At 69.3% G+C, this 54340-nt stretch carries 59 protein-coding genes and 1 tRNA gene (1 of these 60 cut by a window edge); 32 read left to right on the forward strand and 28 right to left on the reverse strand.

Annotation, left to right across the window (positions count from 1 at the left end; genetic code table 11):
• The first annotated feature begins 63 nt into the window (after window positions 1-63).
• The 7 genes from D2K64_RS03885 (at window position 64) to D2K64_RS03915 (ending at window position 3733) form a co-directional block, all read left to right on the forward strand.
• The gene (locus D2K64_RS03885; protein WP_120006918.1) at window positions 64-243 is read left to right on the forward strand and encodes a hypothetical protein; all 180 of its coding nucleotides are present in this window, start codon (window positions 64-66) and stop codon (window positions 241-243) included.
• 33 nt (window positions 244-276) lie between these two features.
• Window positions 277-465, forward strand: a complete 189-nt coding sequence (locus tag D2K64_RS03890; RefSeq protein ID WP_120006919.1) for a hypothetical protein — start codon at window positions 277-279, stop codon at window positions 463-465.
• A 27-nt stretch (window positions 466-492) separates the two neighbouring features.
• The gene (locus tag D2K64_RS03895; protein ID WP_120006920.1) at window positions 493-714 is read left to right on the forward strand and encodes a hypothetical protein; all 222 of its coding nucleotides are present in this window, start codon (window positions 493-495) and stop codon (window positions 712-714) included.
• Window positions 715-734: 20 nt separating this feature from the next.
• Complete coding sequence (locus D2K64_RS03900) at window positions 735-968, forward strand: hypothetical protein (protein ID WP_238384000.1); 234 nt, start codon at window positions 735-737, stop codon at window positions 966-968.
• 94 nt (window positions 969-1062) lie between these two features.
• Window positions 1063-2169 (forward strand): chorismate synthase, encoded by a 1107-nt coding sequence (aroC, locus tag D2K64_RS03905; protein ID WP_120006921.1) that lies wholly within the window; start codon window positions 1063-1065, stop codon window positions 2167-2169.
• A gap of 97 nt (window positions 2170-2266) precedes the next feature.
• On the forward strand, window positions 2267-3469 hold the full coding sequence (locus D2K64_RS03910) for a hypothetical protein (protein ID WP_157985709.1): 1203 nt from the start codon (window positions 2267-2269) through the stop codon (window positions 3467-3469).
• A 117-nt stretch (window positions 3470-3586) separates the two neighbouring features.
• On the forward strand, window positions 3587-3733 hold the full coding sequence (locus tag D2K64_RS03915; protein ID WP_120006923.1) for a peptide chain release factor 1: 147 nt from the start codon (window positions 3587-3589) through the stop codon (window positions 3731-3733).
• A gap of 21 nt (window positions 3734-3754) precedes the next feature.
• Here D2K64_RS03915 and D2K64_RS03920 read toward each other — a convergent pair whose 3' ends face one another.
• The 7 genes from D2K64_RS03920 to D2K64_RS03950 all read right to left on the reverse strand — a co-directional run bounded on the left by D2K64_RS03920 (window position 3755) and on the right by D2K64_RS03950 (window position 9538).
• Window positions 3755-4495, reverse strand: a complete 741-nt coding sequence (locus D2K64_RS03920) for a TlyA family RNA methyltransferase (RefSeq protein WP_120006924.1) — start codon at window positions 4493-4495, stop codon at window positions 3755-3757.
• Window positions 4496-4593: 98 nt separating this feature from the next.
• The gene (gene dxs, locus D2K64_RS03925) at window positions 4594-6561 is read right to left on the reverse strand and encodes a 1-deoxy-D-xylulose-5-phosphate synthase (protein WP_120006925.1); all 1968 of its coding nucleotides are present in this window, start codon (window positions 6559-6561) and stop codon (window positions 4594-4596) included.
• Window positions 6561-7478 (reverse strand): polyprenyl synthetase family protein, encoded by a 918-nt coding sequence (locus tag D2K64_RS03930; protein WP_120006926.1) that lies wholly within the window; start codon window positions 7476-7478, stop codon window positions 6561-6563. Before D2K64_RS03930 ends, dxs begins: the two co-directional genes overlap by 1 nt.
• A 4-nt stretch (window positions 7479-7482) precedes the next feature.
• On the reverse strand, window positions 7483-7731 hold the full coding sequence (locus D2K64_RS03935) for an exodeoxyribonuclease VII small subunit (protein ID WP_120006927.1): 249 nt from the start codon (window positions 7729-7731) through the stop codon (window positions 7483-7485).
• Between the two features lie 24 nt (window positions 7732-7755).
• Window positions 7756-8685: a histone deacetylase family protein gene (locus D2K64_RS03940; protein WP_120006928.1), complete on the reverse strand. Its 930-nt coding sequence runs from the start codon at window positions 8683-8685 to the stop codon at window positions 7756-7758.
• Window positions 8682-8954, reverse strand: coding sequence for a sulfurtransferase TusA family protein (locus D2K64_RS03945; RefSeq protein ID WP_120006929.1), 273 nt, complete (start codon window positions 8952-8954; stop codon window positions 8682-8684). Before D2K64_RS03945 ends, D2K64_RS03940 begins: the two co-directional genes overlap by 4 nt.
• A 191-nt stretch (window positions 8955-9145) precedes the next feature.
• Complete coding sequence (locus tag D2K64_RS03950) at window positions 9146-9538, reverse strand: PH domain-containing protein (RefSeq protein WP_120006930.1); 393 nt, start codon at window positions 9536-9538, stop codon at window positions 9146-9148.
• 106 nt (window positions 9539-9644) lie between these two features.
• Here D2K64_RS03950 and D2K64_RS03955 point away from each other — a divergent pair, with 106 nt between their 5' ends.
• Window positions 9645-10541 (forward strand): ROK family protein, encoded by an 897-nt coding sequence (locus D2K64_RS03955; RefSeq protein ID WP_120006931.1) that lies wholly within the window; start codon window positions 9645-9647, stop codon window positions 10539-10541.
• Between the two features lie 107 nt (window positions 10542-10648).
• Here D2K64_RS03955 and D2K64_RS03960 read toward each other — a convergent pair whose 3' ends face one another.
• Window positions 10649-11281, reverse strand: a complete 633-nt coding sequence (locus D2K64_RS03960) for a YciI family protein (protein WP_202910466.1) — start codon at window positions 11279-11281, stop codon at window positions 10649-10651.
• Window positions 11282-11346: 65 nt separating this feature from the next.
• On the opposite strand from D2K64_RS03960, the gene D2K64_RS03965 reads away from it, so the two are divergent.
• Complete coding sequence (locus D2K64_RS03965; protein ID WP_456316364.1) at window positions 11347-12666, forward strand: DNA polymerase IV; 1320 nt, start codon at window positions 11347-11349, stop codon at window positions 12664-12666.
• A 71-nt stretch (window positions 12667-12737) separates the two neighbouring features.
• Window positions 12738-13673, forward strand: coding sequence for a 5-dehydro-4-deoxyglucarate dehydratase (gene kdgD, locus D2K64_RS03970; RefSeq protein WP_120006932.1), 936 nt, complete (start codon window positions 12738-12740; stop codon window positions 13671-13673).
• An 86-nt stretch (window positions 13674-13759) separates the two neighbouring features.
• On the opposite strand, the gene D2K64_RS03975 is transcribed toward kdgD, so the two are convergent.
• Window positions 13760-14518, reverse strand: coding sequence for an HpcH/HpaI aldolase family protein (locus D2K64_RS03975; RefSeq protein WP_120006933.1), 759 nt, complete (start codon window positions 14516-14518; stop codon window positions 13760-13762).
• Window positions 14519-14663: 145 nt separating this feature from the next.
• Between D2K64_RS03975 and D2K64_RS03980 the strand changes: the two genes are divergently transcribed.
• The 6 genes from D2K64_RS03980 (at window position 14664) to D2K64_RS04005 (ending at window position 21343) form a co-directional block, all read left to right on the forward strand.
• On the forward strand, window positions 14664-15731 hold the full coding sequence (locus D2K64_RS03980; protein WP_157985710.1) for a metal-dependent hydrolase: 1068 nt from the start codon (window positions 14664-14666) through the stop codon (window positions 15729-15731).
• Window positions 15732-15794: 63 nt separating this feature from the next.
• Window positions 15795-16664 carry a dimethylarginine dimethylaminohydrolase family protein gene (locus tag D2K64_RS03985; RefSeq protein ID WP_120006935.1) on the forward strand — a complete coding sequence of 290 codons (870 nt, stop codon included), beginning with the start codon at window positions 15795-15797 and terminating at the stop codon, window positions 16662-16664.
• Window positions 16661-18055: an FAD-binding oxidoreductase gene (locus D2K64_RS03990; RefSeq protein ID WP_120006936.1), complete on the forward strand. Its 1395-nt coding sequence runs from the start codon at window positions 16661-16663 to the stop codon at window positions 18053-18055. The genes D2K64_RS03985 and D2K64_RS03990 overlap by 4 nt, the downstream gene beginning before the upstream one ends.
• Before the next feature lie 103 nt (window positions 18056-18158).
• Entirely contained in the window at window positions 18159-19313 is a 1155-nt protein-coding gene (locus D2K64_RS03995; RefSeq protein ID WP_456316365.1) for a TRAP transporter substrate-binding protein, read from the forward strand.
• Window positions 19314-19349: 36 nt separating this feature from the next.
• Complete coding sequence (locus D2K64_RS04000) at window positions 19350-19898, forward strand: TRAP transporter small permease subunit (RefSeq protein ID WP_120006937.1); 549 nt, start codon at window positions 19350-19352, stop codon at window positions 19896-19898.
• A gap of 32 nt (window positions 19899-19930) precedes the next feature.
• The gene (locus D2K64_RS04005) at window positions 19931-21343 is read left to right on the forward strand and encodes a TRAP transporter large permease (protein ID WP_120006938.1); all 1413 of its coding nucleotides are present in this window, start codon (window positions 19931-19933) and stop codon (window positions 21341-21343) included.
• 205 nt (window positions 21344-21548) lie between these two features.
• On the opposite strand, the gene D2K64_RS04010 is transcribed toward D2K64_RS04005, so the two are convergent.
• The 3 genes from D2K64_RS04010 to D2K64_RS04020 form a co-directional block, all read right to left on the reverse strand.
• The gene (locus D2K64_RS04010) at window positions 21549-22844 is read right to left on the reverse strand and encodes an esterase-like activity of phytase family protein (RefSeq protein ID WP_238384001.1); all 1296 of its coding nucleotides are present in this window, start codon (window positions 22842-22844) and stop codon (window positions 21549-21551) included.
• Between the two features lie 90 nt (window positions 22845-22934).
• Window positions 22935-24566 (reverse strand): FGGY-family carbohydrate kinase, encoded by a 1632-nt coding sequence (locus D2K64_RS04015; protein WP_120006940.1) that lies wholly within the window; start codon window positions 24564-24566, stop codon window positions 22935-22937.
• A 26-nt stretch (window positions 24567-24592) separates the two neighbouring features.
• On the reverse strand, window positions 24593-25399 hold the full coding sequence (locus D2K64_RS04020; RefSeq protein WP_120006941.1) for a DeoR family transcriptional regulator: 807 nt from the start codon (window positions 25397-25399) through the stop codon (window positions 24593-24595).
• A gap of 129 nt (window positions 25400-25528) precedes the next feature.
• On the opposite strand from D2K64_RS04020, the gene deoC reads away from it, so the two are divergent.
• The 7 genes from deoC (at window position 25529) to rbsK (ending at window position 32919) form a co-directional block, all read left to right on the forward strand.
• Window positions 25529-26227, forward strand: a complete 699-nt coding sequence (gene deoC, locus D2K64_RS04025) for a deoxyribose-phosphate aldolase (RefSeq protein WP_120006942.1) — start codon at window positions 25529-25531, stop codon at window positions 26225-26227.
• A 33-nt stretch (window positions 26228-26260) separates the two neighbouring features.
• Complete coding sequence (locus D2K64_RS04030; protein ID WP_162306146.1) at window positions 26261-27334, forward strand: autoinducer 2 ABC transporter substrate-binding protein; 1074 nt, start codon at window positions 26261-26263, stop codon at window positions 27332-27334.
• A gap of 64 nt (window positions 27335-27398) precedes the next feature.
• Window positions 27399-28895 carry a sugar ABC transporter ATP-binding protein gene (locus tag D2K64_RS04035; protein WP_120006943.1) on the forward strand — a complete coding sequence of 499 codons (1497 nt, stop codon included), beginning with the start codon at window positions 27399-27401 and terminating at the stop codon, window positions 28893-28895.
• Window positions 28892-29884, forward strand: a complete 993-nt coding sequence (locus tag D2K64_RS04040) for an ABC transporter permease (RefSeq protein ID WP_120006944.1) — start codon at window positions 28892-28894, stop codon at window positions 29882-29884. Before D2K64_RS04035 ends, D2K64_RS04040 begins: the two co-directional genes overlap by 4 nt.
• A 16-nt stretch (window positions 29885-29900) precedes the next feature.
• On the forward strand, window positions 29901-30893 hold the full coding sequence (locus D2K64_RS04045) for an ABC transporter permease (protein ID WP_120006945.1): 993 nt from the start codon (window positions 29901-29903) through the stop codon (window positions 30891-30893).
• Between the two features lie 2 nt (window positions 30894-30895).
• Window positions 30896-31990, forward strand: coding sequence for an aldose 1-epimerase family protein (locus D2K64_RS04050; RefSeq protein ID WP_120006946.1), 1095 nt, complete (start codon window positions 30896-30898; stop codon window positions 31988-31990).
• The gene (gene rbsK, locus D2K64_RS04055) at window positions 31987-32919 is read left to right on the forward strand and encodes a ribokinase (RefSeq protein ID WP_120006947.1); all 933 of its coding nucleotides are present in this window, start codon (window positions 31987-31989) and stop codon (window positions 32917-32919) included. The genes D2K64_RS04050 and rbsK overlap by 4 nt, the downstream gene beginning before the upstream one ends.
• On the opposite strand, the gene D2K64_RS04060 is transcribed toward rbsK, so the two are convergent.
• The 6 genes from D2K64_RS04060 to D2K64_RS04085 form a co-directional block, all read right to left on the reverse strand.
• Window positions 32912-34051: an FAD-dependent oxidoreductase gene (locus tag D2K64_RS04060; protein WP_157985711.1), complete on the reverse strand. Its 1140-nt coding sequence runs from the start codon at window positions 34049-34051 to the stop codon at window positions 32912-32914. The two genes, rbsK and D2K64_RS04060, sit on opposite strands and share 8 nt — an antisense overlap.
• Window positions 34052-34094: 43 nt before the next feature.
• Window positions 34095-34898, reverse strand: coding sequence for an aldose epimerase family protein (locus D2K64_RS04065; protein ID WP_120006949.1), 804 nt, complete (start codon window positions 34896-34898; stop codon window positions 34095-34097).
• A 9-nt stretch (window positions 34899-34907) separates the two neighbouring features.
• Complete coding sequence (locus tag D2K64_RS04070; RefSeq protein WP_120006950.1) at window positions 34908-35753, reverse strand: NAD-dependent epimerase/dehydratase family protein; 846 nt, start codon at window positions 35751-35753, stop codon at window positions 34908-34910.
• An 18-nt stretch (window positions 35754-35771) separates the two neighbouring features.
• Window positions 35772-37070 carry a TRAP transporter large permease gene (locus D2K64_RS04075; protein WP_306418933.1) on the reverse strand — a complete coding sequence of 433 codons (1299 nt, stop codon included), beginning with the start codon at window positions 37068-37070 and terminating at the stop codon, window positions 35772-35774.
• 7 nt (window positions 37071-37077) lie between these two features.
• Window positions 37078-37584: a TRAP transporter small permease gene (locus tag D2K64_RS04080; RefSeq protein WP_157985712.1), complete on the reverse strand. Its 507-nt coding sequence runs from the start codon at window positions 37582-37584 to the stop codon at window positions 37078-37080.
• Between the two features lie 79 nt (window positions 37585-37663).
• Window positions 37664-38644 (reverse strand): TRAP transporter substrate-binding protein, encoded by a 981-nt coding sequence (locus D2K64_RS04085; protein WP_238384002.1) that lies wholly within the window; start codon window positions 38642-38644, stop codon window positions 37664-37666.
• A 144-nt stretch (window positions 38645-38788) separates the two neighbouring features.
• Here D2K64_RS04085 and D2K64_RS04090 point away from each other — a divergent pair, with 144 nt between their 5' ends.
• Entirely contained in the window at window positions 38789-40147 is a 1359-nt protein-coding gene (locus D2K64_RS04090) for an amidase (protein WP_120006953.1), read from the forward strand.
• A gap of 65 nt (window positions 40148-40212) precedes the next feature.
• Window positions 40213-40289 (forward strand) — tRNA-Arg (locus D2K64_RS04095).
• A 39-nt stretch (window positions 40290-40328) separates the two neighbouring features.
• Here the strand turns inward: D2K64_RS04095 and D2K64_RS04100 are convergent.
• The gene (locus tag D2K64_RS04100) at window positions 40329-40844 is read right to left on the reverse strand and encodes a metallophosphoesterase family protein (RefSeq protein WP_120006954.1); all 516 of its coding nucleotides are present in this window, start codon (window positions 40842-40844) and stop codon (window positions 40329-40331) included.
• A gap of 160 nt (window positions 40845-41004) precedes the next feature.
• On the opposite strand from D2K64_RS04100, the gene D2K64_RS04105 reads away from it, so the two are divergent.
• Entirely contained in the window at window positions 41005-41181 is a 177-nt protein-coding gene (locus D2K64_RS04105; RefSeq protein WP_157985713.1) for a hypothetical protein, read from the forward strand.
• Between the two features lie 642 nt (window positions 41182-41823).
• Window positions 41824-42108 (forward strand): hypothetical protein, encoded by a 285-nt coding sequence (locus D2K64_RS04110; protein ID WP_120006956.1) that lies wholly within the window; start codon window positions 41824-41826, stop codon window positions 42106-42108.
• Between the two features lie 103 nt (window positions 42109-42211).
• Here D2K64_RS04110 and D2K64_RS24220 read toward each other — a convergent pair whose 3' ends face one another.
• From D2K64_RS24220 to D2K64_RS04130, 5 genes are all read right to left on the reverse strand, one after another.
• A complete protein-coding gene (locus D2K64_RS24220; RefSeq protein ID WP_157985714.1) occupies window positions 42212-42502 on the reverse strand; it encodes a hypothetical protein in 291 nt (96 codons plus the stop codon).
• 179 nt (window positions 42503-42681) lie between these two features.
• Window positions 42682-43107 carry an SRPBCC family protein gene (locus D2K64_RS04115; protein WP_120006957.1) on the reverse strand — a complete coding sequence of 142 codons (426 nt, stop codon included), beginning with the start codon at window positions 43105-43107 and terminating at the stop codon, window positions 42682-42684.
• Window positions 43108-43149: 42 nt separating this feature from the next.
• Window positions 43150-43701, reverse strand: coding sequence for an NUDIX domain-containing protein (locus D2K64_RS04120; protein WP_120006958.1), 552 nt, complete (start codon window positions 43699-43701; stop codon window positions 43150-43152).
• Complete coding sequence (locus D2K64_RS04125; RefSeq protein WP_157985715.1) at window positions 43689-44159, reverse strand: hypothetical protein; 471 nt, start codon at window positions 44157-44159, stop codon at window positions 43689-43691. The genes D2K64_RS04120 and D2K64_RS04125 overlap by 13 nt, the downstream gene beginning before the upstream one ends.
• Window positions 44160-44287: 128 nt before the next feature.
• Window positions 44288-45742, reverse strand: coding sequence for a helix-turn-helix domain-containing protein (locus D2K64_RS04130; RefSeq protein ID WP_120006960.1), 1455 nt, complete (start codon window positions 45740-45742; stop codon window positions 44288-44290).
• Window positions 45743-45898: 156 nt separating this feature from the next.
• On the opposite strand from D2K64_RS04130, the gene prpC reads away from it, so the two are divergent.
• The 5 genes from prpC to D2K64_RS04155 all read left to right on the forward strand — a co-directional run bounded on the left by prpC (window position 45899) and on the right by D2K64_RS04155 (window position 50559).
• On the forward strand, window positions 45899-47065 hold the full coding sequence (gene prpC / locus D2K64_RS04135; RefSeq protein WP_120006961.1) for a bifunctional 2-methylcitrate synthase/citrate synthase: 1167 nt from the start codon (window positions 45899-45901) through the stop codon (window positions 47063-47065).
• Window positions 47066-47986 (forward strand): methylisocitrate lyase, encoded by a 921-nt coding sequence (prpB, locus tag D2K64_RS04140; RefSeq protein ID WP_120006962.1) that lies wholly within the window; start codon window positions 47066-47068, stop codon window positions 47984-47986.
• Window positions 47987-48043: 57 nt separating this feature from the next.
• A complete protein-coding gene (locus tag D2K64_RS04145; protein ID WP_120006963.1) occupies window positions 48044-48352 on the forward strand; it encodes a hypothetical protein in 309 nt (102 codons plus the stop codon).
• 85 nt (window positions 48353-48437) lie between these two features.
• Window positions 48438-49091 (forward strand): DedA family protein, encoded by a 654-nt coding sequence (locus tag D2K64_RS04150; RefSeq protein ID WP_120006964.1) that lies wholly within the window; start codon window positions 48438-48440, stop codon window positions 49089-49091.
• An 88-nt stretch (window positions 49092-49179) separates the two neighbouring features.
• Complete coding sequence (locus D2K64_RS04155) at window positions 49180-50559, forward strand: hemolysin family protein (RefSeq protein ID WP_120006965.1); 1380 nt, start codon at window positions 49180-49182, stop codon at window positions 50557-50559.
• A 9-nt stretch (window positions 50560-50568) separates the two neighbouring features.
• On the opposite strand, the gene otnC is transcribed toward D2K64_RS04155, so the two are convergent.
• The 4 genes from otnC to D2K64_RS04175 form a co-directional block, all read right to left on the reverse strand.
• Entirely contained in the window at window positions 50569-51201 is a 633-nt protein-coding gene (gene otnC, locus D2K64_RS04160; protein ID WP_120006966.1) for a 3-oxo-tetronate 4-phosphate decarboxylase, read from the reverse strand.
• 77 nt (window positions 51202-51278) lie between these two features.
• On the reverse strand, window positions 51279-52682 hold the full coding sequence (locus D2K64_RS04165) for a GntP family permease (RefSeq protein ID WP_120006967.1): 1404 nt from the start codon (window positions 52680-52682) through the stop codon (window positions 51279-51281).
• Between the two features lie 58 nt (window positions 52683-52740).
• Window positions 52741-53709: a D-erythronate dehydrogenase gene (gene denD, locus D2K64_RS04170; RefSeq protein ID WP_238384004.1), complete on the reverse strand. Its 969-nt coding sequence runs from the start codon at window positions 53707-53709 to the stop codon at window positions 52741-52743.
• Window positions 53706-54340, reverse strand: partial view of a DeoR/GlpR family DNA-binding transcription regulator gene (locus D2K64_RS04175; RefSeq protein ID WP_120006968.1) — the 3' portion only. The gene runs 178 nt beyond the window's last position; only the last 635 of its 813 coding nucleotides appear in the window; its start codon lies beyond the right edge, outside the window; its stop codon occupies window positions 53706-53708. Before D2K64_RS04175 ends, denD begins: the two co-directional genes overlap by 4 nt.

Below are 54340 nucleotides of genomic sequence, written 5' to 3' on the forward strand. Positions count from 1 at the left end.
CCGCACCCCTCACCGTTTTTCCCACCATGCGGCCATGCCGGCCGCGTGAAACGGAGGGCATGCATGAGCCAGCAGGATACCGTGCCGGAGCAGCCGCCCCTGCCGCCCGCGGCGCACGGGCCCACACCCAACAGCGGCCAATCCACCGAAGCTGCCTCCAGCGAGGCGGAAGCGGACGCCGCCATGGCCGAGGAGCAGGCGCGCAAGGAGCGGGCCGGGCAGGCCGGAGCCAATCTCCGGTAGCCATCTCCTTCCGAACGATCAGGAGTTCCATCGATGAGCAAGGCCCACATGCCGCCGGTGCCGCCGGAGAACCAGCCCAAGGTGCCCGGCGCCGACCGCGAATCTCCTGCCGCCAAGGCGGAGCAGAAAGCGCGGCCGCAGAACAACATCCCGCAGAACCAGGGCCGCAGCGCCGACATCCAGCAGAACACCACCCACCAGGGCTACCAGCAGGACCGCTGAACGGCCGCACCGACAGGAGAAGGCAGAATGCCCGCCCACGATCCCGACACCGAGCGCCATGGCGGCCCCGGCAGCAGCCACCAGAACCGTCAGGACCCGAGCAAATCCGCGCCCACCGGCCACAAGGGCGGCGGCCCTGACGAAGGACCGACGCCGGGCTCCTCGACCAACAGCCGCAACAGCCGCATCTCGGGCGGCGGCGGCGAGCGCGACCGCCACCACGTCCACGACACCGCCGAGAAGTCCTGACCCCAGCAAAGGAAGCCAGCATGGCCGACCAGCAGAATCGTGACGGCGCGACCCAGAAGGACAGCGGCACCATCCGCAAGTCGCATCTGGGCCAGGCCGAGCAGCAGGAAGTGGCCAGTGGCACCATTCGCCAGCCGATCCAGCCGGGCGAGGTGCAGCCCGGCGAGATGAACGAGCTGGCCCAGACCCTGGGCGGGCCCGTGGACGTCTTCCCGGCCGGCGGCCGCCGCAAGACGCCGCAATCGGGCGGCTGAGCCCCCCTGCTCGCGGATTAAGCGGCGGCATGGCCCTTGGCCTTTGCCGCCGCTTTCAGCATAACCGGCGCTCGTCTTTCGCGCCGGTGCGTTCATGTCCCACAACAGTTTCGGCCATCTGTTCCGCGTCACCAGCTGGGGCGAAAGCCACGGCCCGGCCATCGGCGGCGTGGTGGATGGCTGCCCGCCCGGCATCGGCCTGTCGGAAGCCGATATTCAGCCTTTCCTGGACCGTCGCCGGCCCGGCCAGTCGAAATTCGTCACCCAGCGGCAGGAGCCGGATCAGGTTCGCCTGCTGTCCGGCGTGTTCGAGGGGCTGACCACCGGCACCCCGATCGCCTTCATCATCGAGAACCAGGACCAGCGCAGCAAGGATTACGGGGAGATCAAGGACCGCTTCCGCCCCGGCCATGCCGACCTGACCTACCACCTGAAATACGGCGTGCGGGATTACCGCGGTGGCGGCCGCTCCTCGGCCCGGGAAACCGCGGTGCGGGTGGCGGCGGGCGCGGTCGCCCGCAAGGTGCTGGGCGACGCGGTGGCAGTGCGCGGTGCCATGGTGGCGATGGGACCGCTCGGCATTGACCGCACCCGCTTCAACTGGGCCGAGGTGGTTCGCAACCCGTTCTTCTGTCCCGACCCGCAGGCCGTGCCGCTGTGGGAGGAAGCGCTCTCCGCCACCCGCAAGGCCGGCAGCAGCCTGGGCGCGGTGATCGAGGTGGTGGCGGAGGGCCTGCCGCCCGGCCTCGGCGCGCCGCTCTATGGCAAGCTGGATGCCGACATCGCCGGCGCGCTGATGAGCATCAACGCGGTCAAGGGGGTGGAGATCGGCGAGGGCTTCGGCGGCGCCGCGCTGGATGGCGAAGCCAATGCCGACGAGATGCGCATGAACGCGGATGGCACGGTGGAATTCCTGTCCAACCACGCCGGCGGCATCCTGGGCGGCATCTCCACCGGGCAGCCGGTGGTGGCCCGCTTCGCGGTGAAGCCCACCTCCTCCATCCTGACGCCGCGGCAATCGGTGGACCGCTCCGGTGCCGAGGTCGAGGTGCTGACCAAGGGGCGCCACGATCCCTGCGTCGGCATCCGTGCCGTGCCGGTGGGGGAAGCGATGCTGGCCTGCGTGCTGGCCGACCACCTGCTGCGCCACCGCGCCCAGAACCCGGATGCGCCGACGACGACGAGGCTGCCGCGCAACTAAACGTGAGCGCCGCTTGGGGATGGTCAACCCTGCGCTTGACGCTGCGTTGCCGCCTCCGGGAAGGTAGCAGGGTCCGATGGGAAGGGGGCTGAACACGATGCAGCGCGCCGACGATGCCTCTGGCCACCAGGACTGCCTCGGCTTCCTGGCCCTGGCCGGGGAAACCCCCTGGCGGCTCCGCATGGCGGAGATCGCGCGGGGTGCCGTGCCGAATTCCTGGTCCGGCCGCGCCCGGCAGCAGCGGCATGCCCTGGAACTGATCCTCTCGAAGCTCGCCCAGCCGGAGAATGGCGTGACCCCCAACCGGGCCGAACGCCGCATCATCGCCCTGGCGCGCGACGCCGTGGCCCTGGCCGACACCCTGCCGGACCCGCCGCGCGAGCGGTTGCGCCAGCGGCTGCTGGAAGGATTGGTGGGCGAGGCCACCTTGATCCCGCTGTTCCACATGCTGCGCGAAGCGGCGCGGCAGCGGGCCCGCGGCTTCACGGTGCATTTCACCGGATTGACCGACGACACGCCGCATGACCTGGTGCTGGAATATGGCGAGGCCCGCGCCGAACTGGTGTGCGAGACGGTGTCCGCCGAGGAAGGCCGTCATCTCAACCGTGGTGACTGGTTCACCCTGGTCGACAGCGTAAATCCGGACCTGCAGAACTGGCTGGCGGCCCATCCCGGCCGGTACCTGCTGAAGATGACCCTTCCCGACGGCATCCAGAACCCCGCGGAACTCGCCACCCTGCAACAGCGCGTCAGCACCATGCTGGCGGACCAGAAGCGGCAGGACACCAACGGTGCCGCCGTGCTGAAGCTCGATCCATTGATGCTGGCCGGAGTGCAGGCTGCGGGAGCAGGCTTCTCGGCCCAGCTCCGCAACCAGTTCGGCCCCGACGCGCATCTGGCGGTCACCAGCGACGCCACCGGCAGCAACGTGTTCGTCATGGCAGCGCGCGCCGGGCGGGAGAACGCCATCACCGCCGCCATCACCCGCCGCCTGGCCAGCTGTGCCGCGACCCGCCTGTCCGGCACATGCGCCGGCATCATCTCCGTCTTTCTGGAGGATGTGGACCGCTCCGAATGGCGCAACCTGCGCGACACGCTGGAGCTGGAGGGGGGCGTCCGCCGCTTCTACACCACGCCGGACGCCGCGCGGATCACCGCCGCCAGCTGCGTCACCCGCATGGAGATGTTCGACTGCGCGCCGCCCGATGCCGCGGAACAGGGCGAGCTCCGCTTCCGCAACCAGTCGCACGCGCAGGCCCAGCGGCCCGAACTGCAGCCCGCCATCGTCTCGCTCACCTGAAGCGGGGCGGGAAATTCTTGTCTGGTCACGAGGATGTTTCGTCGCAGCGCTGTAACTTTCTGCATCATGCTGCATTGCACGAACTCCTCAACCGCCGTGCCAAAGACGAGATCGACGATGTCCGAGCGCGACATGGAAGCCAAGCTTCTGGAGCTTGACCGCCTGCTGAACGACCCTGAAGTCCGCATGGATCCGCATCGGGTCTGGTCGCTGCTGCAGGAAATCTCGACCGCGGGCAAACCGGCGGTGCCGCGCGCCGCCTGATGGCAGGCGGCCTCCCGGCTGCTAGCCGGCTTTCCGGGCGGCGATCAGGAATTCCCGGTTGCCTTCCGGCCCCAGGATCGGACTCGGCTCGATTCCCAGCACCGTCCAGCCCGGCAGGCCCGACCACCAGCTCCGGACGCGTTCGCAAACCTCATCATGCACCGCCGGGTCGCGCACCACGCCACCCTTGCCCACCTTGTCCGGTCCGGCTTCGAATTGCGGCTTGATCAGCGCCACGGCCCAGGCCGCCGGTGAAGCCAGTGTCAGCGCGGCGGGCAGCACGGTGGCCAGCCCGATGAAGCTGGCATCGCACACCACTACCCCTGGGGCTTCCGGGATCAGCGTGGCGTCGAGCCTGCGGGCATTGGTTTTCTCCAGCACCACCACCCGCTCATCACTGCGCAGCTTCCACGCCAGCTGGCCATGCCCGACATCCACGGCATAAACCCTGGCCGCGCCGTGATGCAGCAGCACGTCGGTGAAGCCGCCGGTAGAGGCTCCCACATCCACCGCCACCCGGCCTGCCGGGTCCAGCCCGAAATGCTCCAGCGCGTGCGAGAGCTTCATGCCGCCGCGGCTGACCCAGGGGTGTTCCTGCCCCTTCACCTCCAGCGGCGTGTCCTCGGCCACAGGCTGGCCGGGCTTGTCCACCCGGCGGGTGTTGGAGAACACCTTGCCGGCCATGATCAGCGCCTGGGCCTTGGCGCGGGATTCCACCAGCCCCCGGTCCACCAGGGCGAGGTCGGCTCTCTGCTTGGGCATCGTTTCGCACACTCCCGGGACGGAACCAGGGGCGACACCCCCGGAACCCGCCAGGGTGACGACGTCACCCCGGACCCCGCCCGTCTTGGAACCAGGTCTCAGGCGCGGGCCGGCATCGCCCCGTTCGCGCGGCCCAGCGCCGCCACCGCCGTCTCGACGATCGAGCGCGCCGAGAGGCCGCATTGCTCGTATTGCAGCTTCGGCGTGTCGTGGTCGATGAAGGCGTCCGGCAGCACCATCGGGCGGAACTTCAGCCCGGCATCGAAGGCGCCCTTCCAGGCCAGGTGCTGCATCACCAGCGCGCCGAAGCCGCAGACCGAGCCCTCCTCGATGGTCACCAGCACCTCGTGCTCGCGTGCCAGCCGCTCCACCAGATCCGTGTCCAGGGGCTTGGCGAAGCGCGCATCGGCGACGGTGCAGGACAGCCCGCGCAAGGCCAGCTCCTCCGCCGCCTTGAGGCATTCCTGCAGCCGGGCGCCATAGGAGAGCAGCGCCACGGTGGTGCCTTCCCGCAGCACCCGACCCTTGCCGACCGGTAGCACCGTGCCGCGGGCGGGAACCGGGATCAGGCCGAAGCCCTCGCCGCGCGGAAAACGCAGTGCCGTCGGGCCATCGTCATAGGCAGCGGCCGTGGCCACCATATGCGCCAGCTCCGCCTCGTCGGCCGAGGCCATCAGCACCATCTCGGGGATGCAGCCGAGATAGGCGATGTCATACGCTCCGGCATGGGTCGCGCCATCGGCGCCGACCAGCCCGGCGCGGTCCATCGCGAAGCGCACCGGCAGCTTCTGCAGCGCCACGTCATGCACCACCTGGTCATAGGCGCGCTGCAGAAAGGTCGAGTAGATGGCGACGAAGGGCTTGATCCCCTCGGTGGCCAGGCCTGCCGCGAAGGTCACGGCATGCTGCTCGGCGATGCCGACGTCGAAGGTCCGCTTCGGGAAGCGCTTCTCGAACAGGTCGAGCCCGGTGCCCGACGGCATGGCAGCGGTCACCGCCACGATCCGCTCATCCGCCTCGGCCTCGGCGATCAGCGACTGCGCGAACACCTTGGTGTAGGTGGGCGGGCCCGGCGGCGCCTTGCTCTGCGCGCCGGTGACCACGTTGAACTTGGACACGGCGTGGTACTTGTCGCTGGCCGCCTCGGCCGGAGCGTAGCCCTTGCCCTTTTGCGTCACCACGTGCAGCAGGATCGGCGCCCCCTCCTCTGCGTCGCGCAGGTTGCGCAACAGCGGCAGCAGGTGATCCATGTTGTGGCCGTCGATCGGGCCGACGTAATAGAAGCCCAGCTCCTCGAACAGCGTGCCGCCGGTCAGCATGCCGCGCGCGAACTCGTCGGCCCGGCGGGCGGCGCGCTCCAGCGGCGCCGGGAAGCGGCGGGCGACCTTGGCCATCACCTCGCGCAGCGACAGGAAGGGCCGGGAGGAGATCAGCCGCGACAGGTAGGCTGACATGGCGCCGACCGGCGGCGCGATGGACATGTCGTTGTCGTTCAGCACCACGATCAGGCGCGACTTCATGGCGCCGGCATTGTTCATCGCCTCATACGCCATGCCGGCGCTCATGGCGCCGTCGCCGATCACCGCGACGACGTGGCGGTCGTCGCGCCTGCCGCCGCCGTTCTTGCCGTCGAGCCACTTCAGATCGCGCGCCACCGCCATGCCGAGGCCGGCCGAGATCGAGGTGGAGGAATGCGCGGCCCCGAAGGGGTCGTACTCGCTCTCGGAGCGGCGGGTGAAGCCCGACAGGCCACCGCCCTGGCGCAGGGTGCGGATGCGGTCGCGCCGCCCGGTCAGGATCTTGTGCGGATAGGTCTGGTGGCCGACATCCCACAGCAGCCGGTCCTTCGGCGTGTCGAACACCGCATGGATCGCGACCGTCAGCTCCACCACGCCGAGGCTGGCGCCGAGATGCCCGCCGGTCTGGCTGACCGCATGGATCGTCTCGGCCCGCAGCTCATCGGCCACCTGCTTCAACTGGTCGGCGGAGAAGTTCTTCAGGTCGGAGGGCACGCGCACCCGGTCGAGCAGCGGCGTGTGCGGAGCCTGGTTGGGGGGGTTCGCCATCAGGACCTCCGGTGAATGGTGTAGGCGGCCAGCATCCGCAACAGATCGGCCCTGTCGCCGAAGCTGTCGAGGTGGGCCGCGGCCTGCGCCGCCAGGCGCTCGGCCTGCAGGCGGGCACGCTCGAGCCCGAGCAGCCCGACCAGCGTGGCCTTGCCGGCGCCGGCGTCCTTGCCGGTCGCCTTACCGGTCTCCGCCGCCGTGGCGGTGGCGTCCAGGATGTCGTCGGCGATCTGGAAGGCGGCGCCCAGTTCGCGGCCATAGGCCAGCAGGCAGTGCCGCTGCATGCCCGGCGCCTTGCCCAGGATGGCACCGGCCTCGGCCGAGAACTCGATCAGCTTGCCGGTCTTGAGCACCTGCAGCCGGCCGATCGAGGATTCAGTGGCGGGCTCGGCACTGTTCTCGGCCAGCATGTCGAGCATCTGGCCGCCGCACATGCCGCGCGGCCCGGCGGCCTGGGCCAGGCGCAGGCACAGCTCGGCGCGCACGGCGGAATCGGAATGGGTGTCCTCATGCGCCAGCACGGCGAAGGCCTGCGCCTGCAGCGCGTCGCCCGCCAGGATCGCGGTGGCCTCGTTGAACGCCTTGTGCAGCGTCGGCTTGCCGCGGCGCAGGTCGTCATTGTCCATCGCCGGAAGGTCGTCATGCACCAGCGAATAGGCGTGCAGCATCTCGATGGCGGCGGCGACGCGCAGGGCCGAGGTGCGGGACACGCGGAACTGCGCCGCGCCTTCCAGCACCAGGAAGCCGCGCAGCCGCTTGCCGCCCCCCAAGGCCGCATAGCGCATGGCGGCGTAGAGCGGCGCTTCCGGCCCTTCCTCGGGCGGCAGCAGCGTGTCCAGCGTGGTTTCGATCTCGGCCACCGCGGCGGCGAGGGCGGCGAGCAGGGGCGAGGCGGTTTCCGGGGCGGCGCCGCTCATGCGCTCAGCCCATGTCCCGCAAGCCGGTGGCGCTGCCGTCTGGGCCGGACACGATGGCCTGCACCTTGCCCTCCGCCTCGGCCAGCTTGGCCTCGCAATGGCGGCGCAGCGCGGCGCCGCGCTCGTAATCGGCGATCGCTTCCTCCAGCCGGGATTGGCCACCCTCCAGCTTGCGGACGATGGCATCCAGCTCGGCCAGGGCATCCTCGAAGGACAGGGCGGAAACCTCCGGCGGGGTGATCGTCTCGGGCATCAACGGGAAACCTTGTGCAGCAATTTAGCCATTCATCAGCGCGCGAACATGCGCCGCGGCGCTGCTGGCCAGCGCCGGCAGATCATAGCCTCCTTCCAGCGTGGAGACGACCCGGCCGCCGCAGATGCGGTCCGCCAGATCGCAGATTCGCCCGGTCACCCAGGTGAAATCCGCCTCCCGCAGCCGGAGCTGGGCCAGCGGATCGCGGGCATGGGCATCAAAGCCGGCCGAGATGATGATCAACTCCGGCGCGAATTGCTCAACCGCGGGCAGCAGGACGTCATCCCATGCCGCGCGAAACAGATCCGGCCCCGCGCCGGGCGGCAGGGTGGCGTTGCGAACGTTGCCGATGCCGCGCTCGCTCCCGTGCCCGGTGCCGGGATAGCAGGGCCATTGGTGGCTGGAGGCGAACAGGATGGCCGCATCGCGCTCCACCACCGCCTGGGTGCCGTTGCCGTGATGCACATCGAAATCCAGGACGGCCACGCGCTTCAGGCCATGCACGGCGACCGCGTGGCGGGCGGCCACCGCGGCGTTGGCGAACAGGCAGAAGCCCATCGGCCGGTCCGGCTCGGCATGATGGCCGGGGGGGCGCACGGCGCAGAAGGCGCGCTTCACCTCGCCCCGGCACACCGCATCCACCGCGGCGATGCCCGCCCCGGCGGCGCGCAGCGCGGCGGCGGCGCTGCCGGCGGTCATGCCGGTGTCGCCATCCAGCGCCAGCCACTCGCCGTCCGGCGGGCGGATGTTCAGGATGGCGCGAACATGCTCGGGGCGGTGCACGCGCAGAAGCTGCTCCTCGGTCGCCTCCGGCGCTGGCTCGCGCAGCAATAGGGTGAATTCCTCGGCCTCCAGCGCCTGCAGCACGGCCCGCAGCCGGTCCGGGCATTCGGGATGACCCGGCGAATTGCTGTGCTCCAAGCAGGCCTGGTGCGTGAGCAGCAGGACGTTCATCCGGCCAGCGGTCCGTCCCGCTCATCTTCCGGCCGGTCTTCCCGGCGGCGCAGGGTGAACCGGAACATCCCCGCGGTTTCGCTGAAGCTCACCAGGGCATGGCCGGTCTCCCGACTATAGGCCTGGAAATCCTTGACGCTGGCCGGATCGCTGGCCAGCACCGTCAGCCGTGCCCCCGCGGGCATGCCACGCAGCGCCCGGTTGGCGCGCAGCACCGGCAGCGGGCAGGTCAGCCCCTGCAGATCGAGCACGGTTTCCGGCACCGTCACGGCAGGCCTGGCCGGAGCCGGACGGCCATTACCGGGCTTGCCAGCTTCGGGCTTGCCGGGGGCGGACTGCCTGGCAGCGCCGGGCCCATCGGCGGCGGGTTTCTCAGAGGTGGATTTCTCGGAAGCGGATTTGGAAGGGGCGGGCATGGGGCCGGACTGCACCACCGCGGGAAGTTCGGCGCAAGCCGGGCTCATGCGGCCACGACCCGCTCGGCCAGCACTGCCTGAGCCGCCATGGCCGCGCCGGTGCCGCGCCGGAAGGAAAAGGAGAGCGGCGCCTCGCCGGCCCGGTCCCACACCTTCAGCTCCTCGTCGAGATCGGTGGCACCGCCGGCCTCCACCGAGAAGCGCGTCACGGCGCGGTAGGGCACGCTGAGGATCTCGGTCTTGGAGCCGGTCATGCCCTGCCGGTCCAGCACCATGATGCGCCATTCGGTCAGGGCGAAGCCGTCGCGCACCGTCCGGAAGGCGGCCAGAACCTGTTCGCCCGGCAACAGCGCTTCCTGGAAGCGCGGGCCCAGAGCGGCCGGTTCGACGCGGCCGGCATCGCCGGTGACGGCACCCAGCAAACGGCCCAGCACCATGGTCCGGCCTCCCCTGCCTGTTCACCGGCAAACATAGGCCGCGGCCGGGCCAACGAACAGGGGCGACCCTATGCGTGCGGCAGGCCGGCGCTTATCCTGCGGCGCCATGACGCTTCGCATCGGCATCGACCTTGGCGGCACCAAAACCGAAATCGTGGCGCTGGACGCGCGGGGCGTGGTCCGGCTGCGCCGCCGCGCCGCCACCCCGGCCGATTACCCGGGCATCGTGTCGGCGATCACCGGGCTCGTCGGGACGGTCGAGGCCGAACTGGGCGGGCGCGGCAGCATCGGGCTCGGCATTCCCGGCAGTCTCAGCCCACGCGACGGACGGGTGCGCAACGCCAACACCCAGTGCCTGAACGGGCAGGCGCTGGACCGCGATCTGGCGGAAGCGCTCGACCGCCCGGTGCGGATCTCCAACGACGCCAATTGCCTGGCGCTCAGCGAGGCGGCCGATGGCGCCGGCGCCGGCCACCGCGTGGTGTTCGCGGTGATCCTCGGCACCGGGGTCGGCGGCGGCGTGGTGGTGGATGGAAAGCTGCTGGAAGGGCCGAACCGGGTGGCCGGCGAGTGGGGCCACACCCCGCTGCCCTGGATGACGCCGGCGGAGCATCCCGGCCGGCGCTGCTGGTGCGGGCTGTCGGGCTGCCTGGAAACCCTGCTCTGCGGTCCGGCGCTGGCCGCCGACTGGAAGGGCGAGGGGCAGCGCGACGCTGCGGGCATCGAGGCCGCCGCGGCGGCCGGCGACCCGGCGGCGGAGGCGGCGCTGGAGCGCTACACTAGCCGGCTGGCACGCGCCCTGGCAGCCACCACCAACCTGCTCGACCCCGACGCGGTGGTGCTGGGCGGCGGATTGTCCAACTTGGAGCGGATCTATGCCGAGGTGCCGCGCCGCATGGCGCCGTTCATCTTCGGCGACGCCACCGGGGTGCGGCTGCTGCGGGCAAGGCACGGCGATTCCTCGGGCGTGTTCGGCGCGGCGCGGCTGTGGGACCATGGCTAGGCAGCGTTGAAACGGCCCTGCGGCCCCGACCACCCGCCCCTCCCGCGCGAAGGCCTGCCGCATCGGATGCGACTTCATCACGCGCCGGCACCCGGCTGCCGCCGCCGCTATTCCCCGCCCGGCAGCGCCCGGTATGGCAGCGGCGCGAAGCGCGTGGCATGCCAGGATACCTCCCGCCACACGCCGCCGGTCATGTAGGGATCCTCCGCCCACCACGCCTGCGCCTGTTCCAGGGTCGGGTGCGCGGTGATCGCCATGGAGCCGCACATCCGGCCGCCCGGCGCGTCCAGGATCGCGCCGCCCAAGGCCAGCGTGCCGGCCTCCGCCGCCGGCCGGACGCGGCCGAGATGCGCCTCGCGCACCGCCAAGCGGCGGGCCGGCGCCCCGGCATCCTGGCCATCCCGGGCAAGGGCGACCGTGTGGGTGGCCTGTGCCGGCAGGGCGCCACAAGGCAATGGCCGGTAAGGCAGCGGCGCGATGCGAAAGGCCTGCACCGCATGGCTCCGCCAGATGCCGTTCCGCCGGAACGGCTCCCGGTCGAGGTATCGCTCGGCTGCTTCCGTTGACACCAGCATGAGGCTGCCCCGGAAACCGCCGGCCGCGTCCAGCAGCGGCACGCCGAGAAGCAACTCCCCCGCCTCCGCCATCGGGCCGATCAGCGCCAGATGCTCCGCCCGCACCGCACCGATCCGTGCTCCCGCCTCGGCCGAGGCCTGCGCCACGATCAACCGGCATTCCATCGCCGCGTCTCCCTTCCGCAGATCAGCGTCGCGTCGATCATTACCACCGGAAAGCGGCTCCAGGGATGGTTGCTGATGCGGAGGCGGCGGTCGTTGCCGTGGTGTTCTTGTTCTATGATGCCGCCATGCCCGCCCTTTGCCGCGATTGCACCACTCTCCTCGACAAATCCGGCCCTTCCTGCCCCGTCTGCGGCGGCCGCCGGTGGGTCCGGCATGCCGAGCTGGCCGACCTCACCATCGCCCATATCGACTGCGACGCCTTCTTCGCCAGCGTGGAGAAGCGCGACCGGCCGGAATTGCGCACCATGCCGGTGATCGTGGGGGGCGGGCAGCGCGGCGTGGTGGCGGCCTGCTGCTACCAAGCGCGCATCAAGGGCGTGCGCTCGGCCATGCCGATGTTCAAGGCGCTGGCGCTGTGTCCCGGGGCCGTGGTGATCAAGCCGCAGATGAGCAAGTACGCCGAGGCCAGCCGCGCCATCCGCACCCTGATGATGGATCTGACGCCGCTGGTGCAGCCCTTGTCGATCGACGAGGCGGTGCTGGACCTGTCGGGCACCGCCGCCCTGCACAAGGCGCCACCCGCCGCCGTGCTGGCCCGCTTCGCCCTGCGGGTGGAGCGGGAGGTCGGCGTCACCGTCTCGGTCGGGCTGGCGCCGAACCGGCTGCTCGCCAAGCTGGCGGTGGAGCGCGACAAGCCGCGCGGCTTCGCAGTGATCGGCGCGGCGGAAGCCGCCACCCTGCTGGCGCCCGAGCCGGTGTCGGTGTTGCCGGGAGTGGGGCCGGTGCAGGCGCGAAAGCTGCAGGCGCTCGGCCTGGTGACGCTGGGGCAGCTGGGCAGCCTGTCGCCGCGCGAGGCGGCGGCGAAGCTCGGCGAGGACGGTCCGGCGCTGGCCGCCCGCGCCCGCGGCGAGGACCGGCGCCGGGTCGACCCGGCCCGCGACACCAAATCCATCAGTGCCGAAACCACCTTCGAGCGCGATCTGCGGGCCGTGCCGGAGCTGGAGGCGGTGCTATGGCGGCTGTCGGAGAAGCTGGCTCGCCGGCTGAAGGAAAAGGACTTCGCCGCCGGCGGCGTGGTGCTGAAGCTGAAAACGGCGGGCTTCGCCCTTCGCACCCGGCACGCCCGGCTCACCGCGCCCACCCGCCTGCCTGACACGCTGTTCGCGGCCGCCCGCCCCCTGCTGGCACGCGAGGCCGACGGCACCGCTTTCCGCCTGATCGGCATCGGCGCGCAGCCCCTGCTATCCGGCGACGGGGCGGACCGGGGCGACCTGCTGGACCTCGAATCGCCGCGCCGCGCCGCGCGCTGGAACGCCATGGAACAGCTGCGCGCCCGGTTCGGCGAGGCCGCGGTGATGCGCGGCATCGTGGCGAAGCGGGGCTGAGCGATTCCGAATAGACCGCTTGCCGGCTCAGGATGTATGATGACCAGACATCATCCAGGAGGAAGCCTTCCATGACCTCAATGACCCCGGCCGAGATGGCCCAGACGATCGGCAGCGGCCTGCTGTCCTTCCCGGTCACCCACTTCACCTCCGATTTCCGCTACGACGCCACTCCCTATCGCGAGCATGTCGGCTGGATGCTGGGCCATGGTCCGGCCGGGTTGTTCGCCGCCGGCGGCACGGGCGAATTCTTCAACCTGTCGCCGGCCGAGATCGCCGTGGTGGTGAAGGACGCGGTGCAGGAGGTCGGCGGCAAGGTGCCGGTGATCGCGCCCGCCGGCATGGCGACCCCCATCGCTTGCGATCTGGCCCAGTCGGCCGAGTCGGCCGGCGCCGACGGCCTGCTGCTGCTGCCGAACTACCTGGTGAATTCCGAACAGGCCGGCCTGGCCGCGCATATCGAGGCGGTGTGCCAGAGCACCAGGCTCGGCGTCATCGTCTACAACCGGGACAATGCCATCCTGAACGAGGACACGCTGGCGCGGCTGTGCGAGCGCTGCCCGAACCTTGTCGGCTTCAAGGACGGCGTCGGCGACATTGAGCTGATGACGCGCATCTACGCCAAGCTCGGCGACCGGCTGACCTATGTGGGCGGCCTGCCCACCGCCGAAACCTTCGCCCTGCCCTATCTCGAGATGGGGGTGACCACCTATTCCTCGGCGATCTTCAACTTCGTGCCGGACTTCGCCAATGACTTCTACGCCGCGGTGCGCGCCAAGGATGCGGCCAAGGTGTACCAGGGCCTGCGCGACTTCGTGCTGCCCTACATCGCCATTCGCAACCGCAAGAAGGGCTACGCGGTGTCGATCGTGAAGGCGGGCTGCGCCGCCGTCGGCCGCCCGGCTGGCCCGGTGCGCGCGCCGTTGACCGATCTCGACGCGGCCGAGATGGAAATGCTGAAGGCGCTGATCGCCAAGCTGCCGAAATCGCTGGCGCAGGCGGCCTGATCAGCGGCAGGGTTGGATAGGTCTCCGGCCATCGCCGGGGGCCCGACACGCGGGCCGGGGCCTGAACAGCCCCGGCCCGCTGCCGTTCAGCTCCGGGCCGTCGCCACCGCCGCGCTGGCGGCCTGCAGCAGGATGCCGCTGTCGTTGGAGATGGTGCAGAGCTTGAAGCCCATGCCGATCATCTTCTTGACATAGCCGGCACTGCCATTGTGCAGGCCGACGGCGATGTTGCGCTTGCCGGCCTCGTTCAGCACGCGCTCGTAGATGCGCAGGATTTCCGGCTCCTCGCGGTCCAGCGCCGGCTTCATGCCGTAGGACAGGCCGAGGTCGGACGGGCCAATATACACCCCGTCGATGCCCGGCACGTCGAGGATGGCCTCGAGGTTGTCCACCGCCTCCTTGGTCTCGATCATCGGGATCACCGCCACGTCCCGGTTGGCGGTGGCGAAGTAGGTGCCCGCCTCGCCGTAGATGCCGGCGCGGATCGGGCCGAAGGACCGCGTGCCCTCGGGCGGGTAGCGGCAGGACCAGACCAGTTGCTGCGCCTGTTCCGGCGTGTTGATCATCGGGCAGATGACGCCCATGGCGCCGGCATCCAGCACCTTGCCGACGATGCCCGGCTCGTTCCAGGGCACCCGCACCATCGGCGTCACCGGGTGCGGCTGCATGCCCTGGAAGCAGGCCACGGTGGACAGGTAGTCCTGCACGCCATGCTGCATGTCGACGGTGAGGCTGTCGAAGCCGGCCTGTGCCATCACCTCGGCGGCATAGGCACTCGGAATGGCCAGCCAGCCATTCACCACCGCCCGGCCTTGCGCCCAGGCTTCCTTGACCTTGTTCACCATGGTTTGTCCGTTTCCTCGTGGGCTTGGAAGCGAAACGCTAGGCCCCTCCTTCCGGGGGGTCAACGCGTGGAGGGGTTTCGACCGGCCCTGAGCGTGACTTTTCCGCCGCCGGGGCCAGATGAGGCCGGAACTTCGGAGTGTGTTCATGGACAGCGTGACCCAGGCCCTGTTCGGCGCCACCGTGGCGGCCGCCGGCTTCCACCGCACGCTCGGGCGGCGGGCGGTGGCGGCGGGGGCGGTGCTCGGCACCGTGCCGGACCTCGACGTGGCGGTGGGCTGGGTGGCGGATGGCTTCGCCAATTGGCGGCATCATCGCGGCATCACCCATTCCATCCTGTTCGGCCCGGTGGTGGGGCCCTTCATCGGCCGCGCCATCGCCGGGTGGGAGGCGCGCCGCCGCGGCTCCGCCGACCCTGTCCGGATGCGCGCCTGGATGTGGCTGTGCGTGCTGGTGCTGCTGACCCATCCGGTGATCGATGTGTTCACCAGCTACGGCACGCAACTCCTGGCACCGCTCTCCGACCACCGCTTCGCGCTGAACGCCATGCCGATCATTGATCCGATCTACAGCGCGGTGCTGTTGCTGGCGGTGCTGGTGGCCGGGTTCAGCCGCCGCTCCGACCGCGCCGTGCCGGCCGCCGCCCTGGCGCTGCTGTTCATCACCGGCTGGACGCTGCATGCCTGGGCGCAGGGCGAGCGCACCGTGCAACTGGCCCGCGCCCAGCTGGCCGGCAGCGGAATCACCGCCACCTCGATCGAGGCCTATCCGCTGCTGTTCCAGCCCTGGTACCGGCGGATCGTCGCCGAAGCGCCGGACGGGCTGCGCATCGGTCGCCACAGCCTGCTCGCGCCCGGCCCGATCCCTTGGACGCATGTGCCGCAGGAACCCGACCCACGCTTCAGCACGGTGGCGGCACTTCCCGAAGCGCGGCTGCTGCGCTGGTTCGCCCGCGGCCATCTGGCCTGGAGCGTGAACCCGGCCCCCGGCGGCGGCAGCGTCGTGGAAGTGTCCGACACCCGCTATGGCATGGCGGACAGCAGCCTGTTGGGGTTCTGGGGCATCCGCGTGCCGCTGGACGCCGGGGGACGGGTGCTCGGCCGGGCGGAAATCTTTACCCGCCGCCCCGCCGCCGACGCGGCGTTCCTGGGCAGGTTCTGGCGGGAGCTGACGCAGGGCCCAGGGTCCGGCCGCGCGCCGGCCGGAGGCGGCTGACCCGGCCTGTTTTTGAGCGCCGGCCCTGGATTGCCACGTTCCGCGGGCGTAGCTTGGCCCCCCATGTCATCCTGGCGCGTGTCCTCCGAAACCGGCGAGCTGCGGGACGTCCTGGTCTGCCGGCCGGACCATTACCGCTGGCTGCCCACCAACAGCATCGCGCGGCGCACCTTGTCGGAAGCGCGGCAGGCGCCGGCGCCGGCGCACCTGCTGGCCCAGCATGCCGAGCTGGTGGCGGCAATCCAACAGGGCGGCGCCACCGTGCACCACCTGACGCCCGAGGCGCACCTGCCCTACATGGTCTATACCCGCGACAGCGTGGTGGTGACGCACCGGGGCCCGGTGCTGTGCCAGCTGGAGCGGCCGCAGCGCCGCGGCGAATATGCCGGGCTGATCGACTTCCACGCCGCGAACGGCAGCGGCTTCTGGCGCAAATCCTCCGCCGGAACGCTGGAAGGCGGCGACATCCACGTGATCCGCCCAGGCTTGGCGGCGATCGGCCATTCCGGCGGCCGCACCGACGAGGCCGGCGCCGAACAGCTCGCCGGCTGGCTGCGCGCGGAAGGCTGGGAAGTCCGCCTCCAACCCTTCGACGAGCACTTCCTGCACCTCGACGTGTTGTTCTGCATGGCCGCGCCGGGCCTGGCCGTCGCCTGCACCGAGGTGCTGGACCCGGATTTCATCGGCTGGCTGCGGGACCACGGCATCCGCTGCATCCCGGTGCCCTACCGCGACGCCATGCAGCTCGGCTGTAACATCCTGGCGCTGGGGCGGGACCGGGTGGTGTCGGCACGCGGCAGCACGGCGCTGAACGCCGCGCTGCGCGCCGAGGGCCTGACCGTGCTGGACCCCGAGCTTTCCTTGTTCACTCTGGGCGGTGGCGGACCCCATTGCCTGACATGCCCGCTCTCGCGGGAGGAGTTCTCCGCATGACCGTTGCCACCCACCCGCTGGATGCCGTGCTGGCCGCCGCCCGCGCCTTTCTCGGCGAGCGCCTGTCCACCAATGCCTCGGTGCGCGAGCAGCACGCCAAGGGCGAGGACGCCAACCCGCCCGTGCTGCCGGACGCCGTGGCCTTTGTTGAGAGCACCGAGGAAGTGTCGCGCCTGCTGGCGCTGTGCAACACGCACGGCGTCGCGGTGACGCCGTTCGGCGCCGGCACCAGCCTGGAAGGCCATGTGGTGCCGGTGCGGCGCGGCATCAGCCTGGACCTGTCGCGCATGGCCGCGATCCTGGAAGTCAACCCCGAGGACATGGACTGCTTGGTGGAGCCGGGCGTGTCGCGCCACCAGCTCAACGACCACCTGCGCGACCAGGGGCTGTTCTTCCCCGTCGATCCCGGCAGCCATTGCAGCCTGGGCGGCATGGTGGCGACGCGCGCCTCCGGCACCAATGCCGTGCTGTACGGCACCATGCGGGAGGCGACCATGGGGCTGGAGGTGGTGCTGGCCGATGGCCGCGTGATCAACACCGGCGGGCGGGCGCGCAAATCCTCCTCCGGCTACGACCTGACGCGGCTGTTCGTGGGCTCGGAAGGCACGCTGGGCGTGATCACCAAGATCCGGCTGCGGCTGCAGGGCATTCCGGAGGCGACCACCGCCGCCGTGTGCCAGTTCGACAGCCTGCAGGCGGCGGTCGAGACGGTGATCATGACCATGCAGGCCGGCGTGCGCGTGGCCCGCATCGAGTTGGCCGATGCCGACCAGATGCGCGCCTCGATCGCCTATTCGAAGCTGCCCTACGAGCCGCTGCCGACCTTGTTCCTGGAATTCCACGGCAGCCCGTCCGGTGTGCGGGAACAGGCCGAGGCGGTGGAAGCGATCGCCAGCGACATGGGCGGCCGCGGCTTCGCCTGGGCCGAGGATGCCGAAACGCGCAGCAGGCTATGGAAGGCGCGGCACGATGCCTGGTGGGCGGCCAACGCGCTGTATCCCGGCTGCCGCGGCATCACCACCGATGTGTGCGTGCCCATCTCGAGGCTGGCGGAGGCCATTGTCGGCGCCAAGGACCTGGCCATCGCCGCCGGGCAGAACACCTGCATCGTCGGGCATGTGGGCGACGGCAACTACCATTGCGTGATCCTGTTCCCGGCCGACGACCCGCAGGGGCTGGAGAAGGCCTGGGCGCTGGACCGGCAGATCGTCGCCGCCGGCCTGGCGCTGGGCGGCACCTGCTCGGGCGAGCACGGCGTTGGCCTCGGCAAGCGCGAGTTCCTGGTGCAGGAGCACGGCGCCGACGTGCTCGACGTGATGCGCGGGCTGAAGGCGGCGATGGATCCCAGGGGCATCCTGAATCCGGGCAAGATGTTCCCCGAGGCTGCCTGACCATCCGGCGGGGCATCGGGCGCCGGTGTCCCGCAGATTGTTTCGCCCGGCAACGTTCCCGCGTGACAAATCGCGGCCTCTCCCCGAAAATAGCGGAAAATCGATGCGCGCCCGCAACGCCTTCGATCTGGGAAAAGAGAAGTCCGAGATGATCCGCCGCCAATTGCTGACCGGAAGCGCCGCCTTCGGCGCCGTTGCCGCGACCGCCACCCTGTCCGCCCCGGCCATCGCGCAAAGCGCGCCGGAGATCCGCTGGCGCCTGGCCAGCTCCTTCCCCCGCTCGCTGGACACCATCTGGGGCGCGGGCGAGCACGTGGCGAAGCGCGTCGCCGCGCTGACCGACAACAAGTTCCAGATCCGTGCCTTCCCGGCGGGTGAGCTGGTGCCCGGCCTGCAGGTGGCCGACGCGGTGCAGAACGGCACGGTGGAGTGCGCCCACACCGCCTCCTACTACTTCGTCGGCAAGGATCCGACCTTCGCCTTCGACGGCGCGGTGCCCTTCGGCCTGAACATGCGGCAAACCAATGCATGGTTGCAGCAGGGCGGCGGCCGCGACGTGCTGCGCGAGTTCTTCGCCGGCTACAACATCGTTTCCATCCCCGCCGGCAACACCGGCGCGCAGATGGGCGGCTGGTTCCGCAAGGAAGTGAAAACCGTCGCCGACCTGAACGGGCTGAAGATGCGCATCGGCGGCTTCGCCGGCAACGTCATGCAGAAGCTCGGCGTGGTGCCGCAGCAGATTGCCGGCGGCGACATCTACCCGGCGCTGGAAAAGGGCACGGTGGACGCCGCCGAGTGGATCGGCCCCTATGACGACGAGAAGCTCGGCTTCAACCGCGTCGCGCCTTTTTATTACTTCCCCGGCTGGTGGGAGGGCTGCCTGAACCTGTCCCTCTACATCAACAAGGCCAAGTATGACGAGCTGCCGGCGCTCTACCGCGAGGTGCTGGAAAGCGCCTGCCGCGACGCCACCATCGAAACCATGGCCAAGTACGACGTGCAGAACCCCGCGGCGCTGCGCCGGCTGATCGCCGCCGGCACCCAGCTTCGTCCCTTCCCGCGCGAGGTCATGGCCGCCAGCTACAAGGCCGCTTTCGAGCTGTATGACGAGACGGCGGCCAAGAACGAGAAGTTCAAGACCATCTACGAGCAGTGGCGCGCCTTCCGCGACGAGCAGTATGGCTGGTTCCGCGTCGCCGAGAACAGCTTCGACCAGTTCGTCTACGCGATGTATGCGCAGGAAGCGCAGCGCCGCTGAGGCGGGACCTTTCGTTGGAATAAGGAACACGGGCTTATGGGTGCCCTGCTTGCTTTCAGCCGGGTGATGGACCGCGTCAGCCATGTTTTCGGTGAGGCGGCCTCCTGGATGGTGCTGTTGAGCTGTGCGATCAGCGCGGGCAACGCCACTATCCGCTATGGCATGAACTATTCGTCCAATGCCTGGCTGGAGGTGCAGTGGTACCTGTTCGCCGGCATCGTCATGCTCGGTGCCTCGTACACGCTGCTGCGCAACGAGCATGTGCGGGTCGATCTGGTGTTCGGCAACCTGTCGCCGCGCGCCCGCCTCTGGGTGGATGTGTTCGGGCTGGTGCTGTTCCTGCTGCCGGCCATGATGCTGCTGGCCTGGATGACCTGGCCGTTCTTTCTCGACAGCTTCCTGCGGAACGAGGCCTCCTCCAATGCCGGCGGCCTGCTCCGCTGGCCGGTGAAGATCCTGCTGCCGCTGGGCTTCCTGCTGCTGTCGCTGCAGGGCATGTCGGAGCTGATCAAGCGCGTCGCGCTGCTGCGCGGCGAGCAGCCGGATACCGAGGTGGTCACCGAATACCACCGCCCCGACCAATAAGCGCCACCTCGTAGAGCGGATCACCCTTTCCAATGCTGACCCTTGAGATGATGCCGCCGCTGATGTTCGGCGGCCTCGTCGTGTTCCTGCTGATCGGCTTTCCGGTGGCCTTCTCGCTCGCCGCAGTGGGGCTGTTCTTCGGCTTCATGTCGATCGAGCTGGGCTACTTCACCTCGGCCTATCTCGGCAACCTGCCCTTCCGCGTGTTCGGCATCATGTCGAACGACCTGTTGCTGGCGATCCCCTTCTTCACCCTGATGGGCGCCATCCTGGAACGCTGCGGGCTGGCCGAGGACCTGCTGGAAGGCACCGGTCAGCTGTTCGGCAAGGTGCCTGGCGGTCTCGCCTATGCCGTCATCCTGGTGGGCGCGGTGCTCGGCGCCATCACCGGCACCGTCGCCGCTTCCGTGATCGCCATGGGCATGATCTCACTGCCGATCATGATCCGCTACGGCTACGACATGCGCATCGCGACGGGCGTGATCGCGGCTTCGGGCACCATCACCCAGGTGATTCCGCCTTCTCTGGTGCTGATCATCCTGGGCGACCAGCTCGGCAGAAGCGTTGGCGACATGTACGCGGGCGCTATCGGGCCGTCGATCCTGCAGGTGACGTTGTTCCTCCTGTTCATTCTCGCGACGTCCATCCTCCAGCCGCACAAGGTGCCGGCCTTGCCGCCCGAGGCGCTAGGAACCCGCGGCTGGCCGCTCTACTGGCGCGTCATCAAGGGGATGGTGCCGTCGGTGGTGCTGATCTTCCTTGTGCTCGGCACCATCTTCCTCGGCCTGGCGACGCCTACCGAAGCGGGCGCGATGGGCGCGGTGGGCGCCGTGGGGCTGGCGGCCGCCAACCGCCGCCTGAGCTGGACGCTGGTGAAGCAGGCCATGGACAACACCATGCGCATCACCTGCATGGTGATCTTCATCCTGGTCGGCTCCACCGTCTTCTCCCTGGTGTTCCAGGGCGTCGATGGCTCGCTGTGGATCGAGCACCTGTTGTCGCACCTGCCGGGCGGCCAGGTCGGGTTCCTGATCTTCGTCAACATCTTCATCTTCTTTCTGGCGTTCTTTCTCGACTTCTTCGAGATCGCCTTCATCGTGGTGCCGCTGCTGGCCCCGGTTGCCGCCAAGCTGGACATCGACCTGGTCTGGTTCGGCGTGCTGCTTTGCGTGAACATGCAGACCAGCTTCATGCACCCGCCCTTCGGCTTCGCACTGTTCTACCTGCGCGGCATCGCGCCCAAGACCGTGCGGTCGAGCGACATCTATTGGGGCGCGATTCCCTGGGTCGGGCTGCAGCTGATCCTGGTGGCCATCGTGATTTTCTGGCCGGAGAGCGTGACCTACTGGCTGGACAAGGGAACGGGCGTCGATCCGGCCTCGGTGCGCATCGAGGTGCCGTTGCCCGACATGCCGAGCGACGACGCGCCCATCATCTTCAAGTAAAGGCGGCGACGTGCTCCGGGACAACGGGATCGTTCCGGAGCGCGGCACGACCGGACCGTCGCCCCGCATCCGCCGGCCATGAACCTCCGGCAGCCGCGGTCTCGGCCCATGCGGCTCCCGGAGCCCGCGATGACGCGGGAGTGTCGCCTCCGCAGAATAACGAGCCCGGAATGGCCCACCGGGCCGCATCCCCGCCCGCGGCGCGTCAGTCCAGCACACCCCTCACCAGCACGATCTTCGTCCGCTCGCTGCCGATGCCGAAATCGTCATCGTTGATCAGCATCAGCGTTCGGTCGGGCAGAACCGCGACGCCTTCCAGCTTTCCTGGCAGTTCCAGGTGCTCGGCGCTGTCCAGCACCAGGCGCTTGGCCAGCGGCGTGACCTCGGTGCCGGCGAGGTCGTTGCGCTGCTCCAGGCTCGGCGCGGTGGCCGCCTCGTCCCAGGAACTGCCCAGGATGTCAGTCGCCCCGCCGAGCCGCACCTCGTATAGCTTGGTGGTCTTTTCCGTCCGCTCCAGCACCAGCAGCCGGTCGGGACCGAGCCAGCTCATCTCAGAGATGCGCGGATCGTTCTGCTTGTCCGACGGATCATTGCGGAAGCTTTGCGGCGCGTCGAGCTGGTACACCCACTCGCCCGTCACGCGGTTATCGGCCGGGTCATAGCGCAGCAGCCGGGTGTTGCGCGCGGCGCGGTAGGCAGCGGCATCCGGATTGGCCAGCGGGTTCTGCAGAACCGTGTACAGCGTCGCGCCATCGGGCGTGCCGGCGATGCTCTCGATGCCGCGATTGGATTGCCGCCTGGCCAGGATGGCGGGCAGGCCCTCCACCACCTCGTAGCCGGCGCCGGAAAACTCGCCGGCGGTGCCGGCCGGCACCACGCGGCGGCGGATGCGACCATCGGGCGCCACCTGCACCAGGGAGGGGCCGTTCTCCTCGCCGATCCAGGCGGTGCCGTCCGGCAGGCGGATCAGACCCTCGGCGTCGATGGCGGACACGTCATGGGCCAGCTTGCGGCCCTGCCCGTCCAGCGGCTGTTCGGTGCGGCCCGGCAGCGGATTGGTCAGGCCGGTGATCGGGCGGCCATCCCGTGTCTTCAGCGCGATGGACTCGAACACCTGGAAGCGCCGCTCGGCCGGCAGCAGCCGCACGCCGTAGAGGGTGGGAGCATAATCCGGCACCGGGTAGAGCCGCCCCTTCGGATCGGCGGCGCAGATCCGCGCGGCGGGCAGCCCGGTGACGGGCTCGGCATCGCCGCAGGCGATGTTGGGGCCGCGGTCGGACAGGGTGTAGACGATGTCCACCGGATCGCCCGCACGGTGATGGGCGGCGCTGCCGATTCCCACGCTGAGATCCAGCGTCCTGCCGCCCTCGAAGGCGAAGCGGCCGAGGCGCAGGACCGGATCCTGGCTCTCCAGCACGGTGATCTCGGGCGCGGCCCGGGCGGGGAGGTTCCAGGCGGGCAGCAGCAGGCAGGTGCCGAGCAGGAGGCGACGCATCGTCATGATCCAGATCTTCGCAACAACTCGCGCAGGCTAGGCCCGGCGCCGCCGCCCGGCACGTGATCGTTGAATGACCGCTCCGCCGGCCGCCGGTCACCCCGCCATCAGCGCGCGGTAAGCCATCTGGTCGTCATGCATGCGGCGGAACACGGCGTATTTGGCATCGTGGAACCGCCGCACCGGGCCGCCCCCCGCCTCGATCACCGCGCCGGCGCGGCTCATCGCCGCCATCGCCGCCGGCAGGTCCGGCTGCACCCCGCCTGCCACGGCGCCCAGCATGGCGGCGCCGAGCAGGATCGCCTCCGGCTCCGCCGGCAGCACGATGCGGCAGCCGGTGGCATCGGCGTGCTCGCGCAGGAAGACCGGGTTCTTGGTGCCGCCGCCGCAGGCCAGCACCGTGTCGATGCGGTAGCCCTGCTCGTTCAGCGTCTCGATGATGTGCCGCGTTCCGTAGGCCACCGCCTGCACGGTGGCGAGGTACAGCACCGCGAGGTCGTCCGCCGTGGCTGAGAGCCGCAGCCCGGACACCATGCCGCGCAGCGAGGCATCGGCGCGCGGCGAGCGGTTGCCATGGAAATCGGGCATCACGTGCAGCGCGTCGGTGAGCAGCGCCGGGAATGGCAGCCCGCTGGCCAGTGAGGCGACGCGCTCATTCAGCGCCTGGTAGATGCTGGTGCCGGCCTGCCGCGCCGCCTCCGCCAGGGCCGGATAGGCGGCGTGGGTGGTGATCACATGGTCGATCAGCGCGCCGGTGGCGGATTGCCCACCCTCGTTCAGCCACAGCCCCGGCTGCATCGCGGAATAATACGGCCCCCACACTCCCGGCACGAAGCGGGGCGAGGCGGACACCGCCATGTGGCAGGAAGAGGTGCCGCCCACCAGCGCGACGCGACGCAGCAACGCCGGCTCGTCCGGCGCCGCGCCGTCCAGCGCCGCGCCGATGACCCCGAGTCCCCCGGCATGCGCGTCGATGGCCGAGGTGCCGACGGCGATGCCGGCCGGCAGCCCGAACTCCGCCGCCGCTGCCGCGCTCAGCCCGCCGCCGATCGGATGGCCGACCGGCAGGATGGCGGTGCCGATGCGGCGGAAATCGTCCTCCACCAGCTCCTCCAGCCCGATGGCGCGGAAAAAGCCCTCATCCCAGCGCCCCTCCTGGCCAAGATAGGTCCATTTGCAGACGGTGGAGCACAGCGAGCGGGACGCGCTGCCGGTGGCGCGCCAAGTGAGGAAATCCGGCAGGTCGAAGAAATATGCGGCGCGCGCCCAGGCCTCCGGCAGGTGCCGCTTCAGCCAAAGCAGCTTCGGCGTCTGCATCTCCAGCGACACCTTGCCGCCGACATAGCGCAGCACATCATGGCCGCCGGCGTTGATCAGCTCCGCCTCGGCACCGGCGCGATGGTCCATCCAGACGATGATGTCCTGCTCTGGCGCTGCATCGGGGCTGGCGCTGACCGGCGCCCCCGCCGCATCCAGCACCACCAGCGAGCAGGTGGCGTCGAAGCCGATGCCGCGCACGGCGGCAGGATCGAGCCCCTCCATGGCCGCGCGCACCGCTGCGCCCACCGCAGCCCAGATATCGGCCGAGGATTGCTGCGCGAAATCCGGACGCGGCCGCCACATCCGGATCGGCCGCACCGCCTGCGCCAGCATGCGGCCTGCGGGCGTGAAGGCGGCGGCGCGGGCACTGCCGGTTCCCACATCCACGCCGATCAGGATGGTCTGCATCGGATTGCTTCTCCTGCAAGGCCGGATCAGGCGCCGGCGGGTGCGGTGTCCAGCCGTGATCCGGCGCGCAGCAACGGCGTCGCCGCCTCCGGGCGCTCCAGCGGACTGGTTACGATGCGCTCAAAGGCCGAGACGGGCGCGAAGAAGGCCGGCTTCAGCCGGCCAAGCTTGCTGCTGTCCACCACCAGCACCGATTGCGCGGCGGAGGCGATGGCGGCCTGCTTCACCGGCACCTCGTTGAAGTTGGTGCAGGTGACGCCGCGCGTGGCATGCACGCCGCCGGCCGAGAGAAAGGCCTTGTTGATGCGCAGGCGGCGCAGGCTGGCCAGCGCCTCGTCCGAGGCGAAGGTGGCGGAAGCCGGATGGAACACTCCGCCCAGCAGCACCAGCTGCGTTTGCGGCCGGCGGCTGAGCAGCTGCGCGATGTTGAGGGCGTAGCAGGCGACCGTGAGGAACAAGCCGGGGGGAAGGGCTTCCACCAGATGCGGCATGGTGGTGCCGCAATCGATGAACAGCGTGTCGCCCTCCTCCACCAGGCTGGCCGCCCGGCGCGCGGCCTGGCGCTTGGCGGCGGCGTGGCTGTCCTGCTCGCGCTCCAGCGCGTAGCCGCGGCGGGAGGGGCCGTCGCCGAGCGGAACCACATGGCCGCCCAGCAGGCTGAAAGGCTGGCCGGTGCGGGCCAGATCGCGCCGCAAGGTCATGGAGGACACGCCGAGCGCCGCCGCCGCATCCCCGAGCCGGGTCGGGCCGCCCTGGCGCAGCATGTCCTGCAACTGCGCCAGCCGGCTCCTGCGCCGCAGATCGGAGGCGCCGAGAGGTTCGCCCTCCGCCATTGTGCTGTCCCCTGGACGGTGCCCGGCTTGACGGCCGGTCCCCTTAATGTGACGATTATAACAATAGAAACAAAACTAACAATCTGAGGGGCGGCCGTTCACGCGACGTTCCTGAGGACCGCCATCTCCATGATCCATCCCGTCGCCACACCCCGGACGCCCGCCGAACTCGCGCCGCTGATCGACCATACGCTGCTGAAGGCCGATGCCACGGAAGCGGAGCTGCGGCGCTACTGCGCCGAGGCGGCGGAGCACCATTTCTGCTCGGTTTGTGTCAATCCGGCCCATGTGGCGCTGGTGGCCGGCGCGTTGCGCGGCACGGGGGTGAAGACCTGCTCGGTGGTGGGCTTCCCGCTCGGCGCCACCCTGCCCGAGACCAAGAAGGCCGAAACCGCGAGCGCGGTGCGCGATGGCGCCGACGAGATCGACATGGTGATCAACATCGGCGCGCTGCGCGACAACAAGCTCGATGCGGTGCGTGCCGACATCGCGGCCGTGCGGGCCGCCTGCCCCGGCAAGGTGCTGAAGGTCATCATCGAGACCTGCCTGCTGGATGACGAGCAGAAGCGCACCGCCTGCCGGCTTTCGGCCGAGGCGGGCGCCGATTTCGTCAAGACCTCGACCGGATTTTCCACCGGCGGCGCCACGGTTGCCGATGTGGCGCTGATGCGCCAAACGGTGGGCCAGGCGCTGGGTGTCAAGGCGTCGGGCGGCGTGCGGACATGGGATGCGGCGCAGGCGCTGATCGCCGCCGGCGCCACGCGGATCGGCGCCAGTTCCGGTGTCGCGTTGATCACCGGCGCGCCGGCCGCCTCCGGCAGCTACTGACAGGCAGGGCCTGACCAGGGAAGGAAATAAGCAATGGTTGAGTTCAACAGGCGCTCCTTCAATGCGCTAAGCGGCGCGGCGATGATGGCGGCGATCATGGGCCGTCCGGCCTGGGCCCAGGGAACATCGGGCGGGGCGGCGGTGGATGCCAGCAAGGTGTCCGGAGACATCAACGCCAAATCGGCCAAGAAGCGCGTCATTGCGACGGTGGTGAAGGTGGACGGCATCGCCTGGTTCGACCGCATGCGCGCGGGCGTCACGCAGTTCGGCCGCGACCAGGGCCACGACACCTGGATGATCGGTCCGAGCCAGGCCGATGCCGCCGCGCAGGTGCAGCTGGTGGAAAGTCTGATCGCCCAGGGCGTCGACGCCATCTGCATCGTTCCCTTCTCGGTCGAGGCGGTGGAGCCGGTGCTGCAGAAGGCGCGGCGCCAGGGCATCGTGGTGATCTCGCACGAGGCGGCGGGGCTGGAGAACATCGACTACGACATCGAGGCCTTCGACAACCACGCCTATGGCGCCAAGCTGATGGAAGTGCTGGGGCGCGACATGGGCGGCGAGGGCAAGTACGTCGCCACCGTCGGCAGCCTGACCTCGCAGTCGCAGATGGAATGGATCGACGGCGCCGTCGCCTACCAGAAGCAGCACTTCCCGAAGATGCAGGAGGTGACGCGGCGCATCGAGACCTATGACGACGCCACCACCGACTACAACAAGCTCAAGGAAGTGCTCACTGCCTATCCCGACCTGAAGGGGATCGTCGGCGCGCCGATGCCGACCTCGGCCGGCGCCGGCCGTCTGATCGCGGAGCGCAACCTGAAGGGCAAGCTGTTCTTCTCCGGCACCGGGCTGGTGTCCGTCGCCGGGCAGTACCTGCGCAACGGCGACATCAACTACATCCAGTTCTGGGACCCGGCGGTGGCCGGCTACGCCATGAACGTCCTGGCGGTGATGGCGCTGGCCAAGAAGGACATCAAGGCGGGGCTGAACCTCGGCCTCGCGGGCTATGAGAGCCTGCAGGTGCCCGATGCCAAGAAGCCCGGCGTGCTGGTTGGCCAGGGCTGGGTCGGGGTCACCAAGGACAACATGGCGCAGTATAATTTCTGAGCCCAACTTCTGATCCGGAACGGGGCGGCCCCGCGCCGCCCCGTTTCCTGTGCAACGGACCCGCATGACCGCACCGCTGATCGAACTGCGCCACATCGGCAAGAGCTTCGCCGCCGTGCGCGCGCTGGATGACGTATCCCTCAGCATCGGCCGGGGCGAGATCCACTGCCTGGCCGGCGAAAACGGCTCCGGCAAGTCGACGCTGATCAAGGTGATCTCCGGCGTCTGGCAGCCGGATCAGGGGGAGATCCTGATCGACGGGCAGCCGGTGGGCGGGCTGACGCCGCGCTCCGCCATCGCCCACGGCGTGCAGGTCATCTACCAGGATTTCTCGCTGTTCCCGAACCTCAGCGTGGCGGAGAACCTGGCGCTCAGCAGCGAGTTGCAGGAAGGCCGCAAGCTGGTGTCCTGGCGCCGCGTGCGCCGGATCGCGGCGGAGGCCATCGCCAAGCTCGGCGTCGACCTCGACCTCGACGCGCTGGTGGAAACGCTGCCCACCGCCGGCAAGCAGCTGGTGGCCATCGCCCGCGCGCTGATGTCGGACCCCCGCCTGCTGATCATGGACGAGCCGACCACCGCGCTGACCGGGCGCGAGGTGGAGGCGCTGTTCCGCGTGGTGCGCGACATCCAGTCGCGCGGCATCGCCGTGCTGTTCGTCAGCCACAAGATGCGAGAGATGCTGGAGATCAGCGAGCGGCTGACGGTGATCCGTTCCGGCCGCGTGGTCGCCGCCGGCCCGATCTCCGAGTTCGACGAGAACAAGATCACCCGCGCTATGACCGGCCAGGAGATCGCGGCGGAGGGCTATCGCTGGAATGGCGATCCGCGCGGCAAGCCGCTGCTGGAAGTGGCGGCGCTGAGCATTCCCGGCCAGCTGGAGAACATCGCGCTGCGCATCATGCCGGGCGAGATCGTGGGCGTGTCCGGCCTGCTCGGCTCCGGCCGCACCGAGCTGGCGCTGACGCTGTTCGGCATGAAGCCGGGCTACCAGGGCCGCGTCCGCATCGACGGGCGTGAGGTGCGGCTCGACAGCGTGCAGGAAGCCATCGGCCACGGCATCGCCTATGTCCCCGAGGACCGGCTGACCGAGGGCCTGTTCCTGACCCAGACCATCGACCGCAACATGCTGGTCACCTCGCATGACCGGCTGTCGCGGGGCGGCGTCATGCAGGGCGGCCGCGCGGCGCGCGAAGCATCCGGCATGATCCGCGAGATGGCCATCGCCACCCCGACCGGGGACCGCCCGGTGACGCAGCTCTCGGGCGGCAACCAGCAGCGCGTGGTGATCGGCCGCTGGCTGATGAACGATCCCCGCCTGTTGATCCTGAACGGCCCGACCGTAGGCGTCGATGTCGGCTCCAAGGCCGGCATCCACCGCAAGATCCGTGAGCTGGCTCAGTCGCGCGGGCTCGGCGTGCTGATGATTTCCGATGACCTGCCGGAGCTGGTGGACCATTGCAACCGCATCCTGGTGCTGCATCGCGGCCGGCTGGTGTCCGACACCCCGGCGGCGGAAACGAACGAGGCCAAGCTGAGCGAGATGCTGGGAGCGCTGGCATGAGGTCCCTGGCCCTCGCCCTGCGGCGGCATCCGGAATGGATGGTGGCCGCCGTGCTGGTGGTCGCCGTGGTGACGATCGGGCTGATCAACCCGGTGTTCTGGCAGCCCGCCAACATCTTCAGCCTGCTGCGCGCCTCGGTGATCACCGGGATCCTGGCGCTGGCCGTGCTGCTGGTGATGCTGTCGGGCGGCATCGACGTGTCCTTTCCCGCCTTCGCCATCGCCGCCATGTACCTGACGGTGCGGGCGATGGTTGCCTGGGGCTTTGACGGCGTGCTGCTGCCCTTCGCCATGGCGACGGCCATCGGCATCGGCCTCGGCCTGGTGAATGCCGCCTTCGTGCATTACCTGCGCATGATCCCGCTGATCGTGACGCTGGGCACCGGCACCGCGGTGCGCGGCTTCATTCTGGGCGTGGTCGGCACCAGCCAGATCAACATCGACCAGATGCCGCCGCTGCTGATCAACTTCGCCCGGCAGGACCTGTTCACCGTGACGCAAGCGGATGGCAGCCCGGCCGGCCTGTCCGCCATGGTGCTGCTCTACGCTGTGATCGCGCTGCTGGTGCATCTGATGCTGCGCCACACCATGATGGGCCGCTCCATCTACGCCCTGGGCGGCGGCGAGGAGGCGGCGCGGCGCGTCGGCTTCAACACCCGCCGCACCACCTTCTTCATCTACGGCCTGGCCGGCGCGCTGGCCGGCTTCGCCGGCCTGCTGCACGGCGCCATGATCTGGACCGCCAACCCGCGCGACATGGTCGGACTGGAGCTGGACGTGATCGCCGCCGTGGTGCTGGGCGGCGCCTCGATCTTCGGCGGGCGGGGCAGCGTGATCGGCACGATGCTCGGCGTGCTGACGCTGGTGGTGATCACCAACAGCCTGATCATCCTGGGCGTCGACACCACCTGGCAGCGCGTGGTGGTGGGCCTGATCGTGATTGCGGCCACGGCGGCGACCGCCTGGCGCGACCGCAAGCGCATCGCCTGAGCAGGGGCACCGCATCATGACCGCGATCACCCGGCGCCTGCGCCGCCTCGACACCAACCTGCTGCAGCTGGTGCTGCTGACGGTGCTGATCTTCGCCGGCATGGCGGCGCTGAACCCGGACCGTTTCCTGCGGCCCTATGTGTTCGAATCCATCACCTTCATCGCGCCGGAACTCGGCCTGCTGGCCATCGCGATGATGGTGGCGATGCTGACCGGCGGCATCGATCTCTCGGTGATCGGCATCGCCAATCTGGCCTGCATCCTGGCCGGGCTGTTCTTTCACGCGGTCGGCGCGCCGCGCGGGCCGGATCTGGTGAACCTTTCCTGGCCGCTGGTGGCGGCGGGCATCGGCATCGCCTTGGGCACCGGGCTGGTCGCCGGCGCCATCAACGGGCTGTTGATCACCCGACTGCGCGTCACGCCGATCCTGGCCACCATCGGCACTGGGCAGGTGTTCACCGGCATCTGCCTGGTGCTGACCGGCGGCCCCGCGGTGGTGGGCTTTCCGAGGCTGTGGGGCCAGATCGGCAACGGCACCGCCTTCGGCATCGCCGTGCCGCTGATCGTGTTCCTGGTGGTGGCCGGGCTGGTGTGGTTCATCCTGTCGCGCACCGCCTTCGGCATCAACCTGGCGCTGATCGGCACCAACGCCCGCGCGGCGGCCTTTGCCGGGCTGCGCACCGGGCGCACCGTGTTCCTGTCCTACGTGCTGACCGGCGGGCTGGCCAGCATTGCCGGCATCCTGCTGTCCGGCCGCACCAACGCGGCGAAATCGGATTACGGCGTGTCCTACCTGTTGCAGGCTGTGCTGATCGCGGTGCTGGCCGGCACCAACCCCGCGGGCGGGCGCGGCTCGGTGCCGGGCATCATCCTGGCGCTGGTGGCGCTGATGCTGCTCTCCTCGGGGCTGCAGATGATGCGCTTCTCCAACTTCCTGGTGGACCTGATCTGGGGCGGCTTCCTGCTGCTCTCGATCGCGCTCGCTGCCTGGCGCAACCGGGTGCGCTGAGCATGACCGCCACCATTCCGCTATTCCCCGAACTGGCCACCGAGGCCGAGCGCCGCGTGCTCACCGCCGGCGAGTTGACCGCCGGCCTGTTCCGCTACGGCACCGGCGTCCCGGCGCTGCGCCTGCGCAACGGGCGGGGCGAGGTGGTGGTGCTGCCCTGGATGGGCGGCATGATCTGGTCGGCCCAGTTCGACGGCGTCGACCTCGCCATGCAGAGCGGCTTCGACGCGCCGCGCCCGGCCTCCACCATCGCCGAGACCTATGGCTGCTTCGCCTTCCACAGCGGGCTGCTGCGCAATGGCGTGCCGTCGGCGGAGGACGACCATCCGGCGCATGGCGAATTTCCCTGCGCGGCCATGGACCGCGCCTTTCTGGAATGCGGCGAGGATGAGGGCGGCGCTTTCCTGCGCCTCGTCAGCGTGCGGGAGCACGTGATGGGCTTCGGCGCGCATTACCTGGCGCAGCCCCGGGTGACGCTGCGGCCGGGCGATTCGCTGTTCGACATTGGCCTTTCCGTGCGCAACCTGTCGGGCAAGCCGATGGAGTTGATGTATATGTGCCACGTCAACTTCGCCTTCGTGCCCGGCGGACGATGCGTGCAGCCGGTACCCTTCACGCCGGAGCGCACCGTGGTGCGCCGCGCAGTGCCTGCGCATGTGCGGCCCGATCCCGGTTACCTGGCGCTGATCGACGATCTTGCGCGCGACCCGGCGCGCATGGCGGTGCTGGGGGAGCCGGAACTCTACGACCCGGAGCAGGTCTTCTACCTGAAGCGGCCCGGCACTGATGCGCGCGGCGACACCCACCTGATGCTGCAACGGCCGCAGGGCGATGGCTTTGCGCTCTCCTACCCGCCCGCCGCCTTCCCGCACACGGTGCGCTGGATCCTGAACGACCCGGACCAGAAGGTGGCGGCCTTCGCCCTGCCCTCCACCTGCGAACCGGAAGGCTACGCGGCGGAGCAGCGCAAGGGCCATGTGCGGCAGCTGCCGCCGGGCGGGCAGGCCGAGTTCCGCGTCCGCGCCGGCTACCTCGACGCGGGCGGCGCCGGCCGCATGGCATCCTTGATCCAGGGGCTGGAGGAAACGCGGCCATGAGCACGCGCATCGGTGTGGTCGGCAGCAACATGGTCGACCTCGTCAGCTACATCGACAGGATGCCGGAAGCGGGGGAAACCCTGGCGGCACCCTCCTTCGCCATGGGCCATGGCGGCAAGGGCGCCAATCAGGCGGTGGCCGCGGCCAGGCTCGGCGCCGAGGTGCTGATGGTCAGCCGCGTCGGCGAAGATCTGTTCGGCGAGGGCACCATCCGCAACCTCCGGGAGCTCGGCATCGACACGCGCCACGTCTGGGCGGTGCCGGGCCAGCAGAGCGGCGTGGCGCCGATCTTCGTGGAGCGCTCAGGCGAGAACCGAATCCTGATCATCAAGGGCGCCAACGAGCACTTGCTGCCCGCCGACGTGGGCGCGGCGGCCGCCGATCTGCGGCAATGCGGGCTGATCCTGCTGCAGCTCGAGGTGCCGCTGGACACCATCTACCACACCATCGCCTGGGCGGCGCGCGAGGGCATCGAGGTGCTGCTGAACCCGGCCCCCGCCGTGCCGGAGCTCGACGTGTCGCGCATCCTGGCCGCCTCCTTCCTGGTGCCGAACCAGACCGAGCTGGCCATCCTGACCAACATGCCCACCGATACGCCTGCGCAGGCCGAGGCGGCGGCGCGCAGCCTCGTCGCGCGCGGGTTGCGGACGGTGATCGTGACGCTGGGCGCCGATGGCGCCTTGCTGGTGACGGACGGGCCGGCCGTGCACATCCCGCCGGTGCGGGTGCAGCCGCACGACACCACCGGCGCCGGCGACGCCTTCATCGGCGCTTTCGCGCAGCACTATGTCCGCTCCCGCGACGTAGCGGCGGCGATGCGCTGGGGCGCCGCCTATGCGGCCGATTCCATCACCCGCCCCGGCACGCAGAAGGCCTTCGCCGACCTGGCCACCTTTCAGCGGTTTCGCGCGGCATGCGGCCTTACCTGAGGGTCGGGCCGGACATTGCTGGGATGGTGCCGACCGGCGCCGCCCCGCCCTGCCCCGCCGCCCAGCCCGGCAGCGCCCGGAGATCCCAGGCCCCCACCGCCAGCCCGAGCACGGCGCCGAACTTGAAGCCGTGGCCGGAGAATCCGCTCATCACCACGCAGCGCTCGCCGACCGGCTCCACCACGAAGCGCTCCTCCGGCTCCACGTCGTAGTAGCAAGCGCGCGCCTCGAGAACGCGGTAGCTTTCCGCGTCGCGCAGGCGCGGGCGGGCCAGTTCCAGGATAGCTTCCGCCTCGGCGGCGAGGGCCTCGCGCGGGTCCTCCGCGTCGCCGTGGCAGGAGAAGCGGTGATCGCCGATCTTCAGCCGCGTGCCCTGCACCGGCGGCACGGCGTAGAAGCCGCCCGCTGCCGACAGGTCCAGGATCATCGGCGCGGCGGCCCAGGCGGCGCGGTGCTGCGGCGGCGGCTCCAGATACACCACGATCTGGCGGGACGGCGTGACGCGCGCCGACAGGCCGGGGATCAGGCGCGGGGCCCAGGGGCCGGCGGCCAGCACCAGCCGTCCGGCCTGCAGGGTGCGGCCATCCTCCAGCACCAGAACGGCGCGCGCCGGGTCCACCGCCGTGGCGCGGCCCCGGATGAAGCCGACGCCGCGTTGCCGCAGATGCGCCGCCAGCAACGTGACGATGCGGCCGGCCAGCAGCACACCGCCCTCCGCCATGTGAAAGGCGTCGTCCAGGTCGGCGGCCCGGATCATCGGGAAGTGTGTGGCCAGGTCGGCGGCGCCGAGGTCCCGCACCGGGTGCCCGGCGCCCCGCAGCGTGGCGCGGCTTTCATCGAGCCATCCGGCGCCACCATCGCCCAGCGCCAGAACGCCGGTGCGGGCATAGGGCACCTCGCCCAGTTCCTGCCAGAGCAGGTCCCAGGCGGCATAGGCATCGTCCACCATGCGCATGTAGCCGGCGGCGGCACCATAAGCGTGGCGGATCAGCCGGTGCTCGTCGACGCTGCTGCCGCGCGGGTTAGGCACCGCGTCCTGTTCCACCACGGTGACGGAATGCCCAGCCCGCAACAGGCCCCAGGCGGCGGAAAGGCCCATGATCCCGGCCCCGAGGACAAGCGCGTCTGCCATGCGGCACAGCATGCGCCGCAAACCCGCGATCTGGCCAGGGGCCTCAGCCGCGTACGGTCAGCACCAGCCGCCCGGCCATGGCCTCGCCAGGCTCCAGCACCCGCATGCTGCCCAGGGCGGCGAAGTGCGGCCGGTTGATCACGTCGGGAACGTGGCTGACCGGCTCCAGGCAGATCACCGGCCGATCCTCAGGGGCGAAGAACTGCAGATTGCCGGCCCAGTCGCCCTCCGCGGCCAGGTGAAGGGACAGGTCGGGGCGGCGCAGCGCGGCCTCGCCCGTCCAGCCGGCGAAATGCCGGTCGATCCCCAGCCATTCGGACTCACCGCCATCCAGCCCCGGGGTGCTGAACGCTTCCACCGGAAGGCTGCGCGCATCGGTGCGGAACGCCGAGCCGGTCCGCAGATGCACCGAGCAACCCGCCGGCCGCGCGAACCAGGGATGCCAGCCCAGCCCCATCGGGCATGGCTCCGCTCCCATGTTGCGCAGGCTGAGCGCCATCGCCAGCCCGGCCTCGCCCAGCGTGACCTGCAGCCGCGCCGCGTAGTGGAAGGGCGGGCGCGAGAGGGATTGCACCAGCACCGCGTCCTGGTCCAAGGCCTGTTCCACGGTCCAGGGCGCATCGCGCCCCAGCCCGTGCAGGGCGTTGCCCGCCGCCTCGTTCACCGGCAAGTCGTAGGTTTTGCCGTTCCAGGGGAAGCGGCCGCCATCCAACCGGTTGCACCAGGGCAGCATCCAGAAAGCGCCCTGCGCCGCCAGCAGGTCCCGCCCCCGATGCTGCAACAGGGTCAGGGACGCGCCGCGTTCCGGCGCCAGTTCCAGGCTCCAGGGACCTGCCGCGAGGCGCATGACGGTCCCTCAGTCTTCCAGGGCGAAAGGATCGCGCGGGCTGGGCGTTGCGCGGCTGTAGCCGGTGCCGGTGTAGCCGCCGCCCTGGTAGCGCTCCACCACCGGATTGCCGGACAGCTTGTTCTCCACCGCCGCGCGGTAATCCTCGGCGGTGTCCTCCGGCTCCCAGCCGATGCGGTCGCGGTGGTCGGCGCCCCAGAAGGTGGCCGGGTTGCGGCTGGCGCCCCAGACCACGGCGTGGCCAAGCTTGGGCGCCTCGATGAAGCGGGCGCAAAGCCGGGTCAGGTCGGCATAGGACAACCAGGTGGCCAGCATGCGCGCATCGGCCGGCTCCGGAAAGGAGCTGCCGATGCGGACATTGAGGTTCTCGACCCCGTGCTTGTCCCAGTACAGCCGGCCCATCAGCTCGCCATATGCCTTGGACAGTCCGTAGAAGCTGTCCGGGCGGAACTCGCAGGTGGCGTCGAGCCTGGCCTCGTTGCCCTGCGGCCGCTCATGGAAGCCGATCGCGTGGTTGGAGGACGCGAACAGCACCCGCGCACCCTCCCGGCGCGCCGCCTCGTAGATGTGGTACAGGCCACGGATGTTGGGGCCGAGCACCGTTTCGAAGGCCTGATCGGTGGAACAGCCGCCGAAATGCAGAATGGCGCCGCAGCCTTCGGCCAGCTGCAGGATGGTGACGCCGTCATTCAGGTCGGCGCGCGTGAAGGTGGCGCCCTCCGGCAGCGCGTCCGGAAAGGGCGTCAGGTCGGTCAGGCGCAGGGTGTAGCCCTGCGCCGCCAGGTCGCGCGCCAGCACACGGCCGAGATTCCCCGAGGCGCCGGTGAGCAGGACAGGTTTCTGGGGAGCAGTCATCGGTTCGGATCCCACGGTTCAGGCGCCATAGCCGAGCAGCAGGCGCGGCAGGGTCAGAGACACCGCCGGCCAGTACGTGGTCAAGGCCAGGGCCAGCATGATCGCGAAGTAGAAGGGCAGGATGGTGCGCATCACCTGCTCGATGCGGATCTTGCCGATGGCGCAACCAACGAACAGAACCGCGCCAACCGGTGGTGTCGTGAGCCCCATGCCCAGATTCATCATCATCACCATGCCGAACTGCACCGGATCCATGCCGATCTGCTGCACCACGGGCAGGAAGATCGGCGTGGTGATCAGGATCAGCGCCGCCATGTCCATGACGCAGCCGAGCAGCAACAGGCACACATTGATCATCAGCAGGATGAGGATGGGATTGTCGCTGATCGCCAGCATGCCGCGCGTCAGCATGTCGGCGAAGCCGTACAGCGCCAGCAGATAGGCGAAGGCGGTCGCGGTGCCCACCAGCAGGAACACCACCGCCGTGGTTCGCACGCTGGCGGCGACGGCCACCAGGAAGTTTTCCCAACTCAGGTTGCGGTACACCAGGAGCGTGACCAGCACAGCCCAGATGGCGCCGAAGGCGGCGCTCTCGGTCACGGTGAAGACGCCGCTGAGCACGCCACCCAGGATGATCACCGCCGTCATCAGCCCGGGCAGCGCGTCGACAAAGGTCCAGGCGAGGTGGCGGAAACCGGCCCAGCCTTCGGACGGATAGCCCCGGCGCACCGCCACGACATAGGCGGCGATGCCGAGGCCGAGGCACATCATCAGGCCCGGCACGATGCCGGCGATGAACAGCGCCGTGACCGAGATGCCGCCGCCGGCCGCCAGCGAATACAGGATCATGTTGTGGCTGGGCGGGATCAGGATGCCGGCAATGGAGGACGTAACCGTCACCGACACGGCGTAATCGACGCCGTATCCCTTGGCTTTCATGGCCGGGATCAGGATGGTGCCGGTGGCGGACGTGTCGGCAACCGCGGAGCCGGAAATGCCGCCGAACAGCATCGAGGTGGACACATCGACGATGCCGAGGCCGCCGCGCATCCAGCCCACCGCCGCGCCGGCCAGGCCGACCAGGCGGCGGGCAATGCCACCATGCAGCATGATCTCGCCGGCGAAGATGAAGAACGGGATGGCGAGCAGCGAGAACATGCTCATTCCCGCGGTCATCTGCTGGAACGCGACCGCCGGGCTCAGCCCTTCATACAGAAAGCCGCAAAGGGCCGCGAGGCCGAGGGTGAAGGCAACAGGCACGCCGGACACGATGCCGAGCACGAAGACGCCGAACAGGATGAGCAGACCGATTTCCACGAGGCGGCTACTCCAGATAGGCGCCGGCGCGCTGCGCCGTGCGTTGATGGTGATAGGCGAGCAGCACCTGTTCGATCGAGAACAGCACGATCAACGCCCCGCTGATGGTGATGGGCAGGTAGGTCCAGACCTGGCTGATGCCGAGCAGCGGGATGCGAATGCCAACCGAGGTTTCGATCAGTTCCCAGGACCATACCGCCATCGCCAGGCCAAACAGGCCCACAACAACATCGGAGGCGGTCTCCACCGCCCATCTGGCCCGCTCCGGCAGCGCCTCGCGGAAGCCGAGCACGGCGAGGTGAAAGCGCTCCCGCACGCCAACGGCGGCAACCGGCAGGGCGATGGTGACGATGGCGAGCGTGGCGGTGCGTTCCACCCAGGTCGGCGTGTCGTTCAGTACGTAGCGGCCGAACACCATCCAGCCCATGATGGCGATCAACCCGACCAGGGCGACGCCCGCGGCGGCGATCACGGCCTGCGACAACAGGTCGAGCAATCTGGAGAACAAGCGCAACTCAGGAAGTCTCCCCGGGCAAGAGATCATGCGCAGCATCGGGATGACGGGACGGCGGATGGCCCGCCGCCCCCGCCGCTCAGCGCGTCTCGCGGATCTGCTCGACCAGCTTGGCCATGCGCGGATCGGAAGCATACTTGTCGTAGACCGGCTTCATCATTGCCGCCCAGGGCGCACGGTCGGTGATCTCGGTCACCTGGGCGCCGCCCTTCACGACCCGGTCGCGGGAAATCTTCTCGCGCTCCGCCCAGAGTTGCCGCTGGTAGGTCGCGCTCTCGCGCGCCGCATCCTTCAGCAGCTTCTTGTCGGCATCGTTCAGCCGGCGCCAGCGTGTGGCGGAAACGGCCAGGACCTCGGGCACGTTGGAGTGCTCGGTGGTGGCGAAGTACTTGGCGACCTCGAAGTGCCGCGTGCTCTCATAGGAGGGCCAGTTGTTCTCGGCCCCGTCCAGGACGCCGGATTGCAGGCTGGTGTAGACCTCGCCGAAGGGCAGAGGCGTCGGGTTGGCGCCGAGGGCCCGCATCAGGTCGATCCAGAGATCCGAGGTCTGCACGCGGATCTTCATGCCCTTCAGGTCCTCGGGCTTGGTCACCGGACGGCGCGTGTACATGCTGCGCGCGCCGGCGTCATACCAGGCCAGCACGACGATGCCGGCCTTCTCCAGATCGGCCGCGATCTCGTCGCCCACCGGGCCATCGACCACCTTGTGCAGGTGATCCACGTCCCGGAACAGGAAGGGCAGCGTCAGCACCTGGGTGGAGGCCGCGAGGTTGTTCAGCGGGCTGAGGTTGAACTCGGCGAAATCAATCGAGCCGAGGCGCATCTGCTGGATGGCCTCATCCTGCTGGCCAAGCTGCGCCGAGTGATAGGGCCTCAACCGGATGCGGTTGTTGCTGCGTTGCGCAACCAGCTCGGCGAACCGATCCATGCCCTGGGACACGGGGTAATCCGGCGGATGGATGTTCCAGCCGCGCCATTCCTGCGCCTGCGATGGCGTCACGCTCCAGCTAAACACCATGGCTGCGGCAGCGACCGCTAATGTAATAAGACGTCGCGTCATCATACGTCTCCCCTCAAATCTTGCTTGTTGTCAGCCTGAGCCGAAAAACCGGCTGTTGTCAATTTCCTGTTTCATCTCCCGGGCTTGCCGCGCGTCGCCCTGCGCCGCAGCATGCGATGCCTGTTCAGAGCCGGAGCCGTCCGCATGCCGCATCGATCCAACAGTCTCCCCGCCGCCGCCGAGGCGCTGGCCTCCGGCCGGACCACGGCGGAAGCCCTGACGGAAGCCGCTCTCGAGCGCATCGCCGATCCTTCCGGGGAAGGGAGCCGGGCCTTTGTGGCCGTGCAGGCGGAGGCGGCCCGCGCCACCGCGCGCGCGATGGACGCGCTGCGCCGGGTCGGTCGCGCGCCGTCCCGCTGGGCGGGCATCCCGATCTCGGTGAAGGACCTGTTCGATCAGCAGGGCGTGCCCACCCGCGCCGGTTCGGTGGCGCTCGATGATGCCCCGCCGGCCGCGGCCACGGCGCCGGCGGTGGCGCGGCTGGAGAGGGCCGGTTTCGTGGTGCTGGGCCGCACCAACATGGTGGAATTTGCCTTCAGCGGCCTGGGCGTGAACCCACATCACGGCACCCCTCTCTCGCCCTATGACCGGGCCACGGGAAGGCTGCCGGGTGGTTCCTCGTCCGGCGCCGCGGTGGCGGTGGCCGATGGCATGGGCCTCGGCGCGCTGGGTTCCGATACCGGTGGCTCCTGCCGGGTGCCGGCGGCGCTGTGCGGCATCGTCGGCTACAAGCCGACGGCGCGGCGCGTGCCGCTGACGGGCGTGCTGCCGCTGTCTCCCAGCCTGGACAGCATCGGGCCGCTGGCCAACAGCGCCGGCTGCTGCGCCGTGCTGCACGGTTTCATGGCAGGGGCCGAGGCCAGCGAGCCGCCGACTGCCGCGTCGGTCGCCGGGCTGCGCATGGCGGTTCCCGAACACAGCTTCCTGTTCGAAGACCTGGAGCCCGCCGTGGTTGACGCCTTCGGGCGTGCCGTGGCGCGGCTGGAAGCGGCCGGGGCGCGGATCGTGCGCATCGACCTGCCGGAACTGGCGGAGATCCCGGCCGCCAATGCCAGGGGCGGCTTCGCGGCGGCGGAGTCCTACGCCTGGCACCGCCAGCTCATCGCCGAGCGCGGCGATCGCTACGACCCGCGCATCATCGCCCGCATCCGCCGCGGTGCCGCGATGGACGCTGCGGATTATCAGGACTTGCTGGCCGCGCGGGCGCGCCTCGTGGCCTCCGCCGCCGCCCGCATGGCCGGCTTCGACGCCGTGCTGTGCCCGACCACCGCGCTGACGCCGCCCGCCATTGCCGCCGTTCAGGATGAGGCGGAATACAGCCGCATCAATCTTCTGCTGTTGCGCAACACCGCTGCCTTTAACTTCCTGGATTCCTGCAGCATCAGCCTGCCCTGCCACCGCGCGGGCGAAGCCCCCGTCGGCCTCATGCTGACCGGGCCCCATGACGGGGACGCCGCCCTGTTCGCCGTGGCCGCCGCGGTGGAGGCGGCGCTGGTGGAGTAGGCGACAGCTTCCTGGCCTTCAGGGCTTCCCACCGCCCTCCGCAGCCGCTAAAGAGGGGCTGGCGAGGACCCGTAGCTCAGCTGGATAGAGCGTTGCCCTCCGAAGGCAAAGGTCGTACGTTCGAATCGTATCGGGTCCGCCATCTTCTCCATCGATGCCGATGGCGCTTCGGTCATGCGCCTCAGGACTTCCGGCTGCGTCGCCGGAAGCTGGCCATGATCTCCGGCAAGGTCACCGGGCGAAACGCCCAGGCATCCACACCGACATCGCATTGACGCGGCATGGGCGTCAGCCGGCCATGGCTGTGCCCGTGGAGGTTGACCGCTCCACGTCCCATGTTGCGCCAACTGCGGAAGGCGTAATGACACAGCACCAGTTGGTGGCGATCGATCTCCAACTCGGCATAGTGCTGCGTGCTCGACCAGCCGGACAAGCCGACGCAGCGTGCATCGTCATTGTTGCCAATCACTAGGTGCTTGCGGCCGGGCAGCCTGGACAGCAGGTCTTCCATGGCATCCTCCGATCGCCCGATCGCGAAGTCTCCCAGGTGCCAGACGTCGTCCTCCGGCAGGATGAGCGCCGTCCAGTGCTGCTCCATCGCCTCGTCCATCGCCGCAACCGAGGAGAAGGGCCGGCGGTAGAGCCCGCGCGCGCCGCCATGCCCGAAATGCGTGTCCGCCGTGAAGTAGGTCGCCATGCATCCTTTCCATGTGGACCGGCCTTCGCATCGCCCTCACGCGATTGTCGCGCGAGCCGCCGGGCATTCCTTGATAAACGTCCGGCTTTGTCGAGGATCCATAGCGCAGCCCATGATGATGTCGCAGAGGCCACCGCGCCCCGCTTTCCTGATCCGGCTGATGAGCGTCGGCCTCCTCTTCGTGCTCGGTGCCGCGATCGCGTACAAGATCAAGCGCATGCTGCAGCTCAATGTCTTTCCCGATGTCGACATGGTGCCGGACGAGGAGTTGAAGGCGCTGCTGCATTACAACGAGGTGAAGGAAGCCGTGATCTGGTTCTTTCACCTGGTGTTCTGATCGCCCTCCACCGCACGGTTCCGACAGCTTTCTCGGCCTGAGGTCCTGACCTTGCATCAGGGAGTGATCCTGCGCCGCAGCCCCGATGCGCCGCCGTGTCACCGACCATCAAGGCGGCTTGCGACGGGGGCGGGATCCTGGACAGCATGATGCGCAGGATCCATCAGGCACCGGGCAGCGCATTTGCGTTCAACCGGCAATGGCCTGCGCGTGGCCCGGGTGCCTAAGCCTCCACCTGACACGGCAGCCAGGGTGCCGCAGATCCAGCACAACTCATCCTGGCGATCGGCCAGAATGCCAAGCTTGTGGTGCGTCCGACCAGAGTAAAGCGTTTTTCCATTCCGGAACCGGACGAATATATCCTGATCGACACACGAGCATCCGGTGCTGTCTTGACACGGCAAGCAACTTCATCTTGAGCGGAGACCCATGGCTCAACGGACCGGCCTCATGCGTGCGCTGTCGCGTGCTCCCCTCAACCTCCTGATCCCGGCAGCCCTGTTGATCCTGTCATCGCTCTGTTGCGGGGGGATTGTGAGCGTTGTGAGAACGGCGTTGGCACCACTGGGCGTTGTTCATCCCCAGCCGGGCCTGCGCCAGGAACTGGCCGCCACGGTGCGACGGATGAGCCCGTCCTTGCCAATGGTCATCCAACCTGGGTCCTATCTCGTGGCCATGTCGGCGCAGGAGAACCGGCTCAAATGCCGCAACGAAGCGACGTTTTCCCTGCCGTTCCGTGAACGCGACGCCATCCTGCCGGAGATCGCCGAGGCGCAGCAGGCATTCGACTGCAGGACCTTCCAGGGCACCCTAGCCCGCGGGGTGGAGATCGAGCATCAGGTCACGGATGCGACCGGCTTCACCTTTTCCACCCGCACCACGGCCGCCGATTGTGCCAGGCTGGCCCTGGCGCGCCTGTCCCACTGAAGCTCGGGCTTCCAGACATCGCCTTCAGGCCGGCAGCAGCAACTGAACGGTCGGCCGCGTGGCTGAAGCAGTTAAAGTAAAAATGGTCGTTTGACTTCGCTGCTCAGCCAATCGGAGGCGGCAGCAGCCATTCCCGGCAATCGGCTTTCAACAATGAGCGCTGCGCCAGCTGGGAAATGTGATGCTCAAAGACGTGGATGACCGCGAAGAGCGCCGAGAGGCCCATAACAAACGAACCCATGCTCATCTTGGATGGCTCCAGCGTTTCCGCGATATCAAGAAGCGAACCGGTGGGCGAGTTTTTGCACATCCGGTTCACCTGTAAACTTGGCAATCCCGAGTCAAACCAAAACGTGATCGAAACTTCTTCGAATTCAGCCGTCGAACACGTCAAATGCGGATCCGACATAGAACCCCCGAAGCAACTCCCACAGAAAGCAAGACAATTTCCGCCGAGCTTCCGGTTGCCACCGGAATATTGAACGTGTCTGCGGGCAGGCTTTGTTGGCCTGCGCCTGCGCCTGCACGCACGCGACGCCTGCTGAAGTATGATGTGAGACTCGGCGTAGCGTGTCAGATCGGCTCGCGGGGAGAGCCTCGGCCCAGAACACGCGACGGCGCATCCGGCATGTGAAGGTCGGGGTCGCCGCCGCCGGCACCTTCCAGATGCGACTTCAGGCTTTGCAGCGCGGCCTCCGCTGCATAGCGGGCGGCATCTTCCGGCGTTTCCGGTCCGGTCGGATCGGCGGGCTGCGCCGTGTCGCGCCGGGTGGTCAGGGTCAGCACGGTGGCGTCGCCGCTCTCGGCCACATGCCACTCCCCCTCGGGATCGAACTGCCAGCGGATCCGCTTTTCGGCGGGGCTCGCCTGCAGCCCCTCGGTCGGTAGGCTGCTTTCCTCCCGCCGGAGGTGTGGCAGCCAGTGCCGCAGGTTCGCTGGATCCGTCAGATACGCGAACACTTCCTGGGCCGGACGCTCGATGCTGATGCTTTGCTGCATGTCGCACCGAACGCGACACAACGGAGACGGTTGCGAAACCGGCTAAAGCATCCGCTTGAGGCGCAGCAGGCCCATCGCGGCGATCGACATGGCGTCCTTGAGGGTGCCGTCGCAGATCATGGCTTCCACCTCGGTCAAGGCGAAGTCGCGGCAGATCAGGTCCTGCTCCGTGGCTTCCGGCCGGCGCGGTCCCTGGGTCAGCCCGGTGGCCAGGAACACGTGGCCGCGCTGGTTGCAGTAGCCGGCCCCCTGGAAGATCTCGCCGGCATAGGCCATGCGACCGGCGACCAGCCCGGTTTCCTCCGCCAGTTCCGCCGCGGCCAGAACCTCGGGGGAGGTGCCGGGACGGGTTTCCCACATGCCCATCGGCATCTCCCATTGCCGCAGCTGCACGGGATAGCGGAACTGCTCCACCAGCGTGATGCGGCCATCCTGGAACGGCACCACCACCACGAAGTCGGACCGCTCCACCACGCCGTACAACCCTTCCGAGCCGTCGCGGCGGCGGATGATGTCTTCCCGCACCCGGGTCCAGGGATTCTCATAGGCGATGCGACTGGACAGCGTGGTGATCTCGTCGCTCAAGGCTGGCATCCTTCTGCGGCAGTCCGGGCCGGCGTCATAGGGCTGGCAGCGCAGCCAGACCAGTTCGCATCACGCTCAACGGCCGGAAGCAGCCATGCCTGCGGCGTGGTCCGGCTGCGGGACCGGCGCCGGAACCGGGGCGGGCGGCTGTGAATAAGCGGAGGACACCGCCTCACACCATCCTCGCCGATCGGCCGGTCGTTGTTGCCGCTGTAGAACAGGCTGGCGACCCGGTTCTCCTCAACGCGGAAGGTCGCCCTGCAATGCGAGCCGCTGCCGCCGACCGTGTAGCCGCCGCCCACCACCGGCAAGGTGACCTCCACCCCGCCGGCAGAGTCGTTGTTGACGTTGCAGGTCAGGATCTGCGTGCGGTCGTCGATCCGGGTCGCCTTGTCGGCAACGCCGGCGCAGCTCTGCAGATCGGCCAGCGTCATGCCGACCATGTTGATCTGCGCCCGGTGCGCCATGCGGGAATCGGAATAGCCACAGCCCGACAGCACGAGCAGGGCGGGAGGATCGTCTTGTGGCTCATGCGGGCTCCTCTGGCCGGAGGTGAATGCCTTTACGGACCCGCATGTTGCATCGCAACAAACCATCAACCCGGTGCCTGCCCACCCCGGACGATGCGATAGGGCAGCAGGCCGCGCTCCGCAGTGCCCACATCGAGGCGGTGGCCGACCGGCGGCATGGCCCGGTGCCGGCACTCGGCGCGCTCGCAGGCACGGCAGCCGGGGCCGATCGGCACCGGGGCCTGCCGGTCGTCCAGCGCCAGCCCGGCCGCATAGACCAACTGGTCGGGATGGGCGACCTCGCAGCCCAGGCCCACCGCACCCTCCCGCGGCGGGCTGAGATAGCCACCGCCTCCGCCCACCGTGCGCGCCATGCAGAGATAGGTTACGCCATCCGGCATGCGCGCCAGCTGCACCAGCACCCGGCCGGGCTGGGCAAAGGCCTGATGGATGTTCCACAACGGGCAGGCGCCGCCAAACAGCGCGAAATGGAAGCGCGAGGCGCTGGAGCGCTTCGACACGTTGCCGGCGACATCCATCTTCAGGAAGTAGAACGGCACGCCTTCCTCTCCCGGCCGCTGCAGCGTGCTGAGGCGGTGGCAGACCTGCTCGAAGGACGCGCCGAAGCGGCGTTGCAACCGCTCCACGTCGTGGCGCAGCTCGCGCGCTGCGGCGCGGAACTGGCGGTAAGGCAGCATCAGCGCGCCGGCGTAGGAATTGGCCAGGCCGACCCGCGCCAGCGCCCGCGCATCCGGGCCGGAGAACGGCGCCCCGGCCGCCATGCGGTCGATCGTCTCGCCCTGCTCCAGCAGCCCCACCACATGCGCCAGGTAGAACAGGCGGCTTTCGGGCGCCATCTCCTCCGCCAGCAGCAGGCGGCCGGTGGCGCGGTCCAGCCGCCACAGCACGCCGCTGTCCGGGCCGTCGCGCAGCGTCTCGGCCACAACCACGGAATGCCGGGCGGCGAGGTGCCGTTCCAGGTCGAGGCGCAAGGTCTGCGGGGTGAAGCCGCCGGCTTCGAAAAGCTGTTCCGCCGCCTCGTCCAGGGTCGGAAAATAATTGTGGCGCGACTGCACCCAGTCCTGCACCTCGTCATATGGCAGGCGGGACGCCGGGTCGGCGACCCCATCATCGGCCAGCCGGGCGCGCAGGGCGCGATGCTCCTCCTCCAGTGCGCGGTAGGCGCGGTGCAGCGCCAGGAAACGGGCGGCAACGGCGGGCGCGGCGCGCAGCGCGGCATGCGCTTCCGCCGGCTCCACCGCCGGCCTGGCGCCCGGCAGCGGGTCGGCCAGTGCTTCCCGCAGGTCGCCGAGCCGGCGCAGCTCGTCGGATTCGGCGAAGTAGCCCGGCGCCACTTCCAACAGCACGCAGAGCCGGTCCAGCACCTCCCGCGGCAAGGGACGCTGATCGCGCTCGATCTGGTTCAGGTAGGAGGGTGACAATTCCAGCAGGCCGGCCAGCCGCGCCTGGGTCAGGCGGCGCCCGGTCCGCAGCCGCCGCAGCCGTTCCCCGGCATAGATCTTCGCCTGTGGCCCGGACATGCGCGCGATCCTTCGCAATCTTCGCAGAGTATGCGGCGCGGCGCGGCATGAATCAGCAGGAAAGCCCCTTCACCCCTGCCCTGGTTTTCGCGATCTTCGCAACACAGATCCGGCCCGTCTTGTCAGGCCGCAACCACAGGAACAACCGGAAGCCCCATGAGCGAAACCGCCCCCACCGCCCCGAAGGCGAAGAAATCCGTGGCCCTGTCCGGGGTCCCGGCCGGCAACACCGCGCTGTGCACCGTGGGCCGCACCGGCAACGACCTGCATTACCGCGGCTATGACATCCTGGAGATCGCCGGCGCCTGCGAGTTCGAGGAGATCGCCTACCTGCTGGTGCATGGCAGTCTGCCGGACGAGGCGACGCTGCGCGGCTACAAGGCCAAGCTGCGCAGCCTGCGCGGTCTGCCGCTGGCGGTGCGGCTGGCGCTGGAGGCGATCCCGGCCGCCGCCCACCCGATGGACGTGATGCGCAGCGGCGTCTCGGCGCTCGGCTGCGTGCTGCCGGAAAAGGACGACCATGGCCATGCCGGAGCGCGCGACATCGCCGACCGTCTGATGGCCTCGCTCGGCTCCATGCTGCTCTACTGGTACCATTTCAGCCACAATGGCCGCCGCATCGAGGTGGAAACCGACGACGACAGCATCGGCGGCCACTTCCTGCACCTGCTGCACGGCTCCATACCGCGCGAGTCCTGGGTGCGGGCGATGCACACCTCGCTGAACCTCTACGCCGAGCACGAGTTCAACGCCTCCACCTTCACCTGCCGGGTGATCGCCGGCACCGGGTCGGACCTCTACTCGGCCATCACTGGCGGCATCGGCGCGCTGCGCGGACCCAAACACGGCGGCGCCAACGAGGTCGCCTTCGAGGTGCAGAAGCGCTACGACACGCCGGACGAGGCGGAGGCCGATATCCGCCGCCGCGTCGAGGCCAAGGAAGTGGTGATCGGCTTCGGCCACCCGGTCTACACCGTGTCCGACCCGCGCAACCACATCATCAAGCAGGTGGCGCTCGAATTGTCGGACGAGGCCGGCTCCCGCAGGATGTTCGACATCGCCGACCGGATCGAGGCGGTGATGGCCGACACCAAGCGGATGTTCGCCAATCTCGACTGGTTCAGCGCCGTGTCCTACCACATGATGGGCGTGCCGACCGCGATGTTCACACCGCTCTTCGTGATCGCCCGCACGGCGGGCTGGAGCGCGCATGTGATCGAGCAGCGCATCGACGGCAAGATCATCCGCCCCACCGCCCACTACACCGGGCCGGAGAACCGCCGCTTCGTGCCCATCGCCCAGCGCACCGCGGAGAACAGCTGAATGCCCTATGTGATCGCCGACGACCTGCCCGACGCGCCCGCCGGCCAGCGCTTCCGCGCCCTGCTGGAGCGGCCGCAGATCCTGCGCATGCCGGGCGCGCATCTGGGCATCGCCGCGCTGCTGGCCAAGAAGGCGGGGTTCGAGGCGCTGTACATGTCCGGTGCCGCCATGTCCGCCACCATGGGCCTGCCCGACCTCGGCATGATCACGGTGGATGACGTGTCCTGGCACATCCGCCAGGTGGTGCGCGCCGCCGGGCTGCCGGCGCTGGTGGATGGCGACACCGGCTATGGCGAGGCGCTGAACGTCATGCACATGGTGCGCGCCTTCGAGGAGGCGGGCGCCGGCGCGGTGCATCTGGAAGACCAGCTGCTGCCCAAGAAATGCGGCCATCTGAACGATAAGAAGCTGGCTGATGCGCGCGACATGGCGGCCAAGGTGGCCGCCGCCCGCCGCGCGCGGCGCAGCCTGGTGATCATTGCCCGCACCGATGCCGCCGCCAGTGAAGGCATCGACGGCGCCGTGGCGCGGGCGAAGCTGTACCTGGAGGCCGGAGCGGACGCCATCTTCCCCGAGGCGCTGACCACGGCGGAGATGTTCCGCGAGTTCGCCGCCCGCATGCCGGGGGTGAAGCTGCTCGCCAACATGACGGAGTTCGGCCGCACCCCCTTCTTCACCGACCAGGAATTCGAGGCCATGGGCTATTCCATGGTGATCTGGCCGGTCAGCCAGTTGCGCGTCGCTGCGAGGTCGATGGAGGAGCTGTATGCCGCCATCAACCGCGACGGCGGCACCCACAGGATGGTGGACCGCATGCAGACCCGGGCCGAACTGTACCAGACCATCGACTACGCCGCCTATGAGGCGCTGGACTCCACCCTGATCCGGACCGTGGTGCCCGAGGCCATGCCGGGGCGCTGAGCCTTGCATCCTCGGCGGGGCGGCCCGAAACACGGGCTGTTCCGCCGGAGACCTGGTTTGCTGGGATATCTGATCCTGCTGGCCGGCCTGCTTCTCGCCCCGCCCGGCCAAGCGTTGCCCGGCCCGGCCGCCGCGCTGCCCGGCTGCGGAACGGCAACGCTGCTCCATCCTGCGGATCCGGCGGCGGCGGAACCGCATCGCCAGGCCTGCCGCCAGGGCCGGGACATGGCGGCCCTTGGCTGGCGGTTGATCGGGTACGGCGTCGACACGCTGAAATACGGCATCGGCCTGGTGCTGATCCTGCTCGGCGCCATGCTGGTCGGCATCGGCTGGGCCGTGTCGCTGGTGGAAGCACTCTTCTGCTGATCGGCGATGGCCAGCGCGAACGTGACCGCCCCCGGGGGTGCTTCCACCCTGGTCTTGCAGCCGCCCGATGACCTAGGTTACCGCCATGTTAGAAGATTGGGTTTCCGCCTTCGATGTCTGGGTGCGCGCCAATGCCGCCTGGGCGGCACCAGCCACGTTCGTGATCGCCTTTCTGGAGTCGTTCCCGGTGGTCAGCATCGTGGTGCCCTCCACGGCGCTGCTGCTGGGCATCGGGGCCCTGATCGGCACGGACATGCTGTCGCCGGGACCTGTGCTGCTGGCCTGCATCATCGGCGGCATCCTGGGCGATGCCGCCGGCTACTGGCTGGCCCGCGCCATCGGTCCCCACGCGGTGCGCCGGCGCCTGCCGAAATCCTGCCGCCGGCCCTATGCCTGGTCGGTGGTGGTGTTTCGCCGCTGGGGCTGGTGGGCGGTGTTCATCGGCCGCTTCCTCGGCCCGATGCGGGCCGTGACGCCGCTGGCCGCCGGTGTCACCGGCATGCGCAACCTGTCCTTCCAGAGCGCCAACATCCTGTCGGCGGTGATCTGGGCCCCGCTGATGCTGATGCCGGGCAGCCTCGGCGGCTGGCTGGCCAAGCAGCTTGGCCAGGACCCCGACCCGGTGGCGATCGGCGCCACCCTGGCCGCCGCGGTGCTACTGTTCCTCGGCTGGCAGCGGCTGCAGCCGCGCATCGTCGCGATGGTGAAGGCGCGCCTGGAGGTCGGGCCGCAGGGCTGAGCTGACGCGGAACCGTCACACGCGGATCGCCTGACCCGCCCTTGCGGCGGTCCACCGGGGCGGGGCATGGAGCGGGAATTGCAGCGACATGCGCTGTTCCGCCCACGGGAGCCCCGCCTTGGACATCCTTCTCGGCCTCGGCCTGATCCTGCTGCTGGTCGCCGTCAGCATCGTCATCTCATTGTCGGAAATCGCCTTCGCCGCGGCGCGGGACACCCGCCTGCGCGTCCTGGCGCAGTCGGGCGAAACCCGCGCCGCGCGCTTCCTGGCCCTGCGGGCCGAGCCCGCCGGCGTGGTCACGGCGCTGCAGATCGCGGTCAACGCGGTGGGCATCCTGGCCGGCGTGGTCGGCGAAGGCGCGCTGACCCCCGGCCTGTCCCGCCTGCTGGCGCTGGCCGGCGCCGGCTCCTGGGCGGAGAACCTGGCGTCCGTCACCTCCTTCGTGGGGGTGACCTCGCTTTTTGTTCTGTTGTCCGACCTGGTGCCGAAGCGCGTCGCGATGATGCAGCCGGAGCGCGTCGCGGTGGCGGTGGGCTGGTTTCCGGCCGCCGCGCTGAAGCTGCTGCGGCCGCTGGTCTGGGTGTTCTCCGGCCTGGCGGACGCGCTGATGCGGCTGCTCGGCCTGCCCACCTCGGCGCAGGCCGAGGAAGTCACGCCGGAGGAGCTGCGCGCCACCCTCGCCGCCAGTGCCGAATCCGGCACGCTGGATGCCAGCGAGCACCGGCTGATCGAGAACGTGCTGGCCATGCGGGAGCGCACCGTCACCTCCGCCATGACCCCACGGGACGAGATCATCTACCTCGACCTGCGGGAATCGCCGGAGGAATGGCGCGACAAGGTGCGGCGCGATCCTTACTCCCGCTATCCGGTCTGCGATGGCGGGCTGGACCACGTGGTGGGCTACACCCGCGCCGAGGACGTGCTGGTGGAGGTGCTGCAGGCCGGCCCCGGCGCGCTGAAGCCCGACGCGCTGAAGCCCGGCATGCCCGACAGCGCCGCCCGGATGCGCCGCGACGCGCCTTCCGTGCCGGAGACGCTGGATCTGTGGGAAGTGCTGGCGCAGTTCGAGGCGCAGGGCGCCGGCTTCGCCCTGGTGGTCAGCGAATACGCCGTGGTGGTGGGGCTGGTCACCTACAAGGACGTGCTGGCGGCGCTGGTGGGGGGGCTGGCCGATCCGTTCGAAGAGCGGGTCATCGTCCGCCGCGACGCGGATTCCTGGCTGGTGGATGGCATCGCGCCGATGTCGGACGTGGCCATGGCGCTGGGCACCGAGGCGCTGCCGACCGACGGTCCCTATCACACGGCGGGCGGTTTCGTGATGCACCGGCTGCGCCGCGTGCCGCGCAAGGCGGACCGGGTGGAAGCCGCCGGCTTCGTGTTCGAGGTGGTCGATGTGGAGGGCTTCCGCGTCAACCAGCTGCTGGTGACGCGCAAGACCTTGGCGCCGCTGGCGCCGCCGACGGGCTGAGGTGCCGCCTCAGCCGAAGGTCGAGAGCAGGTCGTCCACCTGCGCCGGCGTCAGTTCCCGCGCGTTCTGGCCGCGCAGCATCAGGGCCAGCTTGGCGGCTTCCTCCAGCTCCTCGGCGGCATAGACCGCGTCCACCAGCGACTTGCCGGACACCACGGGGCCGTGATTGGCCAGCAGCACGGCCCGCGCGCCCTTGGCAGCCTCGTGGATATCATTCTCCATGGCGGCGTCGCCCGGCCGGTAATAGCGGATGATCGGCAGGGTGCGGCCGACGCGCATCACGAAGTACGGCGTCAGCGGCGGGATCGGCATGGCGTCGCCCGGCGCCGCCAGGCAGCCGATCGCGGTGGCGTGGGTGGAGTGCAGGTGCACCACGGCCCCCGCCTCCGGCCGTGCGGTCAGCACGGCGCGGTGCATGAACACTTCCTTGGACGGCTTGTCGCCGCCGACATGATTCCAGCCCGCATCCAGCTTGCTGATACGATCCGCCTCCAGCCGGCCCAGGGATGAGTTGGTCGGCGTCATCAGGTAGCCATCCGGCAGCCGGACGCTGATGTTGCCGGCGCTGCCGACGGAATAGCCCCGTGCGAACAGGCTGGCGCCCAGCTCGCAGAGGAGGTCACGCAGTTCGGACTCGGTCATCATGCGGTTCCATGCAGGTTGGGCATTGCGACAAAACCGGGTCGGCAGGCCGGAACGCGGGCGTCCTGGCCTGTCCGTCAGCCGAAGAACATGTTCAGCACCAGCAGCGTCACCAGGGAGGTACCCCAGCCGATGGTGCTCGGGATCGACCAGGTCAGCATCTGGTGCTTGGCGCTCTTCACCCCCAGGATGCGGTTGATCACCCAGAAGTAGCTGTCGTTGAAGTAGCCGAACACCATGGAGCCGATGCAGGCCGCCTGCGCCGCGAATACCATGTTGACGTCGGGAATCTGCGCCAGGATGGGCGCCGAGATGGAGGCGCCGGTGATCATGGCCACCGTGCCGCTGCCCTGGATCAGCCGCACCAGGCTGGCGATCACGAAGGGGATCAGCACCGCCGGCAGCGGCAGCGTCGCCACCCATTCGCCGATATAGGTGCCGACGCCGCTGTCGCGCAGCACCGCGCCCAGCGCGCCGCCGGCGCCGGTCACCAGCATGATGATGCCGGCGCCCTCGATGCCCTTTTCCAGCTCGGTGACCGTGTCCTGGCGGGACAGGTTGCCGGCCAGGCCCCAGACGGCCAGGATGACGCCGATGCCGACCGCGATCACCGGGTTGCCGATGAAGGCGCTGGCCTGCACCCAGAAGGCGGTCCTCAGGGCGGTGTCGCCGCTGGCGGTCACCACGCCCGACACCACCGTGTTGATGAAGATCAGCACGATCGGCACCAGGATCGGCATCATGGAGATGCCGAGCGACGGCAGATCGGCTTCCCGCTTCGCGGCATCCTGCTTGAACTGGCCGAAGGCGCCGGACAGGGATTCGCCGGTGTCCACCTCGATCATCCGCTCGATCCTCGGGCCCATCGCGCGGGCATAGAGGATGATGGTGAAGGTGGCCGGCAGCGTCAGCACCACGCCCCAGAAGATCATCAGGCCGATGTCGATGTTGAAGATGCCGGCGGCGCCCAGCGGCCCCGGCGTCGGCGGCACCGCATGGTGCGTCAGCATCAGGCCGCCCGCGAGCGCGATGCCCAGCGTCAGCACCGAGCGGCCGGCGTTGCGCGCCAGCGCGCGGACCAGCGGGTTGAGGATCACGAAGGCGCTGTCGCAGAAGATCGGGATGGAGACGATGTAGCCGGTGGCCATCATCGCCCATTCCTCCTTCCTCTCGCCCAACCAGCGGACAAAGGTGATGGCCAGCTTCTCGGCCGCGCCCGAGATCTCCAGGATCCGTCCCATCATCACGCCGAAGCCGATCACCAGGCCGATGGTGGACAAGGTCGAGCCGAAGCCGGTGGAGATGGAGCGGACCACCGCATCCGGCGCCATCCCGGCCGACAGGCCGGCGATGGAGGCGGCGATCACCAGGGCCACGATAGCATGGATCTTGGTGCGCAGCACCAGGAAGATCAGCAGGCAAATTCCGAGGACGAGGCCGACAATGGCCCCCGGCCCCACCGCGGACGCGGCAGCGTTCATGGAAGTCTCCAACACTTATCGAAAGATCCGCCGGGCCCGGCGCCCGGCGGCAAGCGCTTCAGCGGACGAATTCGTCCTTGTACTGGCGCACCACGGAGTCGAAGTCGCCATCGCGGGTGAAGCCCAGCGCCAGCGGCCGGCTGACATCGAAATCACCGGGCCAGGAGCAGACGATGTCGATGATGCGCTGCTCCGGCTGCTGGCTGACCAGGGCGCGCGGCGCGGTGCCGCCGACCCGCTCCAGGCTCTGCAGCATCTCGCCCACGGTGACGCAGATGCCCGGCAGGTTCAGCACCCGGTTGATGCCCAGTGCCTCACCCTCAACCGCCAGCGCGTGGACGAGGTTCGTCACCACCGCGTCGGGCGAAGACAGCCACATCTTCGTGTCCTGCGGAACCGGGCAGTTGGAAGCCTCGCCATTCAGCGGCTCGCGGATGATGCCGCTGGCGAAGGAGGACGCCGCCGAGTTCGGCTTGCCCGGCCGCACCACGATAGTGGGCAGGCGGCAGACGCGGCCGTCGATGAAACCCTTGCGGGAATAATCGCCCACCAGCAGCTCGCCGATCGCCTTCTGCGCGCCGTAGGAGGATTGCGGCAGCAGCGCCAGGTTCTCCGGTACCACCGCCGGCATCTCGCCGCCGAATACCGCGAGGGAGGAAGCGAAGATGAAGCGCGGCCGGTTCCCGGTGGCGCGCGCCGCTTCGAGCAGGGCGCGCGTGCCGTCGATGTTGACGCGCATGCCCGTATCGAACTCGGCTTCCGACTGGCCGCTCAGCACCGCCGCCATGTGATACACGGCGCCAGTCCCGGCGGCGACGACCTGCCGCGCGAAGGCGGGATCGGCGATGTCGCCGGTGACGGAGCGGACCCGCGCATCCGTCACCGGGCAGGGTGCCAGATCGACCGACAGGATGCCGTCGAACTCCGGCACGCCCTTCTGCCCTCGGCGTGCCAGCAGGGCGCGGATCAGGCGGCTGCCGAGGAAGCCGGCGCCGCCGGTGACGACGATATCCATGGAGGTCTTCATGCTGGGGTCTTCTCCCGGGTCGGTTCGGCCCGGACCACGAGGTTCGGCGGTGCCGCGATGTGCAGCGCGATGCCGCGCTGGCGGATGGCGGCGCACACCGTCTCGGGCAGGCCGGGATCGGTGACGATGGCGGACAGCGCTTCCAGCGGCACGGCGTTGAAGGTGCCGATGCGCCCGTACTTGCTGCTGTCGGTGACAAGGATGCTGCGGGTCGCGCTCTGCGCGATGGCGCGCTTCACCGCCACCTTGTTCTCCGACGGCGTGGACACGCCGCGCATGCCGAAGGAGGAGGTGGAGATGAAGGCGATGTCAAAATTGAAGCGGCGGATGGCATCCGCCGCCGGCTCGCCGACGCAGGAATGGTTCTCGCGCTCCACCTGCCCCCCCGTGTGATAGAGGCGGCAGCCGGCCTGCCGCGACAGAAAGGCGGCAATCACGAAGTCATTGGTCACCACGGCGATGTCCTCGCGGCCGGCGAGCAGCCGGGCGATTTCCAGAGTGGTGGTGCCGGCGTCGAGGTAGACCACCATGCCGGGCTCGATCATCGCCGCCGCCGCGCGGCCGATCGCTTCCTTCTCGGCATGGGCGAGAACGGCCTTGGCGAGGTGCGAGGGCTCGTCGACGATCTTCT

Origin of the sequence: Teichococcus vastitatis, from assembly GCF_003604215.1 — a bacterium.
Taxonomy (GTDB): Bacteria; Pseudomonadota; Alphaproteobacteria; order Acetobacterales; family Acetobacteraceae; genus Pseudoroseomonas; species Pseudoroseomonas vastitatis.

Coding starts and splice junctions, on each gene's coding strand:
- D2K64_RS03885 (WP_120006918.1), top strand. CDS start 64: ATGAGCCAGCAGGATACCGTGCCGGAGCAGCCGCCCCTGCCGCCCGCG.
- D2K64_RS03890 (WP_120006919.1), top strand. CDS start 277: ATGAGCAAGGCCCACATGCCGCCGGTGCCGCCGGAGAACCAGCCCAAG.
- D2K64_RS03895 (WP_120006920.1), top strand. CDS start 493: ATGCCCGCCCACGATCCCGACACCGAGCGCCATGGCGGCCCCGGCAGC.
- D2K64_RS03900 (WP_238384000.1), top strand. CDS start 735: ATGGCCGACCAGCAGAATCGTGACGGCGCGACCCAGAAGGACAGCGGC.
- aroC (WP_120006921.1), top strand. CDS start 1,063: ATGTCCCACAACAGTTTCGGCCATCTGTTCCGCGTCACCAGCTGGGGC.
- D2K64_RS03910 (WP_157985709.1), top strand. CDS start 2,267: ATGCAGCGCGCCGACGATGCCTCTGGCCACCAGGACTGCCTCGGCTTC.
- D2K64_RS03915 (WP_120006923.1), top strand. CDS start 3,587: ATGTCCGAGCGCGACATGGAAGCCAAGCTTCTGGAGCTTGACCGCCTG.
- D2K64_RS03920 (WP_120006924.1), bottom strand. CDS start 4,495: ATGCCCAAGCAGAGAGCCGACCTCGCCCTGGTGGACCGGGGGCTGGTG.
- dxs (WP_120006925.1), bottom strand. CDS start 6,561: ATGGCGAACCCCCCCAACCAGGCTCCGCACACGCCGCTGCTCGACCGG.
- D2K64_RS03930 (WP_120006926.1), bottom strand. CDS start 7,478: ATGAGCGGCGCCGCCCCGGAAACCGCCTCGCCCCTGCTCGCCGCCCTC.
- D2K64_RS03935 (WP_120006927.1), bottom strand. CDS start 7,731: ATGCCCGAGACGATCACCCCGCCGGAGGTTTCCGCCCTGTCCTTCGAG.
- D2K64_RS03940 (WP_120006928.1), bottom strand. CDS start 8,685: ATGAACGTCCTGCTGCTCACGCACCAGGCCTGCTTGGAGCACAGCAAT.
- D2K64_RS03950 (WP_120006930.1), bottom strand. CDS start 9,538: ATGGTGCTGGGCCGTTTGCTGGGTGCCGTCACCGGCGATGCCGGCCGC.
- D2K64_RS03955 (WP_120006931.1), top strand. CDS start 9,645: ATGACGCTTCGCATCGGCATCGACCTTGGCGGCACCAAAACCGAAATC.
- D2K64_RS03960 (WP_202910466.1), bottom strand. CDS start 11,281: ATGGAATGCCGGTTGATCGTGGCGCAGGCCTCGGCCGAGGCGGGAGCA.
- D2K64_RS03965 (WP_456316364.1), top strand. CDS start 11,347: ATGGTTGCTGATGCGGAGGCGGCGGTCGTTGCCGTGGTGTTCTTGTTC.
- kdgD (WP_120006932.1), top strand. CDS start 12,738: ATGACCTCAATGACCCCGGCCGAGATGGCCCAGACGATCGGCAGCGGC.
- D2K64_RS03975 (WP_120006933.1), bottom strand. CDS start 14,518: ATGGTGAACAAGGTCAAGGAAGCCTGGGCGCAAGGCCGGGCGGTGGTG.
- D2K64_RS03980 (WP_157985710.1), top strand. CDS start 14,664: ATGGACAGCGTGACCCAGGCCCTGTTCGGCGCCACCGTGGCGGCCGCC.
- D2K64_RS03985 (WP_120006935.1), top strand. CDS start 15,795: ATGTCATCCTGGCGCGTGTCCTCCGAAACCGGCGAGCTGCGGGACGTC.
- D2K64_RS03990 (WP_120006936.1), top strand. CDS start 16,661: ATGACCGTTGCCACCCACCCGCTGGATGCCGTGCTGGCCGCCGCCCGC.
- D2K64_RS03995 (WP_456316365.1), top strand. CDS start 18,159: ATGCGCGCCCGCAACGCCTTCGATCTGGGAAAAGAGAAGTCCGAGATG.
- D2K64_RS04000 (WP_120006937.1), top strand. CDS start 19,350: ATGGGTGCCCTGCTTGCTTTCAGCCGGGTGATGGACCGCGTCAGCCAT.
- D2K64_RS04005 (WP_120006938.1), top strand. CDS start 19,931: ATGCTGACCCTTGAGATGATGCCGCCGCTGATGTTCGGCGGCCTCGTC.
- D2K64_RS04010 (WP_238384001.1), bottom strand. CDS start 22,844: ATGACGATGCGTCGCCTCCTGCTCGGCACCTGCCTGCTGCTGCCCGCC.
- D2K64_RS04015 (WP_120006940.1), bottom strand. CDS start 24,566: ATGCAGACCATCCTGATCGGCGTGGATGTGGGAACCGGCAGTGCCCGC.
- D2K64_RS04020 (WP_120006941.1), bottom strand. CDS start 25,399: ATGGCGGAGGGCGAACCTCTCGGCGCCTCCGATCTGCGGCGCAGGAGC.
- deoC (WP_120006942.1), top strand. CDS start 25,529: ATGATCCATCCCGTCGCCACACCCCGGACGCCCGCCGAACTCGCGCCG.
- D2K64_RS04030 (WP_162306146.1), top strand. CDS start 26,261: ATGGTTGAGTTCAACAGGCGCTCCTTCAATGCGCTAAGCGGCGCGGCG.
- D2K64_RS04035 (WP_120006943.1), top strand. CDS start 27,399: ATGACCGCACCGCTGATCGAACTGCGCCACATCGGCAAGAGCTTCGCC.
- D2K64_RS04040 (WP_120006944.1), top strand. CDS start 28,892: ATGAGGTCCCTGGCCCTCGCCCTGCGGCGGCATCCGGAATGGATGGTG.
- D2K64_RS04045 (WP_120006945.1), top strand. CDS start 29,901: ATGACCGCGATCACCCGGCGCCTGCGCCGCCTCGACACCAACCTGCTG.
- D2K64_RS04050 (WP_120006946.1), top strand. CDS start 30,896: ATGACCGCCACCATTCCGCTATTCCCCGAACTGGCCACCGAGGCCGAG.
- rbsK (WP_120006947.1), top strand. CDS start 31,987: ATGAGCACGCGCATCGGTGTGGTCGGCAGCAACATGGTCGACCTCGTC.
- D2K64_RS04060 (WP_157985711.1), bottom strand. CDS start 34,051: ATGGCAGACGCGCTTGTCCTCGGGGCCGGGATCATGGGCCTTTCCGCC.
- D2K64_RS04065 (WP_120006949.1), bottom strand. CDS start 34,898: ATGCGCCTCGCGGCAGGTCCCTGGAGCCTGGAACTGGCGCCGGAACGC.
- D2K64_RS04070 (WP_120006950.1), bottom strand. CDS start 35,753: ATGACTGCTCCCCAGAAACCTGTCCTGCTCACCGGCGCCTCGGGGAAT.
- D2K64_RS04085 (WP_238384002.1), bottom strand. CDS start 38,644: ATGACGCGACGTCTTATTACATTAGCGGTCGCTGCCGCAGCCATGGTG.
- D2K64_RS04090 (WP_120006953.1), top strand. CDS start 38,789: ATGCCGCATCGATCCAACAGTCTCCCCGCCGCCGCCGAGGCGCTGGCC.
- D2K64_RS04100 (WP_120006954.1), bottom strand. CDS start 40,844: ATGGCGACCTACTTCACGGCGGACACGCATTTCGGGCATGGCGGCGCG.
- D2K64_RS04105 (WP_157985713.1), top strand. CDS start 41,005: ATGAGCGTCGGCCTCCTCTTCGTGCTCGGTGCCGCGATCGCGTACAAG.
- D2K64_RS04110 (WP_120006956.1), top strand. CDS start 41,824: ATGGTCATCCAACCTGGGTCCTATCTCGTGGCCATGTCGGCGCAGGAG.
- D2K64_RS04115 (WP_120006957.1), bottom strand. CDS start 43,107: ATGCAGCAAAGCATCAGCATCGAGCGTCCGGCCCAGGAAGTGTTCGCG.
- D2K64_RS04120 (WP_120006958.1), bottom strand. CDS start 43,701: ATGCCAGCCTTGAGCGACGAGATCACCACGCTGTCCAGTCGCATCGCC.
- D2K64_RS04125 (WP_157985715.1), bottom strand. CDS start 44,159: ATGGCGCACCGGGCGCAGATCAACATGGTCGGCATGACGCTGGCCGAT.
- D2K64_RS04130 (WP_120006960.1), bottom strand. CDS start 45,742: ATGTCCGGGCCACAGGCGAAGATCTATGCCGGGGAACGGCTGCGGCGG.
- prpC (WP_120006961.1), top strand. CDS start 45,899: ATGAGCGAAACCGCCCCCACCGCCCCGAAGGCGAAGAAATCCGTGGCC.
- prpB (WP_120006962.1), top strand. CDS start 47,066: ATGCCCTATGTGATCGCCGACGACCTGCCCGACGCGCCCGCCGGCCAG.
- D2K64_RS04150 (WP_120006964.1), top strand. CDS start 48,438: ATGTTAGAAGATTGGGTTTCCGCCTTCGATGTCTGGGTGCGCGCCAAT.
- D2K64_RS04155 (WP_120006965.1), top strand. CDS start 49,180: ATGCGCTGTTCCGCCCACGGGAGCCCCGCCTTGGACATCCTTCTCGGC.
- otnC (WP_120006966.1), bottom strand. CDS start 51,201: ATGACCGAGTCCGAACTGCGTGACCTCCTCTGCGAGCTGGGCGCCAGC.
- D2K64_RS04165 (WP_120006967.1), bottom strand. CDS start 52,682: ATGAACGCTGCCGCGTCCGCGGTGGGGCCGGGGGCCATTGTCGGCCTC.
- denD (WP_238384004.1), bottom strand. CDS start 53,709: ATGAAGACCTCCATGGATATCGTCGTCACCGGCGGCGCCGGCTTCCTC.